Source organism: Streptomyces maremycinicus (assembly GCF_001184025.1).
Classification (GTDB): Bacteria; Actinomycetota; Actinomycetes; order Streptomycetales; family Streptomycetaceae; genus Streptomyces; species Streptomyces maremycinicus.
Genome location: NZ_BBYG01000011.1, coordinates 83574 through 141244, shown reverse-complemented (window position 1 = coordinate 141244; position 57671 = coordinate 83574). Strand labels below are relative to the sequence as shown.

Below are 57671 nucleotides of genomic sequence, written 5' to 3'. Positions count from 1 at the left end.
CCGGCCGCAACCCCTTCTCGTACTACAAGCGCGCGATCATCTCCATCGACACGCTGCGCTCCGACCGCTGGCGCAGCCACCTCATGCAGGTTGCCTGGGACGCTGTCGTCATCGACGAGTCACACAAACTGATCAACACCGGGACCAAGAACAACCGGCTCGCGGGCCTGCTCGCCCCGAGGACCGACGCCCTGATCCTGGCCAGCGCCACACCCCACAACGGTCAGCGCGAGTCGTTCGGTGAGCTGCTGAGCCTGCTGGACCCGACCGCCATCCCCGACACCAGCGACTACGACGAGACCCAGCTCGATCACCTTTACGTCCGTCGGCACAAGATGTCCTCCGACGTCTCGGCGGAGATCGGCCACAAGTGGGCCACCCGCAAGCCGCCCGTAGCCTTCGACTGCGTCGCGAACCCCATTGAACAGAAGATCTTCGAGGAGCTGTACGACGTCTGGATCAACCCGGGAGAAGGCCAGCCGGCTCCGGTGAGCGGCAAGGGCGCCCGACTGTTCCCGTACACGCTCCTGAAAGCCTTCCTCTCCTCGCACAAGGCGTTGGCCGAGACGGTGGAGAACCGGATCGAGCGCATCGACGAGGACGTGCAGAAGCACCCGGAGAAGGGTGCGCAGCGGGCCGCGGAGCGCTCGGCGCTGACACGGCTCGGTGCGCTCGTCAGCGAGGCCACGGTGAAGGATGCGGCGAAGTTCCGCCGCCTGGTCGACGAGCTGAAGGGCATGAGGGTCGGGCCGGGGGCCGACAAACGCGTCGTCGTCTTCTCCGAGCGCCGGGCCACCTTGCAGATGCTCCATGACGCCCTGCCCGGTGAGCTGGGCTTCGAGGTGAGCCAGGAGATGGGACGCGGGGCGATCCGCCAGCTGCACGGTGGCCGGCCCGACGACGAGCAGCAGCGGACTGTGAAGGACTTCGGTCTGGCGGACAGCGAGCTGCGTGTCCTGCTCACGGGTGACATCGCATCCGAGGGCGTCAACCTGCATCGCCAGTGCCATCAGATGATCCACTACGACCTTCCCTGGTCGCTGATCACCATTGAGCAGCGCAATGGCCGTATCGACCGGTACGGCCAGCAGACGTCCCCAGAGGTCCGCGCTTTGCTGCTGGTCCGCCAAGATGAGGACCCCGATGTGCCCTCCGCGGACCGACTGGTCTCCCGACGGCTGCTGGAGCGCGAGGACGAGGTCCACCGCACCCTGGGTGAGGCCGCCTCCATCCTCGGCCTGCGCGACGAGGAGGCGGAGGAGAACGCGATCAAGGCGGGACTCGCGGCCGGAAAGATGTTCGACGAGATTGTCCCCGCACAGCCGGTCGATCCCTTCAACCTCTTCATGGCCCACCACACCGTCGACGGGTCGGGAGCCCACTACCGCGTACCACAGCTGTTCGCCTCGACACGGGCCTTCGTCGAGGAGGCACTCGACGAGGTCTACGGCAACCCCGAGGAGAAGATCGGGAAGGCGTGGGACAAGGACTACCCGGAGATGCTCTCTTTCGCACCGGACCGCGAACTGCAGCGACGCCTCCTCGTCCTCCCGCAGACCTATCTGGACGAGCGCGGAGTGCTGGACAGGCTCAGGGTCACTTTCGACGCCGGCTTCGCTCAGCAGCGCCTGGACCGCGCCCGCGAGCGCAGCGGCGAAAGGACCAAGGGCGCGATCACGAAGCAGGAGCGGCGCGAGACCTCCGGCTGGCCCGACGTCAGTTACCTCACCGACCAGCACCCGGTGGTGGAGTGGCTCACCGACAAGGTCCTGGTCCGGCTCACCCGCAACGCCGCGCCCATCATCACGGCCAACGTCCCCGGACCGGTGTTTCTGATGCAGGGCATGTACTCCAACGCGAAGGGCCACCCGACAGTCCTCGCCTGGTCCTGCGTGACCGGACTCGAACACGGCAACCCCGTGTTTAACGACGATCTGGTCGGTGTCCTGGAGCGCGCCGGCGTGAAGCCGAAAATGCTCAATCGGCCCTTCGCCGGGGACATCGATGCCCTGCGCGCCCTGGTGCCGAGCGCGGTCGAGGCCACACGGCAGCACCTGCTCGGACTGCGTAGCAGCCAGGAAGAACCACTGATCGAGCAACTGGCCGACTACGAGAAGCGCCTGGCGGCCTGGCGCAGGGCGAGCGAGTCGACCTTCGAGCAGCTCACTCTCGGTATCCGTCGCGAGCACGAGGAACAGCGAGTGAAAACGACCGCCATAGAGGTCGAGCAGCTGATCGAGCAGCTCGCCACCCAGGGCGACTCGATGATCCGCGTGATCGGGGTCCTTGCCCCCGCCGCAACCGGTGAACAGAAGGGTGCGTGACCACCGTGGCATTCGAAGCGATCATCAACCGCGGTGAGTACATCTCCGCCCACTACCTCGCCGAACTCTTCGCCAAGGACCTCACTGACCTGCGCAAGCGCTGGACAGCAGCGGACCGGGCCGGACAGCCCACATCCCGCTCCGGCATGCGGAACCTGAGCCGCGACTATTTCAAGGCCAAGGTCCGCCTCACCGAGAAGGAGGACTTCGGCGGATCCGAGCTGTGCAAGCTCAATGACGCTCTGCTCGCCGCGCTCGCCTACGTCCACCGTGGAGACGAGTCGCCAGAGCGCGAGGACGACACCCACACCAGGATCCGGCGGGGCGTCTTCGAGGTCATGCACAGCGACAAGCCCCGCGAAGTCCCCGTCGCCCTCGCGGTGAAGGGTCCCGGGGGCGTCGAGCTGGTCGCGCTGGACGTCAGCTGGAGCACGGACGCCGAACTCGTCGCCTCCGACATCGAAGACGGTGGCGCGGAGCTGCTCGCCCCCATCGCCCTCGACGGCAAGAACGAGATCACCAGCGCAGCGGACGCCGTCACCTTCCTCTTCGGCAGCGAGGATGCCTACGCCCCCAGGTTCGTACTGCTGCTCGCCGGCGGTGCCGTGCTGCTCGCCGACCGCACCGCGTGGCACGAGGGCCGCTTCCTGGGCGTCAGCATCGACGCCGCGCTCGACCGCAACCTGGCCGCCGACGGCGGCGAACTGGAAGCCGTCTCCGCCCTGTTCGGCGCGGAGTCCCTGCTGACGCAAGGCGGCGCTGCCGGATTCCTGGACAACCTCGTCGATAAGGGCCGCAAGCACGCCGTCGGGGTCTCCAAGGAACTGCGCGAGGGCCTGCGGCAGTCCATCGAACTGATCGCCCAGGAGATCCTGGACCGGATCCACGACCAGGAAGCAGACCCCGCCGAACTCGGCGACAGCACCGAACTCGCCAACCGCCTCTCACAGGAGTCACTGCGCTACCTCTACCGCATTCTGTTCCTCCTGTACGCGGAGGCCCGACCGGAACTGGGCATCCTGCCCAGCAAGGATGACGCCTACCAAGACGGCTACGGACTCGGCCGACTCGGTGACCTGGTCTCCTATGACCTCCCGGACGAGGCCCAGGACGGCTTCCACTTTCACCAGTCGCTCGACCTGCTCTTCCGCCTCGTTGACCAGGGTCACCGCGCGTTGGAAGAGGAGAAGCCGAGCGGCACCGGGCTGGACGCGGACGGCATCCGCTTCGAGTCCCTGCGCAGTGATCTGTTCCACGCAAATGCCACGCCGCTGATCGGATCGGTGCGCATCGACGGCCAGCGCATTGACACCCGGTTGCGCAACAAGGTGCTGTGGCGAGTCCTCAACCGCCTCATGCTCAGCCACGGCGTCGGCAAGGGCTTCATCTCCTACGCCCAGCTCGGCATCAACCAACTTGGCGCGGTGTACGAGGGCCTGATGTCGTACACCGGATTCTTCGCCACCGAGGACCTGTACGAGGTAGCCAAGCCAGACTCGGACGGACTGGCCGGCACATGGGTCGTCCCCCAGAGGGAGGCCGACAACTACGACGACGAGGTCTTCGTCAAGCGCCCCGACGAGATCACCGGCGTACCCAGGCGGGTCGAGCACAAGAAGGGCTCCTTCGTCTACCGCCTCTCCGGCCGCGAGCGGCAGCGCTCCGCCTCGTACTACACCCCCGAGGTGCTCACCCGCAGCACAGTCAAGCACGCCCTGGCCGAACTGCTCGACCAGGACGGCGAGACGACGAAGGCGCGTGACATCCTGGAGCTGGTGGTCTGTGAGCCAGCACTCGGGTCCGGAGCGTTCCTCAACGAGGCCATCAACCAGCTCGCGGCCGGATACCTGCGTCGCCGGATGGATGAGCTGTCGGCCGAGCGCGGCCAGGACATGCAACTGCCTCCGGACCGATACGAGGCAGAACTGCAGAAGGTCAAGGCTTACCTGGCCCTCCACAACTGCTACGGCGTGGACCTCAACCACACCGCAGTCGAGCTGGCCGAGGTGTCGCTGTGGCTTAACGCGATGCACGAGGGCCTCAAGGCCCCCTGGTTCGGTCTCCACCTGCGGCGCGGTAATTCGCTTATCGGCGCGCGCAGGGCGGTGTACCCGGCCGAGGCGCTGAAGAAGAAGGCGTGGCTGACCGCAGTACCAGTCGACCGCCCTTTGCGGGAAGGCGCGGAGGAAGGCGTCTTTAAGGAAGGCGAGGAGATCCATCACTTTCTGCTCCCCGCCAAGGGCTGGGGGGCGGTCGCCGACGCAGACGAGGCAAAGGAGCTGGCCAAGGAAGACCGGGATCAGCTCGCCGAGTGGCGTAAGCGAGCAGCCTCCGCCCCGAGCACGGCTCAGGGCAAGCGGCTGCTGGCCTTGGCCGTCAGGGTCGAGCGCCTATGGGGGCTGGCCAGGCGGCGGCTCGTCGTCTCCGAGCGGGAGATCCGCCGCGACATCGCCGTGTGGGAGGTGGAGCAGGACCGGCCACTGCCCCGATCCTCGGGAGCAGTCTCACGGGAGCGGATCGAGGCAGCTCTCAAGGAACCCGGAGCCCCGCTGGGCCGACTGAAGCTGGTCATGGACGCCTGGTGCGCCCTTTGGTTCTGGCCGGTGGGCCAGAACGACACCCCTGAGCCCCCAGACCTGGGCGAATGGCTGGACTTCTGCGAGGCTCTCCTTGGTGTGCCGCCGGCCAAAGCGAAAGCGGCCAAGGCAAAGGGTGTCAAGAGGGCCAGCGCCGCAGGGCATGACGACCTCTTCGGCCTCTTCGGCGACACCGGCGACTTCGATCAGCTCGCCGTAGACGACTCCAACGACCGGCTAATGAGCCAGTGCGCTGAGATGCCAGCGATCGCCCTGCGTTTCCCCTGGCTCAGCGAGATCGATGCGATCAGTAGGCGGGAGGGCTTCTTCCACTGGGAACTCGAGTTCGCCCATGTCTTTTCCCGGGGCGGCTTCGACCTGCAGGTGGGGAACCCACCGTGGCTGAAGTCCGAATGGAAGGACCACCTCGCGGTGGCGGAGCACGACGCCTGGTTCGGCCTGGAGAAGCAGGCGTCCGAGGACGTCAAGGCAGAACGTAGAGCGGCGGCGCTGGCCGACCCCGATGCACTGCGGGCATACCTCGCCGACGTCTCCTCCTGGGCTGGCATCGACACGCACCTGGGCTCGCCAGTCAATCACCCGGTGCTCACGGGAATGCAGACCAACCTCTACTTGAACTTCATGGAGCGGTCCTGGCGCAACCTGAGCCCCACCGGAACAGCGGCCCTGATCCACGAGGAGAACCACTTCTCCGTACCCAAGGGCGGGATCTTCCGCGCCGCAACCTACGCCAGGCTCAGGCGGCACTTCCAATACGGCAACAACATCCTGCTCTTTGAGGACGTCGACAACAACAAGCCCTTCGGGGTGAGCGTCTACGGTCCACCGCGTGAGATCGGCTTCCTGCAGATCGCCCGCGCCGTGCACCCCTCGACGGTGGATGGATCTTTCACCCACCGCGGTGAAGGGCCGCTGCCCGGAATTCAGTTCCCTGAGGGCGGCTGGGACCTGCGCCCCCACCGGAACCGGATCGTCCCAGTGGACCGGGAGATCCTTGCCAGCTGGGCCGCCGTCATTGACGAGCCGGGCACCCCGCCCGAGCACGCCAGGGTACTTCGCCCCGTGACTGATGAGGACAACCAGGCACTGCGGATCCTCGCGGGCTTCCCTGAACGGCTTCACGACCACAAGTACTGGTGGTCTCCGGAACTTCACGAGAAGGGCGCCAAGGAGAAGGGGATTATCGAGTGGCGTAGTGCCGTCCCAACGTCCTGGGGCGAGGCCGTGCTGCAGGGCCCTCATTTCTCGGTCGCTACTCCTTTCTCTAAGCAACCGAACCCCGGCTGCAAGTCCAACAAGGACTACACCGAATGGGATCTGGAACAGCTTCCGGAGAGGCTGGTGCCTCGCACCAATTACTCGCGGGTGTGCTCGGAGGGAGATTTCGCCGCGGCACGGCGGACCTGGAATGGAGTACCCTCGGGGGACTTCTACCGGGTTGCCTGGCGAAGAATGACCACGTCGAATAATGAGCGCTCGCTAAAGCCTGCTCTGTTGCCCCCCGGTCCGACTCATGTGGACAACGTTCACACGCTTGCACTCTCCTCAAACCGTGGCACAGGTATTGTGGCCGGCCTCTGGGCCTCACTCGCCTTCGACTATCTAGTCAAGGTCTCCGGCTCCACCAAGGTCAACATCGAGCTGGCCCGAAGCTTCCCCACTCCCCTCTCCCACCCCCTGGTCACCCCCCTCCTCGTACGCACCCTCCGCCTCAATTGCCTGACGCGCGACTATGCCACTTTGTGGGAAGACCTTTACGACCCAGCTTGGCTGCAGGACCGCTGGACCGATCCCGCCTCTTCCCGCCCGGCGCTCCAGCAGGTCGGCGATGCATGGTCCATGGCTACCCCACTGCGTACCGAGTACGACCGCCGGATGGCACTAGTGGAGATCGACGCTCTAGCGGCCGTGATGCTCGGTCTGAGTGCTGAACAGCTGTGTGCGATGTATCGCTCGCAGTTCTCCGTGCTGGGCAAGTATGAATGGGAGGCGTTCTATGCCTCAGACGGCCACAAGATCGGGGCAGCCACCCACAACGTAGGCGTCCGGCAGACCCCCGAGGAGGCGGCTTACGTCAAGGCGTGGGTGAAGGCTGCTCGTGTCGGCGACCCGACTCCCGAGGTTCCTGAGGGCTGGGTGAAGCCTGACCGAGAGGCCGAAATGACCAGGGCTCACTCGGACTTCACCGCACGGCTACTCGCTGGCGAGTACGGCGACTATGCCGCGTACGCGGCCGAGCACGGGGATCACGGCAACCTCCTCGGCGCGACCGAAGCCGATCAGGTGCTCGCCGGCGTTCCGGCAGAAAGCAGGTAAGACGCCGTCATGCTGCCCTCTCTGGTCGCCGAGGACCTTCGCCGTGCCCTCGCCACCTACCTGACGACGAGTTTCGCGCTCGCCGACGACGATGTGCGCGATGAGCTCGATGCGTTCCTGGAGCGGCCGGAGAGCCGGCTGTTCCGTGGGCCGTATCTGCGTGTGCGCACCCCCTTCCGGGAGGCAGCCTCCGGCTGGGAGGCCGCCCTCGACTGGAGCCCCAAAGACTTCACGCCATACACACACCAGGCCGCAGCCTGGCGGCGGCTGTCCTCGAAAGCGGGGCATCAGCCGGAGCCGACCATTGTCACCACCGGTACCGGCTCCGGTAAGACCGAGTCGTTCCTCGTGCCGATCATGGACCACTGCGCTCGTGCTCGCGCCGCGGGACAGCGGGGTGTCAAGGCACTGCTGCTGTACCCGATGAACGCCCTGGCCGATGACCAGGCCCGCCGTATCGATGACTTCCTCGGTACCGAGGCGGCGCTGAAGGACGTCACCGCCGGCATCTACATCGGCGGTGCCTCTGGCCCCCGTTCGGCGTCGGAAGAGGACGAGAACGAGCCTGGCTCCTACGGCCGCGACACCGGCGCGACGTCCCTCGCCGGCGATCCCACCATCAAGCACCTGATCACCGATCGGGACGCGATCCGTGCCGACCCGCCGGACATCCTGCTCACCAACTACAAGATGCTGGACCTCCTGCTCCAGCGCATTCCGGATGCCCCGCTATGGAAAACGGACTCCCTTGCCTTCGTCGTCCTCGACGAGTTCCACACCTACGACGGCGCCCAGGGCACCGACGTGGCGATGCTGTTGCGCCGCCTCGGCGCGGCCACCGGGGCAGCCCGTGAGGGACGTCCCCTCGGCGACATCACGCCCGTGGCAACATCGGCGACGCTCGGCGGGGGAATGCCCAGCGGCTCCTCGTCCCTGGCCCTGGATGGGCCTGAGCGGTCCGATCGTGAGCTGCTGCGTGAGTTCGCGGAAAAGGTCTTCGGGACGCCGTTCTCCGATGCCGCGATCATCGGCGAGAATCGGCTGTTGCCTGGAGAGGTGGTCACCGACCCCGACTTCCTGCTCCCCTCGCCGGCCCCTGCGGCTCTGGCGGAGTTGCCCGACCCCCTAGACGACGAGTCGGCCCTCGCGGACCTGGCCCGGCTCATGCTCGGCCAACCCCTCAGTGATCCGGTGCAGATCGGCGCCAAGCTCAAGCAGCACATCCTGGTCAAGGCGATCCTCGACGTCGCCGGGAGCAACCCCGTCACCATCCCTGACATCGCCCGCGAGTTCGCCCAGCGCGGTGGCGGACCGGCCTGGGATGAGGCCGCGCGCAGCGACCCTCGGCTTGTCGAGCTCGCCTTCGCGCGGATCCTCGCGCTGATCTCGCACGCCCGTACCCCTCACCTGGTGACGGGAAAGCCCGGTCCGTTCCTGCGGGTTGAGGCCCAGCTGTGGGTGCGCGAGGTCCGCCGGGTCATCCGTGCGGCGACCTCCGAGCCGCACTTCCGCTGGTACGACGACGACGGACCGACCGGCGACTCCCGGCCGAACCCCGCCAACCTCGCCATCTACCAGCCGACGGAGGTCGACAGCGCCGGGGAGATCGGTGAGCGGACCGATGCCTCGCGTCGCCCTGTGGGGCCGCCCTATCGGCGGCACCTTCCTGCCGTGTACTGCCGGCATTGCGGGCGGTCTGGCTGGGCGGCGCTGTCCACGGAACTGGAGTGGCAGCAGCTCAAGACCAACACCCTGGAGATCTACCAGGCTTCCGCGCAGAAGAAGCGGGCCGTGCGCTGGATGCTGCGGGCCCGCCCAGACGAGTACCCCGTACTGCACCTGCACGCCGAAAATGAACGGCTGACGACCAACCCGACCGCTGACACGGTCGCGGTCATCACGCCTCATGGACCGCTGCCCGTGGCCCCTGACGAGGAGTGCCCCTCGTGTGGTCTCGACGACGGCATGCGCTTCCTGGGCGCCGGCACAGCCACGCTCGCCTCGGTGACCACCACGCAGCTCTTCTCCGACCGGGGACTCGCGGGGAACGAGCGGAAGCTGCTCGTGTTCACCGACTCGGTGCAGGACGCCACCCACCGCGCCGCGTTCATCGCCAACCGCAGCTTCGGCTTCACCTTCCGCGGCCTGCTGAGCAAGCACCTCACCCCAGGCCAGCCTGTCGCTGTACATGATCTCGCAGCTGACGCCGCCGAAGCTGTCGTTATGGCCGCAGGCGCGGGCAAGCGCAGCGAACTCGCCTCCATTGTCCCGCCCGACCTGCGCGAGAACCCGGACATCCTCACCCTCCTCGACGAATCAGAGGACTTCAGCGATGCCGGCGCGGCCATGCTGCAGAGCCGCATGGTCTTCCAGACACTCCTCGAGTTCGGTCTGCGCTCCCGCCTGGGCCGCACGCTGGAGCTGACCCGAACCGCTGCCGCAGAGGTCGACCTCAAGGATCTGCCCGCGCTCTGCGCCGAACTACGGGAGCGGCACCAGCGCCTGCCCGGCCAGATTTCCCTGCCGCCGGACGACGGCGCGTACGCGGTATTCCTGCGCGGGCTGGCCGAGCGACTGCGCCTGCGAGGGGCGCTGTACCACCCCTGGCTGCAGGAATACATCCGGCAGGCCGGCGCGCGGCGCTGGCCGATTTGGGGCGGCCGTCCCACCGGCATGCCCGCCTTCCCCAGGGGCCTCGCGGCCCCCGCATTCCCGGTATCGGGCGGCACCCGCACCACCGGCTTCGACTCCCTGTCCCGCGACAGCACCTGGTTCGCGGACTGGGGCCACCGGGCGCTGGGCTGCGACCGGCGCGAGGCGCGCGCGGTGGCCGAGCTCGCGATGAAACTCCTCGCCCAGCGCGAGATCCTGGCCACGTACCACGCCGAGGGCGGCGCACTTGTCTACGCGCTCAAGCCCCGCAACGTCCTCATACACCGCATCGACGACACTGCCGCACCGGGCAGTGAGGACGGCGTGAACGCGTGCGGGGTGCGCTGTGACACCTGCACCTGGCGGCAGACTGTGCCGCCGAGCCGCCGTGTGGACTGGCTGGGCACCGCGTGCCTGCGGTTCCGCTGCTCGGGCCACTTCGTGGAGGATGACCGCGACTACACCGCCGATTACTACCGGCACCTATACACCATCGACCGTCCGGGCGATGTGCTGACCGCCGAGCACACCGGCGCGCTCAGCCGCGAGCGGCGTGAGCGGGTCGAAGCGGCCTTCAAGAACCGTGCCTCGGCATTCGATCCGAACGTTCTCACCTGCACGCCCACCCTTGAACTCGGTATCGATATTGGTGACTTGTCGGCAGTGCTTCTGGCCTCAATGCCGCCGGCACCGGCCAACTATGCGCAGCGCATCGGCCGTGCGGGCCGCAGCACCGGCAATTCGCTCACCGTCACCTTCGTACCGCGAGGCGCCCGAAGCCACTACTACCTGCACGTCCCGGAGCAGATGCTGGCGGGCAGGATCATCCCGCCGGACTGCTACCTGGATGCCTCAGAGATCCTGCGCCGCCAGTACCTGGCCTTCCTCTTCGACCGGGCCGCGGATCGGAGCCTGTGGGAAGGCACGGCGATCCCCGAGCACCCGATGCCGCCACGCATCGGTGAGCTCTTCGGTCATGGCCTGGCCGAGGACGGCTGGTTCAGGCGCTTCCTCGACGTCGCCGGCGCCCGCCATGATCAGTTGTCTGCCACGTTCATCGCGCTGTTCCCCGCGATGGCTCCGGCCGCGGTCCAGGGTGTCCAGTACTTCGCCGCCCAGGGCCTGGAGGAGGCCGTCGGGGCTGCGGCCACCGCGTGGAACAAGCGGGTGGCCGCCCTGCGCTCGCGGATGCGGCAGATCGGCCGGGCCTTCGACGCGCTGTCGACCGCTTCGGGCGATCCGGAACGCGACAAGCAGCGACGCCAGCTCTTCGCCGAGCAGCGGACCGTACGCAAACGCCGGGACTCTCTCGTCTCGGAGAACTCGATCAACGCCCTGGTGCGGCTGGGCCTGCTGCCCAACTACACCCTGCACGACGACGCGACTGTCCTCGACGCCACCTTGTGGTGGAAGGACAGCGACGGGGAATTCGACGAGAGCTCGACCGACTACGGCCGCGGCTCCCGGCTCGCGCTCACCGAACTCGCCCCCGGCAACATCTTCCACAGCGACGGCTACAAGTTCATCGTCAGCACCGTGGACCTGGGCACCGGTGTCGGCGGCGGCGAGAACGCGTACGCCCTGTGGCGGTTCTGCCCTGAATGCGGATTCGTGGCCACAGAGGAGACCGGGCTCGACATCACCGCCTGCCCGCGCTGCAAGGCACCTCAGATCGCCGACCCTGGAGCCGTACACAAGGTGCTGGTGCCCGAGCGGGTCCTCGCCCGCGAGCGGCGCGAAGACGCCCGGCTGACCGACGAGCGGGACGAGCGGGAGCGCAAACAGTTCGACGTGGTCACGCTCGTCGACATCGACAAGGACCAGCCGCAAGGACTGAGGGCATGGCGCCGCACCGGCAGCGGCCTGCCCTTCGGCGTAGAGTTCGCCCGCGTCGCGACGATCCGCACAATCAACCTCGGTCCGGCAGCTGCACCCGGCTCCACGCACGCGATCCGCGGTGAAGACGTCCAGGTCTCCGGCTTCGAGACGTGCCTCGAATGCGGAGGTGTGCGAGGCGCCCACCCGCAGGCATGGGACCCCTCGGCCCAGCGCGTGGGCACCCGCCATGCGTACTGGTGCTCACACCGCGACGACGGCGTGACCCACGAGCCGACGGAGAAGCTGCTACTCGCCCACGAGCTCACCACCCAGGCGCTGCGCATCCTGCTGCCCGTCTCCACGATGGACCTCAACGACCGCCTCATCTCCTTCAAGGCGGCCCTGCTCCTGGGCATCACCAAGCACTTCGGTGGCGCTCCCGACCACATCCGTGTGGTCACCGACAGCATGCCCGGCGACAGCCAGGAACTACGGCGGCGGTTCCTCGTCCTGCACGACTCGATGCCCGGCGGCACCGGCTACCTGGAACACCTCGCGGACGCCGCAGTGCTGCACCGCGTCCTGACACTCGCGCAGACAGCGCTGCGGGACTGCCCCTGCCAGAAGGAGGAGCAGCGCACCCCCTGCCACCGCTGCCTGCTGCCCTTCGTATCCAGCAGCGAACACCCGCACGTCTCGCTGCGCATCGCGAAGGAACTCCTGGACGAGATCCTCAAGGACTGGGCGGTCGAGCCCGTCGACACGCTTTCCGGCGTACGCATCGACCAGCTCGTCGACAGCGAGCTGGAGGACCGGTTCGTCCGCACCCTCATCACCTGGGGTCGCCGAGAGGAGGAGGACGGATCAGTTGCCGCCAAGGCCGGCCAGGGCGGAGTCGAGCACGAACTCCGATTCACCCGCAGTGACGGGGCCACGCGCTGGCGCATGCGGGACCACGTGCGGATGAACACCGCCGTGCCCAGCGAACCGGACTTCCTCCTGGAGCGGACCGACGGCCGGGCGGAACGCGTCGCGGTCTTCCTCGACGGTTTCGCCTTCCACGCGAGCGAGAAGGTCAACCGAATCGCCGACGACGCTGCCAAACGGGCGGCCCTCCGGGCGGACGGGGTGCTGGTGTGGCAGCTGACCTGGGACGACGTCATGGCGTGGGCAGCAAGCGTCGGCAGCGCCGTGGAAAGGCAGCAGGTCCGTGCCCTTACCAGGCCGCTTCACACGGATACCGCACTCCAGCTCGCTCGCCAGATCCACCAAAGCCTGGTCGGCCAGGCCCGCCCCGACGACACCCTCGACCCGGTCCTGCGCAATCCGGTGGAGACCCTGCTGGAGTTCCTCGCCGACCCCGACCGGGCCAAATGGGCGCGACGGGCAGCCGGCCTGCTGGGCGGCTTCGGGGCGGCGACGCACCCACAGCCCGTGGACCGCGAAGAGATCGGACGGGCGCTCCCCGACGTACTGCGCGGCGCGAGCCTGCCCGTCTCGGCATCGGCCTCAGCCGCGGAGGCGGTCGCATTCGACGCCCGCACCACGGGCCAGACGCGGATCATCGGCCTGCTCGACCGCCGTCCTGAGCCGCGCAGCAAGCAACCGGACATGCGGGCATGGTCCGCACTGACCGTGCTCGACGACCGGCCCGAAGCCATCACAGGCGACGAACACAAGGACCGCTGGACAGACTGGCTGCGCTGGTCGAACCTGCTGCAGTTCCTGCAGCCCGCCGGCAGCGACGAACTCCCCCGATCCCTCCACCAGGTCGCGGTCTCCACCAGCGATCAGGTCGATCCTCACACCGTGGCCCTGCTGACCAGCGCGCTGCCCACGGAAGCAGGAGTCCCGCAGCCGCTGCCGCAGGCATGGACCGAGGCGATCGAATGGGCCTCGTCCCAGGTCGAAGACGTCCTGCTCGCTCTCGTCGAGGAAGCTCGCAGCGGACGCATCGACGTCCCGGAAGTCGGCTTCGAGCATGGAGACCAGGCGATGCAGGCCGAACTCGCCTGGCCGGACGCGAAGGTCGCCATCTTCATCGACCTGGACGAGCGGCGAGACGCCTTCTTCGCGCGCGACGGCTGGTATGTCGCGCAGGCCGGCGCCGTGAATATGAATGAGCTCATCAAGAAGTTGGAGGGGAACTGATGTCCGGCGCCAAGGTGATCATGGCGGACGTCTTCGGGAAGTCCTACGACGCGCTGGACGGCTCCGTCCAGCCGCAGGTGCTGCAGTTCATCATGAAGATGCAGCGCGACCCGGACTCCAACGGCCTCAACCTGAAGCCGCCGAAGGGCGCCAAGGACAAGAGGGTCCGTACGGCACGCGTCACCGACAACTACCGGGCCGTGCTCATGCACTACGCCGACCGCATCTACTACCTGGTCGCAGTGCTGCCCCACGACGACGCGTACGACTTCGCCGCGAACATCCTCTTCGACATCAACAAGGTCAGCGGCGGCATCGAGCTGATCAATCTCGGCAGCCTTTACGGCACGCTCAGCGGACAGCAGAAGCCCGCCGACACCACCCCCGACACCCCGTCGCTGTTCGCAAGTGTCTCCGACGCCGACTTCGAACGACTGGGCGTCCACACGTCCATCATTCCGGCGCTCCGCGAGATCCACAGCGAGGACGCGGTCCTGGGCATTGTCGAGACCCTGCCCAAGCTGGCTCGCGACGTGATCCTGTGCCTCGCCGACGGCATGTCCGTCGACGAGGTCTGGGAACAGGTCAGTTCACTCGCGGCCACCGACGAGGAAGTCGACACCCAGGACTACGAGGCCGCGATCGAACGCCCCGCCACCAAGGAAGCCTTCGTCGTCACTGGCGACTTCGCCGAGTTCGGACGCATTCTCACCGAGCCCCTGTCTGCCTGGCGGATCTTCCTGCACCCGGCACAGCGAGCGCTGGCCGAGCGCAAGACCCCCTACAAGGGCTCTGTCCGCGTCACCGGCGGCCCCGGAACAGGCAAGACCGTCGTGGCCCTGCACCGCGTCAAGGCCCTCGCCGAACGTCTGCCCGCCGGCCAGGCCATCCTGCTCACCACCTTCACCACCAACCTCGCCAACCTGCTCAAGTCCATGCTCAAGGACCTCGGCGGCGCCCAACTGCTGGCCAAGGTCGACGTCCGGAACATCGACAAGGTCGCCTACGGCACGGTGAAGGAGACCTTCGGCGCGGAAGCGCCCAGCAGACTCAAGGACAGCGAGATCCTCAACCGCTGGATCGATCTCGCCCAGGAACAGCAGACGCCCCGCTTCGACGGCCGATTCCTCGACGCCGAGTGGAAGCAGGTCATCCTGGCCCAGGACATCCGCAGCCGCGACCAGTACTTCGCCGCCAGCCGCGCCGGGCGCGGCCGGCGCCTCAACCGCCCCGAACGCGCCCAAGTCTGGTCCCTCGTCGAGGAATTCGAGCGCAGGCTCGACCGCGAGAAGGCCGCCGGCGTCACCCAGCTCGCCGTTCAGGCAGCCCGGATCGCCTCCGGCTGGTCCGACGAAGAACGGCCGTACCGGCACATCGTCGTGGACGAGGCACAGGACCTGCACGCCGCCCACTGGAAACTGCTGCGCGCGCTGGTCCCCGACGGAAACGACGACCTGTTCATCGTCGGCGACGCGCACCAGCGGATCTACGACAACCGGACGTCCCTGAGCGCCCACGGCATCAAGATCCGTGGCCGCTCCAAGCGGCTGACCCTCAACTACCGCACCACCCGTCAGATCCTCTCGGCATCGCTGAACCTGCTCGGCGACTCCAAGTTCGACGACCTCGACGGGAACCCGGAACAGCTCCGCGGATACCGCTCCGTCCTGGCGGGGGCCAGACCTGAAACCACCGGCTACCGCACTCCCTCCGAAGAACTGACAGCTTTGGCTAAGCGCATCGACAGTTGGCAGCAGGAAGGGATCAAGCCCCACGAGATCTCGGTCGTAGCCCGAACCCACGCGACCGCCGACAGCGCTGTTCAGGCACTACGTGACGCCAAGCTAGCCGCAGTGAAGGTCGAGGACTATCGCGTCCCCGACCCCGACGAAGGCGTCCACGTCATGACGATGCACCGCATCAAGGGACTCGAGTACCGCGCAGTCGCCATCGTCGGGGCCGGCGCCCAGCACATGCCGCTGCCCAGCGCCATCACCCCGGAGCACGAGGACCGCCTCCAGCACGCCGCAGACCTCCGCCGCGAACAGTCGCTGCTCTTCGTCTCCGCGACCCGCGCCCGCGAGCAGCTGTCGATCACCTGGTCAGGCCGACCCAGCCAATTCCTGGGGGTCCGCGTAGCTGACTGAGGAGAGTCAAATGGCACCAGGATCCCGGCCAAGGGCCACAGTTCCGGAGAGCTGAGACAGCGGCGGCCTGCATCAGAACCTTGAAGTAGGGAGGACTTGGGGTCGGCGTGTCGCATTCGGCGGTCGACCGGGAGACCTGCAGCTCGACACAGACCTCATCGACCGTCAGCTTTTGCCCAGGCCGAACCGCTACTGACATGACGCCGCCCCGCAATTGCGAATAGACACGGAGTCAGCAAGCAAGACGGGCCCGCCACGCCAGGGTGAAAGGCCAGGGGGTATCGCGGATCGGCTCATCAGGTGAAGCCCTTGCGCAAACCCGACGTAGGTACCGCTACTTTGAGGAAACCGGCGCTGCAAAATCAGGGAAGCCGCAGGCGGGACCGCTCATTACCTCCTTGCATCTTCCGGCACTACCGGCTGCATCCCGTAACGGCTCCACCGCCAAGCACAGCCGCTACGAACACCCTCAATGGTCATCACAATCGCCGGTTTGACTAACTGGCGATCGTGGCCTATGTGGCGCACCGCATCAAATGAATCCGACAGCTCCTCGGGCTGGCCAACTTCGTTGACGAGAGGACCTTCACCGTGGTGTCGGAGCGACGCGCCGCCCAGATGACCCGCTGCCGTCTGTCTGATCCGGGCCGGTGTGTAGTTCCCCTCCTTCACCGGTTGCGACCGGCTTTCGGCGTGCGCTTGGCGGCTGGGTAGGGTCGCGGTATCCGAGCCAGAGAGGTAGTTGCATGGCCAACGATATTGTGATCGCGCAGACGACCAGCGACAACGAGGAGCAGGCGAAGGCGCTGGCCTGGGGCGCTGTCGAGAGCAAGCTGGCAGCGGGCGTCCACATCGATGCGCCGATCACCGCTTTCTACTGGTGGAAGAATAAGGTTGAGACGGCGCAGGAGTGGCGGATCTCGTACATGACCACGACGGACCGCCTCCCGGCACTGGAAGCGTGGCTGCACGAGAAGCACCCGTACGACATCCCCCAGTGGATCACTCTGCCAGTGGCCGGTGGGTCGGAGGCGTATTTGTCCTGGGTTATTGAGGAGACGGCACAGGACTGAGAAGCGACGGGACTATGACGGCGTTCGCGTCCTGAGTATGGCCCTGTGTCGGCGCAAGGAGGCTCAGGAGGCGAACTGCCGCAGGTAAACGGCAAGGTCCTGTTCTCTATCGGGGAGCGACGCTGCGATTGTCGACGCGCGCTCCTTGCCCATCGTGTTCGGCTTGGCCTGTGCCGCTGCGGCAAACTGGCGTGACACGTAGACCCCTTGGTCGATGTCACCTCCACGCAGCAGGGCCGAAGCGAGATCGCCAAGGACCACGACGCCTCCGTCTGGGAGTTCGTCTCCGAGTCGGTCGACTGCGGTGTCTGCTGTAGCGCTGAGTTCGGGACGCCCCAACCGCCCGTATACAGAGAGGGCCAGCGAGTCCATGCGGTACGGGGTCACGAACCGGACCCACGCCTGCTCGCTGGTGTGATCCGCGAAGTCGTAGGCGAAGCGCGCTCGCTCCAACGCCCGAAGCGCCCCCATCTCGTCGCCGGCCGCCGCAGCCTCTTCGGCGTGCCTGCCGAGGACCCAGGCGGCAGCAGTAGCGTTGCCGTGGCCTCGCACATCGCTGGCCGCCTGGGAAAGGAACTCCAGCTTCGCCTTCGGCGTCGAGGCGCCGTAGCTGCTGTAGGTCAGGGCCAGGGCTCGGAGCGGAGGGTGCCCGGCGGTCGTCGCGCACTGCGACGTGACCTTGTAGTAGGCGTCGGCTTTGTCGTGCTCACCCAGGTCCCAGGCCACCCAACCGGCCAGGGCGGCGGTTTCTCCGGCGGCGATAGTGAGAGCCCGCTCGTGCTCGCCGGCACGAGGCAGAGCCGCGGTGATCGCGTCAAGATGCGACTCGACCGTGCTTTGTAGCCGCCGGGCGCTGAGATTGAGTTCCTGGACGTGTAGTTCAGCGGCCCGGTCGATGAGCGCGACGGCAGAGGGCGAATCGATCTTGGACCCCTTATTGAGGGCGAAGGCGAGGCGCCCCCAGGGCTCGGCAGCCGCACTCACGCCGGCAGCGGCGCCCCCCAGCAGCGTGCGACGCTTCACGGCGTCCTGGACCTCCTCTGCATTGGCATGCCCCTTTCTCTTCCGAGCGCGGGCAGCCTTGGCCTCCCGCTGTAGCTCCTCGAAGGGCACACCGCAGGCCGCCGCGATGTGGGCGATTGTGTGATTGGTAGGGACGTTCTCGAAGTTCTCATAGCGGCTGATCTCTCGGCGGGTCATGGTGTCCCGGCCGGAGACAGCGTTGATCGCGTCTGCCTGCTCCTCCTGCGTCCTGCCCGCCTCCTGCCGGAGCCGGAGGAGTAGGTCGGCGAACGGATCTGGCATGAGTGTGACCTCTGTTGGTGGGCGGAATCCAATCATGGCCTCAATTCCCCCCTCCCACTTTCCCCCTTGACAGAATTTTCCCCCTCCGGATTCCCCTGGTCGACAGCGTCGCCACGCGGTGCGATAGCCCCCATGACCAGGCTCCAAGAGGAGACCCCGCGTGACGGGGGCATCCGTAGCTTTGCCGACGTGGCAGACGTGTCATGCGCGAGGTCGGTTCACGAAGACCGGCACAGCACATCCGCGAGGGCAGGCTTACCGGCGGCATCCCATGGCTGTCAGGCGGCCTTTCTCCCTGATCTCGCGAAAGTTGGGGAAATGCGGCAGGCAGCGGGGGCGTTCCTGCGGCAGTGCCGTGTTTCGGAGTCGGTGGCGGGGGTCGTCGTACTGGCCGTCTCGGAGCTGGTCACCAACGCCGTGGTTCACGGTGAGGGAGAAGTCATGCTCCGGATCACGGTGGCCGTCGACGTGGTGCGCGTCTCGGTCACCGATCACAATCTGGCCCCAGCTGTACTCAAGGAAGCCGGACCCGACGGTGAATCCGGTCGCGGGATCCGGCTTGTCGAGGCGATCTCAGACGCGTGGGAGAGCAGCGGCAAGGAAACGTGGTGTGAGTTCCGGTGCGCGAGGGCTGCGGGTTGAGCCAGACTTCCAACTGGTTCCCGGCAATTCGGTTGACGAGTCGGGTAGCTCAGTCACTTCCCCTACAGAGGACGCTCCGAGGGCCGTTCACTTGCCTTCGCCCAGTAGTTCGGTTCAAGCATCTCGCCAGGCCATGCAGGCTGACGGATCGGGCCCTGAGGCCCCATCTGTTCGAAGTACGGAGCCAGGTCGATCACGGGCGTCCCGTCGACGGCGTCGAGATCAGCGACCAGGAGGTCCCTGCCTTCGACCTTGAGCAACCGCGGGTAACTGACCGCCAGTTGGTTAGGGCGCCGGTGGTTGCGGTGGACGAACGTACCGGTCGCCGGCCAGTTCTGGTTTCCCCTTGGACTGCGTGCGTGAAGCTGCACGTCTTCGGGTCGGGCCAGATGGAAGCGCCAGGTCACGGTCAGATGGGAGAACTGCTCGATTCCTCGCAGGGTTTCGAGGGGGTACGTCTCGTCGAGCCGGATGATCGATTCGACCCCGCCTTGATAGTCGTCCTGTACGCGGGTGTGGCCGCCGACGACCGTTGCGATCGACTTGACCTCGTAGGTCGGCATCAGCGCTCGTTCCTCTCCCTGGGCGTAGCGTGTGCGGCGGCCTCCGGTCGGCGCCGCGAAACGGTTCTGTGGTCAGCCTATGGCTCGCAACATGCCTCGCGCGCGATGGTCCAGTTCGGCGACGTGGCGACCACCGCGTTGCCGGACGGGCGAGAGGTCGCTCTGCATGCGGACGATGACGTCGCGGGCTCGCCCGGACTGAATACCGGCCATGGCGTCGAGGGCTTCGTTCCAGGTTGCGCATGCCTCGTCGAGGCGTCCCTGTTGGACTTGGACGGCGCCAAGGTAGCCGAGCGTCACGCTGTGGGTACGGGCGAACTGCTGGCGTCGGCGCGTGGCCACGCTGCGCTTGAAGTGGACCTCCGCATCCCGAGGCTGGCCCATGTCGCGCAGAGCACAGGCCGTCTCGTGGGCGAGGGAGGCTTCCTGGAAGAAGCCGACGCGGGCGGGCGCTTCGTTGGCGTCGGCGCGGGCGAGGTCTTGCTCTGCGCGGCTGATGGCCGCGAGGGTGCCGGCTCGGTCACCGTCGGCCGCGAGTGCGCGAGCGTGGACGATCGCCAGCAGCGCCTTCTCACGATGGCTGGCCTGACCGTAGCGGTCGCGGGACATCGAAGCGTCGGCCAGAGCGAGCGCCCTGCGTGGGTGCCCGAGGTCCACGGCCTGGTGGGCGAGGGCGCGCAAGACGTGGCCGCCGAGTGGGCCGTCTCCGGCTTCCGCCGCGATCCGGGCGGCGATGGTGAGGTAGCGCTGGGCGGTTCGGTGTTCGCTGGCGTCGAAGGCCATCCAGCCGGCGAGGTACGTCATCTCCGCGACTGCGGAGTACGTGTCGCGGCGGAGCTGATCTGTACGAAATCGGCCGCCGAGCAGCGGCACCGCCTCGTCGAGCAGGTGGCTGGCGAGGGCTTTGCGGCCGGATGCGCCGCCCCGCTGCTGGTCGCGCGCGGAGTAGTAAACCGTGAGGTCGCGGACGTCGTCGACGTCGGCCTGGGTCACCGGGCGCGAGGAGGCCGGTCGGCGATTCGCCGCTGCAGCGGGGGCGGCTGCCCACCACAAGTTGGTGGGCAGGGCGAGGCCGGCTGCGGAGTAGGCGGCGGTGGCCAGCAGCTTGCGTCGGTGCATGTCGAGGTCGTCGCTTCCCAACTCGGCCAGTGCGGTCAGAGGGTCGACGCTCCAGTCGGATCCGGTGTCGGTCGTGCCTGTCGGCTCTTCTTCCAGCCCGAGGTCGGCCAGAGAGAGGCAGCGGCCGAGCCTGCGGGACAGCGTCTCGCGCAGGATATGCGGCGCTCTGCCACTCGGCTTCGTGCCCTGGACCCACATAGCGATGTGCGAGCGGGAGATCGCCTCCAGCTCACGCACTCCACACTCCGCGGCCACGCGGGCAACAGCGGCGGCTGCCTGCGGCTGGGACCAGCCTGCTTCGCGCAAGAGTGCGGCAAGGGCGACGTTGCGTTCACGGGCCATGGACTGCCCCTCGGTTCCGAAATGATCTTTGACGCCTTTGACGGCCTTCCCAGCCGCACAGGCATACCCCTCGGACGGGATTCACGGTTCGCTCAACGTAGCTGCCAGATCACTCACTTCGCACGCCAGCCGTCGGCTCCGACCGGCGCTCTCGGGTCACTTTGGCTTAATCCGAACAGGAGTTGCGTCATGCGCCTTTCGCCGGATCCTCACCGAGACGGCAGCCAGCCCGTGCGAGAGCGCGGGCGGCGAGCGCCCGTCACTGAGGCGTCGGCGCCGGAGCGCGATCACATGGTGGCCGCGTTGGAGACGGTGACTCTGGTGCTGGGCGAGGATTCGCCACTGCCCGAGAGCGCTGCCGAAGTGGAGGGCCTCGTTCGCCTTCTGCGCGGCCACGTTGCCCAGTTGGGCGCACGGACCGCTCCAGGGATTCCCGTACTGCTGCGCGCGCAGCGCCTCTCCTCTGACAGCGTCCCCGAGGGCTACGTGCCGAGCCGGGTGTACCTGGTCAGGCTCGCAGAGGCCACCAAGGAGCTGATGGCACATGTGGAACCCGGCGGTCCCGAGCCGATCAGCGGGAAGGGCAGGCGGCGTTGGCGGAGGCCCACGGTCAACGTGCTGCGCGGTGCCGTCTTCGCCTTCGCCCTGGCCTGCCTGGTCTTCGCCGCTTCGGTGCCGCGGACATGAGGGTGACCGGTGCCGTCGTCATCGTTCTGGCCCTCGGGCCCTACAGCCTGGCTGGTGCTTCGCGGCGAGCAAGCGGTCGGCCCTGCACTAGTCGTCGAGGACCTGCCGCCGCCCGGCAACGCTCCCCCGTCACCCCGGTGACCACCGACCTGCCTTCTGCCCACCGTTCCCGGCCGCTGCGGCGGCCCCGATACCACCCCGGCCCCGCGGGGCTCACGGAGATCCATACGATGAAACGGCTTCCGCGCATCGAGCAGTACGGCCTGATCGGCGACATGCAGACCAGCGCCCACGTCTGCGATGACGGCTCGATCGACTGGCTGTGCCTGCCCCGCTTCGACTCGCCGGCCCCGTTCGCGGCCCTGCTCGGTTCGGAGAAGCACGGGGCATGGCGCATAGCCCCCGCCGCCGCCTACCAGGAGGGCGCCGCAGCAAGCGCCGAGCGCTGCTATGTCGGCGAGTCCCTCGTACTGGAGACGGCGTGGACGACCTCCTCCGGCAGCGTGACGGTCACCGACTTCATGCCGCCGCGCAACGGAGCGCCGCAGGTGATCCGGATCGTGGAAGGCACGGCCGGCCAGGTGTCCATGGTGTCCGCGCTGCGCGCCCGCCCGGGCTACGGCCGCATCAGTCCGTGGGTCCATGAGGTAGGCGGGCGCATGGTGGCCGAGGGCGGCGAGGACGCGCTGTGGCTGGACACGGCCACCGAGCAGCGGGAGAAGGACGGGGCAATCGTTGGTTCCTTCACGGTCGCCGCCGGCGACCGCGTGGCCTTCGTGCTGAGCTGGAGCCCGTCCCACGGCTGCCCGCCCGACATCCCGGAGCCCGCAACCGCGCTCGGCGCGACCCTGGCGTTCTGGGAGAACTGGGCGAGTCAGTGCACCTACACCGGGCCCTACCGCGACGCTGTCCTCCGCTCGCTCATCATCTTGAAGGCGATGACGTACGCGCCCAGCGGGGGCATCGTCGCCGCGCCGACCACGTCGCTGCCGGAGGAACTTGGCGGCGAACGGAACTGGGACTACCGCTACACCTGGCTGCGCGACGCCTCCACCACCCTGGCCGCACTGCTCGGGTCCGGCTTCCGCCAGGAGGCCGACTCCTTCCGCCGGTGGCTCCTGCGGGCGGTGGCCGGCGATCCGGAGAACCTGCAGATCATGTACGGCATCACCGGCCAGCGGGACCTGTCGGAGCGGGAGTTGGGATGGCTGCCCGGATACGAGAACTCCGCGCCGGTCCGGATCGGCAACGGCGCGGCCGACCAGGTGCAGCTCGACGTCTACGGCTACGTGATCGAGACCCTCTACCTCGCGCAGGAGAGCGGCGTCGCCCCGTGCGGGGACACCGCGGTCCTCCACCAGCGGCTCGTTGAGCACATGGCCGAGCGGTGGCAGATGCCGGACGAGGGGATCTGGGAAGTCCGGGGAGAGCGGCGGCACTTCGTCCACTCCAAGATCATGACCTGGGTGGCCGTCGACCGCACCATCCGCCTGGTCGAGGCCGGCGCCATGGAAGCCGACCTGTTCGCGTTGATCGAGCTGCGCGAGGCCATCCACCACGATGTGTGCACGCGCGGCTTCGACGCCGAGCGCAACACGTTCACCCAGTCGTACGGATCGCAGGAGGTTGATGCCGCGCTGCTGCTGATCCCCCGGGTGGGCTTCCTGCCGCCGGACGACCCGCGCGTGGTCGGAACGGTGGAAGCGGTGCGCCGGGATCTGTCCACCCCCGAGGGCTTCGTGCACCGGTACCGGACCGCCGGGAAGCGCACCGGGATCGACGGCCTGACCGGTAACGAGGGGACCTTCCTCCTCTGCTCGTTCATGATGGTCGACGCGCTCGCCCTGACCGGCCGTCTGGACGAAGCCCATGCCCTGTTCAGCAGGCTGCTGGCCCTGCGTACCGACCTCGGCCTGCTCGCCGAGGAGTACGACCCCACCAGCCGGCGGCAGCTGGGCAACTTCCCGCAGGCGTACAGCCACATCGGGGTCATCGGATCCGCGCTCCTGCTGCAACAGCTCGGCGCGGTTGCGCCTGCGGCGGAGGCGGACGTTCTCGTGGCGGCGAGTGCCTGATGAACACACTCGCCATCACCGCGCTCGTCCTGTTCGCCATCGGGGCCGTCGTCGCCGTGGCCGCGGTCTGGGTCACCCGTCGCCGCTGGCTCGCGGCACGACAGCAGGCACTTCTCCTGGCCCGCGAGCAGCAGGCCACCGAGCAGGCTCTGGACCGGCTGGTCCACGAGGTGCTGCCGCAGATCCACAAGGTCGGCGGCCGGGCCGCTCCGCCTGTTCTGGTGCCGGAGCTGGCCGGCACCGCCGTCGGCGAGCGGCTGGAGCTCGCGGTCAAGGCCACCGCCGGCCTCGCCCAGGCCATCGTCCGTGACATCCAGTACGCCGCGCACCAGGAGATCGAACAGGTCAAGACGCGCGGGGCGGAGGAGCTGCGCCGTGCGCACACCGACGCGCAACTGGAGATCGCACGCGTGCAGGCGAACGCCGTGCGGTCAACCCAGGCCGCGGTGCGCAGCGTGTCTTCGGCGCTGGTGGGAATGGCCGCCCGGACCAGCCGCAGGGTCAGCGAGGGGGTCCGGGCGCACCAGGACGACGCCGCCTTCGAGACGCTGACCGGGATCGACCGCACCGTCCAGCAGACGCTGCTGGTCGCGCAGGGCTGGACCGTGCTGGCCGGCGGCAAGCTGACCCGGCACTGGACCACCACGACCCTGACCGATGTGGTGCGGGCTGCGATGGGCTACGTCGAGGACTACCAGCGCGTGGCACCGCAGGAGCTGTCCCTCGCGGTGAAGACCCGTGTCGTTGGGCCCGTGGTGCACACCCTCGCCCTCTTACTGGACAACGCGCTGCGGTTCTCCCCGCCGCAGTCCCGCGTCCACGTCTCCTTCGAGCAGGGCCACCACGGGGTCACCGTCATCGTGGACGACAGCGGCCTGCAGATGACGCCGGAGCAGCTCGACGAGGCACGGGACGTCCTCACCGGCCAGCGCACCGATGACATCACACGGCTCGGCGCCCAGCCCAAGACCGGTTTCCGGGTCGCCGCCGCTCTCGCTCGCGCCTACGGCTTCCGGGTCGACGTCCAGGCCCCGAACGCGCTGCTGGGCACCCGCGCGCTCCTCACCCTGCCCGAGGACCTCCTCACTACCGTGGCCGAGGCCGCGTCCGCACCCGCGGTGCACAGCATCCCGCAGGGCGCGCTCGCCCCCGTACCGGAGAGCCGCCTGGCACTGGCCCCGCCCGCGCGAAGACCGCGGCCCGTCGCCGTGCCGGCACACCCGCCGGCAGAGGAGCGCCTCGATGCGTCGGCCGCTGCCGGGACGACAGCCAGCGGGTTGACACGGCGCAACCGGCGCGGCACGCCGGCACCTGCTCCCGCCCGCCGCCCGGTCAACGCGGAGCCGGGACGCGCAAGCGTGATCGCCTCCTGGGCCCGCGGCACCCAAGCGGCACGCGCCGAATTCGACGCCGTCCCCTCCCCGACCCCTGACGAGCAAGGACACGAGGCATGAGCGAGAAGAACATCGGTTGGCTCTTGGAGCGCCTGGAGGAGACCGACGGAGTGGAGTACGCCGTGCTCGTCGCGGCCGACGGCATGAGCCCGGACTACACGCCCCGTCTCCCGCAGGAGCAGGCGGAGAAGATCGCCGCCATCACCTCGACGCTGTGGGCAGCGTCGCGGGCCTACGACCACGAGACCAGCGGCGGGGGCGTGCGCCAGTTCGTCATGGAGTCGGTCGACCACATCTCCCTGCTCATCCCGGCCGGGGAGAACACGATGCTCGCCGTTCGCACCAGCAGCCCCAACGTCGACATCGGCGTGATCAGCGAGGCCGCCCTGCGGCTGGCGGGAAGCGTCGGCGAACAGTTGGGCGTCAAGACCCGGGTGACCACCGGCGTGGAAGCACCGCCGGCATGAGCAGGCCGCGGCAGGATCCCGACCTGGTCAGGCCCTACGTCCGCACGGGCGGACGTACCCGCCCCAACACGGACGTGCGCCTGGAGAGCGTGGTCTTCGCCGCGACCGGCACCCACCCCGGACTCCATGCCGACGGACGCCGCTTGCTGGCTCTGTTCGCCAGTTCCCACGGCGGCGGTCTGGCCGTCGCCGAGATCGCCTCCGAACTCGCCCTGCCGCCCTCGACCACCCGCATCCTCGTCGCCGACCTCATCGGACTCGGACTGATGACCCTCGCCCAAGGCCACGGAGACGAACGCCCGCCCGCCTCACTGATCGAAAGGGTCCTTCATGGCCTCCGCGCTCACGCCTGACCGGTTCGTCGCGCCGACAGTGACGGCGACCGCGAAGATCGTGGTCGCCGGAGCCTTCGGCGTGGGCAAGACCACCTTCGTCGGCAGCGTCTCCGAAGTGCCGCCCGTACACATGGAAGAGACCATCACCCGGGCTAGCGCTCTGGTCGACGACCTGGCCCGCACGCCGGAGAAGTCCACCACCACCGTCGGTGTCGACTTCGGACGCAAGCACCTCGGCGACGACCTGGTGCTGTACCTGTTCGGCACCCCGGGCCAGGCTCGGTTCCGGTTCCTGTGGGAGGAGCTGATCGTCGGCGCCCTCGGCGCCCTGGTCCTGGTCGACCCCCGCGGCCTGGACTCTTCCCACGAGATCCTCACCCTCCTCGAAGAGGCCGAAGTGCCGTACGCGGTCGCGGTCAACCAGTTCGACGGCGCACCCCGCTACCCACTCGCCGAGATCCACGAGGCGCTCGCCTTGGAGGGACACACCCCGCTGACCGTGTGCGACGCCCGCGAGCGGGCGTCGTGCATGCAGGCCCTGATCCAGCTCACCGAATACCTCGCACGTCTGGAGCCCCGACCGTGAGCACCGCGCCTCCTCGCATCTCTCTGTACGAGCCGGACTTCGCCCAAGACCCGCACGCCTTCTACCGGCGTATGCGCGAGCAGTTCGGGCCCCTGGTGCCGGTGGACCTGGCGCCCGGCGTGCCCGCCACGCTGGTCGTCGGCTACGAGGCGGCCCGCCGTATCCTCGGTGACCCGCAGCGCTTCCCCGCCGACCCGCGCCGGTGGCAGACCACCGTCCCGGACACCTGCCCCATCCGGCCGATGATGGAGTACCGGCCCAACGCCCTGCGCTCCGCCGGCGCCGAGCACGCCCGCTACCGCGCCGCCAACACCGCCGCGCTCCAGGCTGTCGACCAGCACGCGCTGCGCGATCACGTCGAGCAGGTAGCCACCCAGACCATCAGCGCATTCGCTGCCGAGGGGAAAGCCGACCTGCTGGCCCAGTACGCCTGGCCGCTCGCCTTCAAAACGCTCAGCCACCTGCTCGGCTGCCCCGACGAGATCGGGCGGCGGATCGCGGACGGCATGTCCAAGATCTTCGACGGGGTCAACGCCTCCATCGGCAACCAGATCCTCGCCCAGGCCGTCACCGACCTCGTCGGCCTGCGCCGCGCGCAGCCCGGCGACGACGTGACTAGCAGGCTCCTCGTCCACGTCGCGCGGCTGAACGACATCGAGATGGGCCAGCAGCTCATCACCCTCTACGGCGCGGGCATCGAACCGCTGACCAACCTGATCACCAACACGCTCCTGGAGATGCTCAGCAACCCGGATTTCTCCGGGGACCTGCATGCAGGCGACGCCTCCGTCCGCGAAGCCCTGGACACGGTCCTGTACCGCGACCCGCCGCTCGCGAACTTCTCCATGAGTTACCCGCCCCGGCCCGCTGACGTCGGCGGCTACCTGCTCCCTGCCGACGAGCCGGTGGTCATCAGCTACGCCGCCTGCAACAACGACCCCGACCTCGGCGGGCGCGCGCCGCTGGGCAATCGCGCTCACCTCGCCTGGGGCGCCGGACCGCACAGCTGCCCGGCCAGCTCACACGCCTATCTCATCGCCGAGACCGCCATCCTCCACATCCTCGACGCCCTGCCCGAGATGGACCTCGCCACCCACCGCGAGGACCTCACCTGGCGCCCCGGCCCCTTCCACCGCTCCCTGGTGACCCTGCCGGTCACCTTCCCCACCAGCTGAAAGAGACCCCTGACGTGCCCGAGCAACAGATACTGGTCCTCGACCCCACCGGCAGCGACCCGGACGCCGAACACCAGGCCCTGCGCGAGCGCGGCCCCGCCACGCTGGTGGATATCCTCGGCGTGCGCGCCTGGTCCGTCTCCGACCCGGTCTTCCTCAAGCAGCTGCTCACCTGCAAGGACGTCTCCAAGGACGGCCGCGCCCATTGGCCGGCCTTCGCCGAGACCGTCCCCACCTGGCCGCTGGCCCTGTGGATTGCGGTGGAGAACATGTTCACCGCCTACGGCGCGGACCACAGCCGCCTGCGCCGCATGGTCGCCCCCGCCCTCTCCGCCCGCCGCACCGCCGCCCTCCAGGCCGACATCGAGACTCTGGTCACCGGGCTGCTCGACGACCTCGACGACCGCCCGGCCGGAGAAAGTGCCGACCTCCGCGAGCACCTCGCCTACCCGCTGCCGATCGCCGTCATCGGACAGCTCATGGGCGTCCCCGGCGACCAGCGCGCCGAGTTCCGCACTGTGGTCGACAACGTGTTCGCCACCCACCTCACCGCCGAGGAACAGGCGGCCAACACCGCCGCCCTCTACGGCCTGCTGGACGCCCTCATCGCTACCAAGCGGACCACGCCCGGCGAGGACATGACCTCGCTGCTGATCGCCACCCGTGATGAGGAAGGCGACGGCTCCGCCCTCAGCGACGCCGAACTGCGCGACACGCTCCTGCTAATGATCAGCGCCGGGTACGAGACCACAGTCAACGTCATCGACCAGGCTCTCACCAGCCTGCTGTCCGACCCGCAGCAGCTCGCCCACGTCCGGGACGGACGGTGCACCTGGCAGGACATCGTCGAGGAGACCCTGCGGCACGAGCCCGCGGTCAAGCACCTGCCCCTGCGCTATGCCCTCACCGACATCCCGCTCCCCGACGGGCGGACCATCCGGTCCGGCGACGCCGTCCTCGCCTCCTACGCCGCCGCCAACCGGCACCCCAGGCTGCACCAGGACGCCGACCAGTTCGACGCCACCCGGATCAGCAAGGAGCACCTCGCTTTCGGGCACGGCGTCCACTTCTGCCTCGGCGCCCCGTTGGCCCGCCTCGAAGTCGCCACGGCTCTGCGCCTGTTCTTCGAGCGCTTCCCCCACGCCCAGCTCGCCACCAAGCGTGAGGAGCTGCAGCGCCTACCGAGCCTCATCAGCAACGGACACGCCAGCGTCCCCGTCCTGCTGCGCCCCACGACGACCGACTGACCGGCCCTCAACGAGGAACCCTTGCCATGACCACCCTCGCCCCAACACAGCCCCTCACCCCGTCCGAACGGCGCATCGCCCAGCACGTGATCAAGGGCCTGGACGCCCGCGAGATCGCAGCCGCCACCCAGCTCAAGCCGAACACCGTTTACTCCACGCTGCGCACCGTGCGCTGGAAGCTGGCCTGTCCCGAACGCTGCTCCCTCGCCGTCGTTGCCCACCGACTCCTCGACTTCGGCCAGATCACCGCCCCGACACCGCAGCGGTCCGCTCCGGATCTCAGCCCCGAGCAGATCAGCCTGCTCAAGGCCGCCACCGAACACACTGTGCCCCTCGACATCGCCCTCGCCGCCGGCCTCGCCCCGGCCGACCTACGCGCCGCGCTCGACCAACTCCTCGCCGACACGGGCGCAAAGGACACCACCGAACTGGTGGTGCTGGCGCACAGCTGGCAGCTGCTGCCGGCCAACCAAGCCGCCCAGGGAAAGCGAAGCGGGGCAACCCGGTGACCCGCCCCACGGCCCCCACGGCCAGCGAGGACCGCTCCGCCCCGGTGCCGTTCCCGCACATGCAGTCGGCCGCCATCTACGAGATGCGCATGCTGCGCACCGCGGCCGAGCGCGACGAAGCCGCCGCCCTCGTCCAGGACCGCCAGCGCTGGCTCACAATGCACGGCCTGCCCGTACCCGCCCGCGGCGACGTTCCCGCGCAGTTCCGCGAGGCGCAGACCGCGTCCGCCGGGATGTTCGAGGACGGGAGGCTGCTGGCCTGCGCGATCCCTGAGCGCGACCCTGACCTCGGATGGGGCCAGAGGCCCTGCCTCTTCCTCCACAGCGTCCACACCCTGCCTGGCCAGTCCGACGACATCACCCGCCTGATCACCCTGTGGGCGTCCGACTTCGCCGCCCGACTCGACCTCCACGTCGTACGGGCCGAGACGCTGGCCCGCCACACTCTCGAAGCCGAACCCCTCGCTGCCCTCCTGCGTCGGCTCACCGACAACGGCTGGGACGTGTGCGGATCCGGCCCCGGACGCGACGGCGATCGAGTCGCCCGCCTCGAACTCCCCGCCGAGCACCGCGCCGGGCTCCGCGCGCTGATCAGCTGCCAGGTCCACGCGCCTCAGCCGGCTCCGGATGATCGGAGCAACGCGTGACAACTGACGAACCGCAGCGGCCCGACCTCGCCCGCGAGCTGATCGCCCGCGCCACGGAATCGGCCACGCACCGGGCCAAGCGCGTGCGCGACCAGCTCGACGCCGTCCAACTCGGACAGGGCCGGCACACCGACCACGTCAACACCAAGGTGCTGCGCCGCATCCTGGCCGACCACGACTGGCCCGGCCACCGCCTCGTCGGCCCCGACGCGGCCCGTGCCGCGTGGAGCATCGCCTGCACAGCGACGACGAACCCGACTTTCAGCGTGCCGCCACCACCCTGCTGGGACGTGCGGTCCAGGCCGGCGACGCGCTGGTCCAGCACTGGGCGCACCTGCACGATCGCGCCCTCATCACCAGCGGGCGCGACCAGGAGTACGGCACCCAGCTCCTGCTGTGCGCCGACGGCATCGAGCTGTGCCCGCTGCGCGAGCCGGAGTCAGTCGACGCACGCAGGGCCACCGTGGGTCTGCCGCCGATCGCTGTCGCTCTGAAGGCGGTGCGCCGCCGGTACACCGCGCATGACTCTGCCGATGAAGGCCCGACCGTCGTCCTCGCGGGGGCCGCGTGAAGCAGCGGAACCCCAGGTTCTCCACCAGTCGGCCTCCCGGCCGCAACTCCGCTCTGCGAAAGGATCGTTGACAGATGAAGCTCACCACCGCCGTCCTCGCTGCCGGTGCTGCCGTCTCCGTCACCACCGCGGTGGTCGGAGCCGCCCGGCTCAGGCAGGACGCGCGGCACCAGGCCGAGCGCAACGAGGCGGTCGTCGCCCGCAACCAGCTCGACTGGCTGGCGCAGATGTCCACCAACGCCGACCTCGCCAAGCTCTGGGCGCCCGAGGACGTGGACGTCGAGGAGTACATGCAGCTGCTCCATGCCAACCAGCAGATCTGCACCCTGAGCCTGCGCGACCGCCTGGGCTTCGTCCGCGACGGACAACTGCCCTTCTACGCCTCGATGCTCATGAACAGCGACGTCTGCCGGCGCTACTGGGCCCGTTTCGGAGACCTCCGCGCCCAGGAGGCCGAGGGCGACGAACGCGCCGAGCACTTCACCAAGGTCCTGAACCAGGCCGCGAAGGCCCACCAGGAAGCGCAGCCCGTAGCAGCCTGACGGCACGGGGCCCATCGACTCCCAGACGTCCTGGACCAGGCGACGCCTTCGCCCGCCACCGTCTGGCACCAAGCTCCGGGCCCCGACCGGGTCCCGGGATCCCGCACCACCCATCGCCACTAGGAGGCAAGCATGACCGCCGTTCAGACGGAGAGGCCGACCGCCCCCGTGCAGTCGGACCTGGCAACCACCGACGAGACCGACCCGTTCGGACTCGACATCACCTTCATCGAGGGCACGCCGGCGACCGAGACGGTCCTGATGTGCAGCACGGGCGACACCTGCGGCAGCTCCTGCCCCAGCGCCTGCACCACCTCGTAAGCCGGGACACCCCGGCAACGCGGGCCGGACGGGGCTCTCCCCGTCCGGCCCGCCCCGCCCCGCCCGCCACGCAGAAGATGAGGAGAGCGCTGATGACACGGCACCGGTCCAGCCTGTATGAGGGCGCGGGGCAGGCCATGCTGCGCGCCGCGGTGCACACGACCGAGCCCGCCATGCCGCCCTGGCCGGCGACCACGGCGCCCGTGGAGGAGTGGCGCGTGTGGCTGAGCACGGTGTGGTCCGACACCGACTTCCGCCGGACCGTGTCGCAGGCGAGCCCACACCTGGCGGACCAGGTGCAGGCCATCATCGACGGTCGCACACCGAAGGTGCGCCGGATGCGCCGGGCGGCGCTGGCCACCGCCCGCTACGCGATCCGCTACGCCCGCCGCTCCACCCCCTACGGCCTGTTCGCCGGCGTCGCCCCGCTCGGCTTCGCCCAGGCCACGTCCGTGCGCTTCGGTGACAAGCATCAGGCGGTCACCCGCCCCGACCCGGTGGGGCTCGCAGAGATACTCAGTGCCTGGGAGAGCGACGCTGCGCGCATGGCCGACGCCGAGGTCTGCGTCAACACCCTGATCCGACAGCGCGACCAGCACATCCACGTACCGTCCGAGGGCGATGCCGAGTTCCGCCTCGCCCTCAGCCCCGCGCTGCGTCTCGTACTCGACCTCGCGCGATCGCCGATCAGGTACCGCCAGTTGTCCGACAAACTGGCCGCGGAGTTCCCCGCCGTGAGCGACACGGCGCGCGACCGGCTGCTGGGTGAACTGCTGCGGGTGCGGCTGCTGCGCTCCTCCCTGCGTGCTCCCGCCACCATCGCCGACCCCACCGATGTCTTACCGCCTGCAACGCACACCCAGGCAGCCGGCCTGCGGACAGCGTGCGACCTGCGGCTGGACGCCGACGTGCGGCTGCCCAAGCAGGTGCTGACCGAATCGGAGACCGCGGCCACCGTCCTGGCCCGCCTGGTCACCCATCCGAACGGGACACCGACCTGGCGCCGGTGGATCGAGCAGTTCTCCGAGCGCTACGGCGAGAACACCGCGGTGCCAGTGGAAGCGGTGACTGACCCCGACCGGGGCGTGGGCTTCCCGGCAGGGTTCGTCACGGCGAGCGAACCGCCCCGGCCGATGTCCCGGCGCGACCGCCTGCTGCTGGAGCTGGCCGGCACCGCAGCCGCCGAAGGCAGCCGCACTGTCGCGCTGACCGGGGCGATGATCGGGGAACTGGAAGCAGCGGCCGGCGACAAGCCCCAGGCCCTGGCACCCCACCTCGAACTGGCCGCACAGGTCCACGCCTCCTGTCTTCCGGCCTTGGACCGAGGCGACTTCCGGCTGCACGTTCTGACCGTCTCCCGCTCAGCCGGATCGATGACCGGTCGGTTCTGGCACCTCCTGCCCGGCACCGAGACGGCGTACGCGAACTTGCCCACCGTCGATCCGGAGGCGGAACTCGCGCAGCTCTCCTTCCACGCCGGGCGGGTGCCGGCCGACCTGCTCACCCGCGCGCCACAGGCCCTGCCCCGGATCGTCAGCGTCGGCGAATTCCGCCGTCCCGAACCGCACGTGCTCTTCCCACGCGACCTGGCGGTCACCGTCGCGGACGGCCGCCCCCAGCTGGTGGAGTCCGCGACGGGCAAGCCGCTGGAGCTGCTGGCCCCCACCGCCATCAACTTCCTGTGGAACAACTACACCCCGCCGATGGCCCGCTTCCTCGGCGAGATCAGCCGGGCCGCGTCCCCGCAGGTGACCTGGTTCGACTGGGGCGCCGCCTGGACCCTGCCCTTCACCCCGGCCCTCACCTACCGTCGCACCATCCTCACCACCGCCCGGTGGAAGATCCGCAGCCGTACGCTGCCTGCCCGCACCGCCCCACTCCAGCAGTGGGCGGACCAACTCCATGCCTGGCGTGCCCGGTTCCGCGTGCCGGATCGGGTCCTGCTCGCCGAAGACGACCAGCAGCTGCCCCTCGACCTCACCCGCGACGTCGACCTGGACCTCCTGCGCGCGCACCTGGACGCCAGCCCACTCGGCATCGCCACCCTGCACGACGCGCCCCCGCCGGACGCCGACGGGTGGATCGGCGGCCGAGCCCACAGCATCGTCGTCCCCCTGGCCAGGCGCTCATGACCACGACGACCGTGCCCCGTACGCAGGACCTGTCCGAGGGCGCCCTAGGGATGGCGCTGCTCGACATCGAGCGCCGTGACCTGTCCACCGCCCGCCGCCACCTCGCCCAGGCCACCGTCCGGGGCGTCAGCACCGGCAGCAACGCCAGCCTCTTCCACGGCGCACCCGCCCTGGAGTTCATCCTGGACCGCGCCCACGGGGCCGCAAACGACGTCCGCGCGGCCGTCGACCGCGTCGTGGACGCCCGGCTCGCCGCCGCCCACCGCCGGCAGGAGGCAGGCACGCTGCCCCACCTCGCCGAATGGGACCTCATCCGCGGCATGACCGGGCTCGCCGCACTGCTGCTGTCCCGCCGCCCGATCGCGCCCCGGCTGCCCGACGTGCTCGCTTGCCTCGTCGCGCTCGCACACCCCGCCCGCAGTGACGGCAGGATCCTGCCCGGGTGGTGGTCGCCGGTCGGCCCCGACGGGAAGGACATGGCAGGCGGACACGGCAACAACGGCATGGCCCACGGCATCGCGGGGCCCCTGGCCGTGCTCTCCCTCGCCCTGCGCGCCGGAGTCAGCGTCCCCGGCCAGGAGGAGGCCGTCGGCACGTTCGCAACCTGGCTCGACCGGCACGGCGACCACTACTGGTCCACCGCAGCCCACCTGGACGCCGACCAGCCGCCCGCAGCGGAGCCGGCCCGCCAGTCCTGGTGCTACGGCCAGCCCGGCATCGCCCGCGCCCAGCAGCTCGCCGCGCTTGCCCTCGGCGACCCTGTACGGCGCCAAGCGGCCGAAGACACCGTCGAGGCGATCCTGACCGACCCGCTGCGGCTCGCCCGGATCACCGACTCGTCGCTCTGCCACGGCTGGGCCGGGCTGCTGACTCTCACCCGCGCGGTCGCCGCCGACAGCACCAGCCCCGAACGCTTCACCCCGATCATCCAAGACCTGCACCGACAGCTGGGCGCCGACTGGGAGCACCTGCCCAAACCCGGATTCATGGAAGGCCGCGCCGGGGCCCAACTTGCCCTGAAGGCCACCGACGACACCGGTTGGACCCGCGTCCTCCTGCTCACCTGACCCCACCCCGCCGTCTCGCAAGGAGTTCCCCCCTCATGACCCTCGACGAAGAGAACCTGCCCGTCCCCCCGGACACGTCCTGGTGGCACGCCTCCGTGGCCTTTCCCGACCCGCACGCGGACGCCGCCCGGGCCCTGGCGACCGCGCTGGCCGGGCGCCGCTTCCACTTCCTGCGCAAGGACGCCGGCGTGCGCCTGCGTACCGAACAGCCCGTCGCCGACTTGCTGGACCAGCTCGTCGCCGACCGCGTGATCACCGGCTGGGTGGGCGGGATCTACGAGCCGGAGACGCACGCCTTCGGCGGCCCCGAGGGCATGGAGGTCGCGCACGACGTGTTCTGCGCCGACAGCCCGGCCGCGCTCGCCGAGACCGGCACCCCCGGCGCCCGCGAACGCAGCGTGATGCTGCTGTCCGCCATGATCCGCGAGGCAGGGCTGGACCCGTTCGAAGCCGGAGACGTATGGGCCCGGTGGGCCGCCCTGCGGCCCCCCGTCACCCCGCCCCAGGGGCCCGCACTGGACAGAGCCGTCTCCGCGATGCGGCGGCTGATGAACGCGGACGCGGCCCTGCGCCCAGAGGCGGAAGCGGGCTGGGTCGAGCGCGTCGCCGAGTTCGAGGACGCCGGCCGCCGCCTGCGCCGCCTCGCCGCAGACGGCCGACTGATACGCGGAATCCGGGCCGTCATCGCCCATCACGCGATCTTCGCGTTCAACCGTGCGGGCGTGCCTGCCGACGCGCAGGCAGCCACCGCGTGGCTCGGCCGTCACGTCGCCTTCTCCACCGGAGAAGGAGCTGACGTGTCTACCCCCAAGTCCGCCTCAGCGGACCCTAGCCTCCCTCGAATGGAGACCATCGTGACACCCGTAACCGACCCCAACCAGCTGCGCGAAGCCCTCGCCCAGCGGCTCGTCGACAGCGGCCACCTGCGCAGCAAGGCGGCCATCGACGCCTTCCGCACCACCGACCGGCACGCCTTCCTGCCCGGCGTCGACCTGGAGAGCGCGTACAAGGAGGACGCCGTCCCGATCAAGCACGACGAGCACGGGGAGATGATCTCCTGCATCTCCGCGCCGTCCATCGTCGCCACCCAGCTCGAACAGCTCGGCGCTCAGCCCGGTCACAAGGTCCTGGAGGCTGGAGCCGCCACCGGCTACAACGCCGCCCTCCTAGGCAAGATCGTCTCCCCCGGCGGGCAGGTGTGGACCCTCGACGTCGACCAGGACCTCGTCTCCGGCGCGAGCAAGCACCTCGCCGAGGCCGGCGTCGACAATGCCACCGCGGTGATGGCCGACGGCGCGGCCGGGCTGCCCGAGCACGCCCCCTACGACCGGATCATCTTCACTGTCGGCGCCGGCGACGTACCCGTGAAGATCCTCGACCAGCTCGCCCCCGGCGGGCGCCTGGTCCTGCCGATGCGCATCCGCGGCAGCATTTCCCGATCCTTCGCCTTCGAACGCGACGGCGACACGTGGAAGACCGTCTCCTGCGAGATGGCCACCTTCATCCCGCTGCGCAAGGGCGTCTGCGACGACGTGTACACCCTCGTGCCGATGGCAGGCGAGGGCAACGTGCGCCTGGAGACGTTCAGCGAGCAGGACGTGGACCGCGACGCGCTGCGCTCCGTCCTCGACCAGCAGCAGACCAAGCTCTACACCGGGGTGAAGTTCCGGCAGGGCTCGGCGTGGGAGTGGCTGTACCTGTACCTGGCCTGCGTGCTGCCCAACGGCCTGTCCCGGCTGCCGGGCCAGCGCCCCGGGTTCACCCCGCACTTCGGGTGGGGCTCCATGGCCGCCCTCGACGGCGGATCGTTGGCATACCTGACCATCCGGGAGGGCGAGGACGAGCAGGGCCGGTACTGGGAAGTCGGCGTGATCGGCCACGGCGAGGGCAGCGTCGACCTCGCCGAGCGCGTCGTGAGCGAGATCCGCGCCTGGGATGCGACCGGCGGCAACGATGCCCCCGAGCCGGGCTTCCGGATGGCCGTCGCGGACTCGCGTGACCGGCTGACGGCGGACGACGCCCGCTTCCTCGTCGACAAGCCCTACAGCCGACTCGTCATCGACTGGGCGCGCAAGGGCTGAGCCGATGATCCCCGCGATAGCCAGCCGCATCCCCCTGGTCCGCCGCACCAAGGCGCCCGCGCTCCCCTTGGAGGAGCGCATCAACCACCTCACCGGGCTGACCGTCGCGCCCGCAGGTGCGAGCCACCACGACCTGGTGGCCCGCGCCTGCGGGGTCCTCAACTACGCCGCGCTCATCGCCTCCGACGTCGGCCTGCCCGACGTGGCCGCCGACTTGTGCTGGCGCCAGCACCAGGTCTTCGCCGACGCCGGACGCCTGAGTGGACCGATCGCAGTCATGTCGCTGATGCCGATGGTCAACCTCTCCCGGCTGCTGACCCGGGACGGCCAGGGCGAGGCCGCCTACGACCTGCTGGTCCGCCTCAACCGCGCCGCGCGGCAGCGGGAGAAGACCGAGATCGATGGCCGCACCGTCGACCTCTCGACCCTGACCGGCACGGACGAGGATCACCGCGCGGTGTGCCAGGAGCTGTACGTCACCCTCCTCGTGGACGGCGCCCGTGCCCTCGCCTGCATCGGCCGGTGGGCCGAGGCCGCCGACGCCATGACCCAGCACCGCGGCATCGGCAACCGGCTCCTCGACGGCCGCCAGATCAAGATCATGGCCCTGATGGAACAGGGCTTGGACCAACAGGCCCGCGACCTGATCGACACCACCCAGCCCACGGAGCCTTGGGAGGGAGCCATCGCCCTCCTCCTGCACGCCCACTGCCGGCCCGTAGACACCCCCGTCCCTGAACCCGACCTCGACCGCACCCTTGATGAGGCCGTCCAGCTCCTTGCCCACCCCGATCCGCCGACTGCCGCCTTCCAGACCCGGACGGGCCTGTCAGCCCTGGAACTGGACCGCACCGGACGACATGCCGCCCCCATACTCGACTCCCTCGTCAGCGTCGCCCGACTCGACGCCTACGCCGCACGAGACGCACTGCACCACCCCGTCGCCGCGTCCGCCCTGGACGACGGGGCGACAGACGCGCTCAACGCGGTGATCGCCGCGGCCGGACTGGGATCCGGCGTCCTGTCCGCCCACCACCATGAGGCTCTGACGGGCGCGGTCGGCCACGCCGAGACAGAACTGGAAAGGCTGCTGCAGGCCGAACCAGATCCCAGCTAGGAGGGGACGACCCGGGATGCCCCCGTGCTGCCCACGCTGTTTGGCGGTGTCGGCGTTTCGGCCATTTCCTGCCCGCAGCCGCTCCAAGCCAGACCAGGGATCCCGCGCCCGCGGGGTTCCCTGACGCAGGAAATAGCGGGCTCCCCAGCACGACCGAATGACGTGTGTTCGATATCGCAGCCGTGTCGTTAGACCTCACGACTCTGCCGCAGCGACCGTCCTAGGGGGAACGATGACCTCGGCCATTACGCAGGACCAGCCGCCGCAACCGCCCAAGAAGACCGCGCCGGACGACGAACCGCAGGAGGCCGGTGTTCGAGAGGAGGAATACCTCTACCGCGACGAGTCGAGGCTCCAGGCCGGCTCCCTGCTGACCTCCCGCACCATGGCGCGGCGCCTTCCCTCGCTCGTGCGGCGCTCGGTGCAGATGGCCTGGCGCGTGGACCGCGGCGCGACCATCGGCCTGCTGGTGTGCCAGATCGGGACCGGCCTCCTCGCTGCCCTCAGCCTCCTGGCCGTCACGGGCACGATCACCGCGCTGATCTCCTCGGGCGACATCACCGAGCGGCTGTGGGACGCCGCCCCGCAGCTGGCCGTGATCGCCGCCGCCACCGGCCTGCGCACCCTGCTGGGCATCACCGTCGTCTGGCTGACCGGCCGTCTGCGCCCAGTGCTCGGCCGGGCAGCGGAGCTGACGATGATCGAGGCCGCGCTCGGCGCGGAATTGGCCGCCAACAACAAGCCCGGCTACAACGACGCCTACGACATCGCCGACCGCGGCGCCCAGGTCACCCCCGACCTCGTCGAAGAAGCGCAGGACGTCCTCGCGGCCACCGCCACGCTCGCGGCAGGCGCCACCGTCCTGACCGTCCTGCACCCCCTGCTCCTTCCCCTGCTCTTCCTCGCCTGCCTGCCGCAGGCCGCCGCCTACGTCCGCTCTGCCCGCGTGATCTACCTCGCCGGGCTGGAGACCTCCGGGCGGCGCCGGATGCTGGGCAAGCTGCGCTGGCACATGGCCTATCAGGAGTCCAGTGAGGAGATGCGCGCCTGCCTGGCCGGCCCTTTCCTGATCGGCCGGTATCGGCGGCTGGCCGCCTCGGTCAACGCCGCCGAACGCCAAGCCGCGAACACCGGTGCCTGGATGGGACTGGCCGGAGCAGTGGCCGGCGGGATCGCCTCGACCGCGGTGTGGGCGGCACTGCTGTGGCTCCTGGCCTCCGGGCGGATGAGCCTGGCGGCCGGCGGCGGCGCCGTATTCGCTCTCCAGACCGCCACCGGCTCAGTGCGCGGCATCATCAACGGCGGGGCCCGCCTGGTGCGCACCGGCTGGTACGTACAGGACTGGCAGAACTTCCTCGACAACGCCCACGGCCAGGCCATGACCGACTCCCGCGGCACCGCGCCCGTGACCACGGCCCCGGAGCGCTTCGAGGTCCGCGACGTCACCTACCGCTACGACGGCGCCCCCAAGGACAGCCTGAGCAACGTCTCCCTGCACGTGCGACGCGGGGAGATCGTGGCGCTCGTCGGGGAGAACGGCTCCGGCAAGACAACCCTCTCGCGCCTGCTGTGCGGACTGCTGCTGCCCACCGAGGGCGACGTGGCCTGGGACCACGCCTCCACCGCGGACCTGCACCCGTGGGGGTCGTGGGAGCACGTCGCGCTGGTCCCGCAGAAGTTCACGTACCTGCCGCTGACGATGCGCGACAACATCACGTTCGGGCAGGGCGACACCAGCGACGCGGCCCTGCTAGCCGCCTGCGAGGCGTCCGGCGCCGCGGAGATGCTGCCGGGCCTCCGCTCCGGCCTGAACACCCTCCTGACCAGCGAGTGGTTCGGCGGACAGCAGCTCTCCGGCGGGCAGTGGCAGCGCCTGGTCCTCACTCGCGCGTTCCACCGGCAGGCGGCGCTGCTGGTGATGGATGAACCCACGGCCGCCCTCGACGCCCGCGCAGAGCACCGGATCTTCGCCGGCCTGCGCGAACTGGCCAAGGACCGCGCCATCCTGCTGATCACGCACCGCCTCACCAACGTGGCCGTCGCCGACCGGATCGTGGTGTTGAACGAAGGGCGGATCGTCCAGGAGGGCACCTACGCCCAGCTCACCCAGCAGCCAGGGCTGTTCCGGACCCTGTGGGAGCTGCAGCGCCGGATGAGCGGGGACACCCCGTGATCACCGGGCCCGCGCAAGGGCCACCGGTCTGCGGGAGCAGAGACACCGGCCCGCTCCTGATGCTCCCTTCGCACCACGTTCCAACCGCCCGATCAACCCGGAAGGAATGCCGTGACGACTTCGCCGGCTACTGAAGTCAGCGACGCGAGCGAGCTTCGCCACCAGCTCGTCGAGCAGCTCCGCGCCGGCAGCCACATCCGCTCCGCCGCAGTCGAGCGCGCCTTCCGCACCGTGCCCCGGCACGCCTTTGCCCCCGAGATCCCCCTCCCCGCTGCGTACGCCAACGACATCGTCCCGACTCGACACAGCGACGACGGCCGGGTCACCAGCTCCATTTCCGCGCCGTGGCTGCAGGCCGAGATGCTCGAAGCCGCCCGCATCCAAGTCGGCCACCGCGTTCTGGAGATCGGCTCCGGTGGCTACAACGCCGCCCTCCTCGCCCAACTCGTTGGTCCGACCGGTCACGCAACCACCCTCGACATCGACCCCGCCGTCACTGACAGGGCCCTTCGCTTCCTGCCCCAGGCCGGATACGACCACGTGAGCGTGGTCACCGCGGACGCCGAGCACCTGCCCGCCGGTGTGGTTCCGGACGGCGGCTTCGACGCCATCGTGGTCACCGTCGACACCTGGGACCTGCCCTGGATCGACGCCCTGGCCGAGGGCGGCCGTCTCGTGGCACCGCTGCGTCTGCACGGCTACCACTGGGCCATCGGATTCACCAGGGAGGAGGGGGCCCTGCACAGCGACGAGCCGCTCATCATCTGCGGCTTTGTCGCCATGCAGGGCGACGGCGCCTGGAACACGAACCGCCGCACCGTCCCCGGCACCGGCGTCCACCTGTCTTGGGAAGACGGCACCCCGCTGCCCGTCGACCAGCTCACCCCCGCCCTCACCCGCGAGCCGACCGTCACCCGCACCAACGTCACTGTCGGCGGACAGGAACCCTTCGACGCCCTCACCCTCTACCTCGCCGGTGCCCTGCCTGGCTTCTGCCGCCTGGAGGCCGACTCCGAGGGCGACAACAAGGTCCTCAACCCGCCGCCGAGGCACTGGCCCGCCGCCGCGATCGTGCGCGGGGGCTCCCTCGCCCGGCTGGCCACCGAGCGCATCGGCGACGGGGACGACGGCAAGGGCCGGTACGAGTTCGTCGTCCACGGCTACGGCGACCAAGGACACGGTTCCGCGCAAGAAATGGCCGAGCAGGTCCAGCACTGGCAGCTCAACCACCGCGGCGCCCGCTGCCCCCTCATCACCGCCCGCCCTGCAGCTGACCCCGTCCCGGCAGGCACGGACCACGAACCGCACGTGTTCGCCAAGAAGCACACCCGCATCACCGTGGACTGGCCGATCGTGCCCGGCAGCGCTGCCCGCCCCACCAGCCCTGGGAGCTGCGACGCCGGATGAACGGCGGTGCCTCCTGGCCACCGCTTGCTCCTCCGTGCTGCACGCTCGCCCGTCCACCATCGCGAAAGGCAGAGATACGTGCCCTCTCCCGTCTCCCCTTCGGATCACGTCACACCGCGTGCCGCTGCGCCGGCGGCGCAGTACACCGCGTCCCGGCATGCGGCGTGGATCGGGGCCGCCGCGATCATCACCGACGAGGTCGGACGGGTCCTGCTGGTGCACCCCACCTACCGCAAGGACGAGTCGTGGCTGCTGCCCGGGGGCGTGGCCGAAGCCGGCGAGCACCCGCACCTCACCTGCCGGCGCGAGATCACCGAGGAACTGGGCCTGGATCTGCCCCTGTCAGCCGTGCTCGCCGTCCACTCCCTCTCCCCGCACCACCGCGACCTGCAGCCCGGCACTCCCTGCCCTGGCGAGGTCCGGTTCGTCTTCGACGGGGGAACCCTCACCCCCGACCAAGTGGAGGCGATCCGCCTGCCGCGCGAGGAGCTGTCCGCGCACGCCTTCCTGGAGACCCGGGACGCGGTGCAGAGGCTGCGCCCGGTGGACGGGCAGATCATGCTTGCCGCCTACCGTGCCCGGCTCGGGAACACCGCGACCGCTCACCTCGCCGACGGCCGGCACATCCTCGACGTCCCGGCGCTGGACCGCCATGACGTCCACGTCCGCTACCGGCCCTTGTGGGACAGCCCTCTTCACCGCGGTCCCGTGCCCGAGCGGCTGCCCGTGCAGCAAGCCTGGGCGTGGTGCTTCGTCCCCGACGGCCGGGTCGTCGTCGTGGCCGACCCCGGCCCGCGGGGCGCACTGCCGATCCTGCCCGGCGGCACCGTGGAGACGACCGACGCGACTCCCGAGGACACCCTGTACCGCGAAGCTGCCGAGGAGGCCCAGCTCACCCTGGCCGATCCGGTGCGACTGGGCTGGGTGCTGGACGAGACGGGCGAGGTCTACGGCGGCGTGGGACCCAACGCAAGGCTCCGCCTGGCCGTCCGGGTCACCGCCATCGGCCCGGCGGCCGTCGACCCCGCCACCGGCCACCCCTTCGCCCGCCTGCTCGCCACGCCCGCCCAGGCAGCCGCGCTGCTGGGATGGGGCCCGCCGGGAGCGCGGCAAGCCCAGCTCGCGGCGGAGACGGCACGCAAGTGGTGGGGGCTGCCCATCGCTCGCACCGCCGCCGTCGAGGAGATCCCGGCGGAGGGGATGCGGCTGAGCTGACCCGACCCGCCCACCCCCACCTCGACTCCTCCCGCTCCACGCCCTCTGAGGTAGCCCCCATGCCGTTGTCGCACGATCACATCCGCACCACCGTCGATGCTTACCTCGCTCGCCACCCTCACGAGCGCAAGCAGCTCGGCGGACTACTGGATGCCCTCAACCGGACCGGCGACGAGATCGCAAGCCGCTCCACGTTCACCGGACACGTCACCTGCGGCGCAATCGTCATCGACCCACTCGGCCGCGTCCTGCACGTGCTGCACCTGGCGAGCGGGAAGGTCCTCGCCCCTGGCGGACACACCGAGCCCACCGACCAGTCCCTGGCAGCAGCGGCGCTGCGGAAGCTGCACGAGGAGACCGGGATCCCGCCCCAGGCCGTCACGCCGTGGCCCGGCTACGAGACGGTGCCACTCGACATCAACATCCACGACATCGACGCCAACCCGGGCAAAGACGAACCCGGCCACCAGCACTTCGACCTCCGGTTCCTCTTCCGCCTGCACACCGCGAACGAGGTGGAGGTGATGCTGCAGGAAGAGGAGATCGGCGGCATCGAGTGGCGGCCCGTGGACAGGGCGGCCTCCCCTTCCCTGCGCGAAAAGCTCCTCAAGCTCCCGCTCCTGGTCGAACCGGAGACGGCCAACGCCTCCGCACTGATCTACAACGACCGCGGCGAGTACCTGCTCCACCTGCGCGACTACCTTCCTGGCGAGATTTGGGAGCCGGGCATGTGGTCCCTGCTGGGCGGCGGCCGAGAGTCCCAGGACGCCACCCTGGAACACACGGTGCGGCGCGAACTGGCCGAGGAAGCCGGCCTCGATATCGGCGATCTGACCCTATTCGGCACCGAGTACGCCTCCGATGACGCCGGCGCGGTCGTGCCCATCGCCATCTACGCGGGCCGCTGGAACGGCGATCCCCGCGAACTCCGCCTGACGGAAGGGGTGATGCTGGCCTGGTTCGCCCCGGACGACCTCCACCGCCTCCGTATCGCCGACACCACGAGCGACCTCGTACGGCGCCACGCCGCCAGCCGCCCAGCCAGCACCACGCCGCAGAGCGGGCTCCCCTCGCCCGAGGAGCGTCGCCCGGCTTCGCCGAACGGCACGGTCCTTAACGTCATCGGCGTCCACCTCTACCTGGAGCGCCCCGACGGGACGGTGCTGCTCGGGCTGCGCCACCCCAACTCCAAGTTCGCGCCGTCCACCTGGCACGCCCTGGCCGGCCATTGCGAGCAGGAGAACGCCATCGCCTGCCTGATCCGGGAGGCACGGGAGGAAGCTGGCCTACGCATCGAGCGCCAGGACGTCGAACTCATCCACGTCGTCCACCACATCGACCAGCCCGGAGACCGGCCCCGCATGGGCCTGTTCTTCCGCGCCCGCGCCTGGAGCGGCGAGCCGGAGCTGCGCGAGCCGGACAAGTGCACCGAGTGGAAATTCTGGGACCCTGCCGCGCTCCCCGACGACCTCGTCTCCTACACCCGGATGGCCATCGGAAAGATCCAGAACGGGGAGCTGTACAGCGAGACGGGCTGGCCCGCATGACCGGCACAACGAACCGCGCACACCGTCGCGTGTCGACTGCGGCTGGACGTGAGGACACCCGCCTCGTGGTGATCCGCGGCAACTCGGCGTCAGGCAAGTCAAGCGTGGCCCAGGGACTGCGAGATCACCACGGCCGCGGTGTCGCGATCGTGGGCCAGGACGTGATCCGCCGAAACGTGCTCAGGGAACACGACACCGCGCGCGGCGCCAACATCGCCCTGCTGGGCAGGATCGCACGCGAAGCACTGAACGCCGGCTTTCACGTGGTGCTCGAAGGGATCCTGTACGCCGACCGCTACAGCCACATGATCACGTCTCTGGTCCGTGACCACCGCGGCGTCTCCCGCTGCTACTACCTGGACGTGCCGCTGGAGGCGACGTTGGTCCGGCACGCGTCGAAGGCGGACGCCGCGTACCTGGCGCAGGTCACCGACAGCCACCTCACTTCCTGGTACCGCGAGATGGATCTCCTGCCCGGCGACCTCGAGACCGTGATCCCGGCCGACAGCACGCTGCAGGACACCGTCGCGCAAATCGTGCGCGAAACGGATCTGGCTTCTGCCTCCTCCGACCCGCCACCGCAGTGCAAGCTGTCACAGGGAGACTCGATGAACCCTCTGGTGTTGATGTCCGATCCGCAGGTCGCCGCGATCCCGGTGCGCGAATGCGAGGAGCCGCTCGTCGACGTCCGTGACCACGAGTTCCGTGTCGATCCCCGCAAGCAGGATTCGCTGGGCGCGTTCGCCCACGTCCGCGAGGGCGTCCTGTCCCGGCTGCAGCACGCCCGCTCGCTCCTGCCCGCCGGCACCGACCTGCTGTTCATCGAGGGCTACCGGCCGCTTTCCCTCCAGCAGCGCTACTTCACCGAGTACCGGAACGAGCTGACCGCTGCTCAGCCCGGCTGGACAATTGAGCAGCTGCATCACGCCGCCAGCCGGTACGTGTCACCACCGGAGATCGCGCCCCACTCCGCGGGCGCGGCCGTGGACGCGACCCTCGTCGACCAGGACGGCCACGAACTCGATCTCGGCACCCGTGTCAATGCCTCCCCGGAGGAGAGCGGCGGCGCCTGCTTCACGCACGCTCCGAACCTCAGCGATCAGGCGCGCCACCATCGCACGCTGCTGCTCAACGCCATGGAGGGCGCGGGTTTTACGAACTATGGGACCGAGTTCTGGCACTTCTCGGTAGCGGACCGGTACGACGCGCTGATGCGGCAGGAGCCGCATGCGCGCTACGGACCGATCGAACTGCCTTAGCGCGTCAGCGGACTCGTCCACTTCCTCGCCGCCCACTCCGATCCAGAGACACAGGAGCGCGGCCACCGCTCCATGGCCGTCGCGATCCGACGACCGCGACGGTCGGAAAGCATCGAACGGAGGCATGTATGCCTGACGACACCCAGCAGGCGCTCCCAGCCGTCCCGAGCCCGTCGGCCGGAGACGAACCACACGAGCACCACATGCACCTGCTCGGGCGGTACTACCGCCAAGTGGAAGCAGGGCGCAAGACGATCGAAGTAAGGGTGGCCACCCCGCACAAGCGCGACATCAGCGTCGGCGACACGGTCGTCTTCCACGACCGGGATACCGGGCGGGAACTCGACGTCCTCGTGCAGCGGATCACCCCGTACCCCTCCTTCGAGGACCTGCTCCGCTCGGAGGACGCCGCGCGCATCGACCCGGCCGGGCCGCCCAGCGAGCTGCTCGCCAACCTCCGCGGCATCTACCCGCTGGCCAAGGAAGCCCTCGGCGTTCTCGCCCTCGCTTTCGACCACCGCCCTGCCCGGCCCGGCCGCCCCATGCCGATGACGGCCGAGGAGTACGCGCAGACCGTCCCCCACCACACGGTGTACGGCTGCCTGTACATCCGCGACGAGCATGACCGGCCGGTCCAGCTCCGCTCGGTCTACGGCTCGAGACTCTGGCAGTTCCCGGGCGGCAACCTGGACGCCCCAGGCGAGGATCCGCTGCAGACCGCCCGGCGGGAGGCGGTCGAGGAGACCGGACTCGAACTCGCCCTCAACGCACCGATCCTGCTCCTGACGCACTTCCTGCACGCCGGGCCCCGGCTGCCGCTGAACAAGATGGGGCTCATCTTCGACGGAGGGCGGCTAACCGCCGAGCAGCTCGGCCGTATCCGGCTCGATCCCGCGGAACACGACATGTGGGCCGTCCACGACCTCGCGACCTGGCAGAGGCTTATGGCGCCGCGCGCCTTCGCCCGCCTCGACGCCATCGAACGAGCCCGGCGCGGCGAGGGCCCCGCCTACTTGATCACGCACACCTGACCCTGAACGACCGCTCACCAGGAGGCAACTGTGCCCGCCGAGGACGCCAACACCCGGGCCTGGCAGATCTACGGCCAGCGCCAACTGGCCCGTGCCTACACCCCGCCCGTCCCCGAACGGCTCGGCTGGACGCCCTGGGAAGGGATCGGACCGGGAGCAGAAGTCCTCGGCCACGTCACCGGCCGCCGCGTCCTGGACATCGGCTCCGGAGCCGGCCACCACGCCGTCCATCTCGCTCAGGCGCACGGAGCGCGCGTCACCGGCATCGAGCTGTCCCCGACCCAGCATGAACGTGCCGTCGGCGCCCACGCGGACGTAGACGGCGTGGAGTTCGTCCAAGCGGACGTGACCGAGTACCTGGCCGGAGCCGAGCCGTTCGACGCCGCGTACGCGATCGGGACGCTCGCCTTCATCGACCCGCACCGCTCGCTGCCGGCACTGCGCGACGGCCTGCGCCCCGGCGCCCCGCTGATCCTCTCGCTCCTGCACACCGACCTGCACGGCAGCGGTCCATCCACGGAATTGGCGCCGCGCGAGCAGACGATCCTGTTGCGCGACGACCCGCCCCTGCCGACTCAGATGTGGGTCCTGGCACCGCAGCTGTGGGAGGACCTGCTCACCGAGTACGGCTTCCGCGTCGAAGCCATCGACCTATACCCACACCCCGACGAGAGCGCCACGGTCATCCAGCAGCTCATCCGCGCCCGGCGCCTTCCCGACCGGCCGGCGCGCATCTCCAGCCGGCCCCGTAGCACCCGAGCGCCCGCCACCCATGCGGCCGTCGGCGTCGGCGCGATCCTGCTCAGCGAGCAGGGCATCCTGCTGGGCCGACACCGCCGCGGCACCCTCGAACTGCCTGGCGGCAGCGTAGAGGCCGGGGAATCCTTCGAGGACGCGGTCGTCCGCGAACTCGCCGAAGAGACCGGTCTGGTCGCTTGGACCGCCAACGTGGGGCTCCTGGGTGCGCTCGTCGACCACGTCGAAGATGTCCTGCGGGTCACCGTCGGCGCGCTCGTCCACGCCTGGCAAGGGCAGCCGGCCACGCAACCGGACGAGAACGTCGGCGACTGGGCATGGCACCCGCTCGATCAGCTCCCCGACGGCCTGTTCGTATGCAGCGCCCAGATCCTCACGTCCTGGCGGCCCGACCTGCCCATCGACCACCCACCGGCGCACTTCACTGCCTTCGCCCCAGCCAAGTAGGCGGCGCTGGCACGAGAGCCGCCACCGATGCCCTCCCGCGACACGACGTAGGTGCCGCGCCTCCGGTAGGGAGATTCCCGCGAGTGCCACGTAGCGGTGACCAGATACCTGTGCGGGCGACCCGGTGCGGCTGCGATAATGAGGAACGAGCGGCAGATGCGGCAGTGGGAGCAGGAGGCGCACCCGGCCCGCCTGAGAGAAACGTGCGAACCGGGGGACCGTGCCGAAAAAACGCAACGCCGCCCAGCGCATCGGGGCGATCGGAGAGGACCGGTTCCGGCTCTCCTGCCAGGAGAACTTCATCATCCCCAACAAGGTCGAACACGACTTCGGGTTCGACTTCCTGTGCCAGCCGGACCTGGCCGCGGACTTCGGCGGGACCGGACCGGTAGCCGGAGTTTTCGTCGGCTTCAGCGTCCGCGCGACGGATCGGGACGACGGGCGGATCCGGCTGAACCGGGCGGATGCCGGGTGCCTGCTGGCAGCCCAGTTCCCGACCGGTCTCGCCCTGGTGAAGCTGAACGGGCCGAAGTCCGCGGCCGTCTATTTCCGGCTGATGGACGCCGCCTTCATCGTGGAACTGTCCCAATTCCTGGCGTCCGCCAAGAAATCCACGCACTTCACCCCCAAGGACATGCGGCCCGTGGCGGAGATCCGGGACGCGATCAGGGAGGTAAGCGCCCCCGGCTACCTTGAGCAGGTGCGGGCCGACGCTGCCCGGAAGATTGCCGAACCGATCACCGGACCAGTCCAGATCCAGATCCACCGCGATGCCGACAGCCAGGCAACCCTCATCACATCCCTGGACCTGTACGCGTGGTTCGAGCAAGGAACACCTGCTGAGCAGGAGGCGCTCTACCTGGCCACCTTTGGTGAACCGGTGCGACGTGACCGGAGGATGCGCAAACTCGCGCTGAGCGGCAAGGTCATGGGGGGCCTGGCGCACCTGCCCCAGCCGTATCTGCTGGCCGGTTTCGTCATGGACCATCCCACCAGAGTGCGGGTCCAAACCACTTCCGTGTCCGCGGAACTGCCGGTGCTGCGCACCGCCAACGAGCACCACTTCGGTTACGTCTACCCTGCGGGCTTCGCCCTGACAGTTTCCGCCCGGGTCGAGAAGGACGGTCAGTACGTGCACCTGATGCGGGCGCTCGCCGACCCGGACAGCGACGCTCTCCTTGGCGACCATCCGGACCTGCTTGGCTTTCTCACTACCTGCCACCCCGAGTCAGTTTTCAGTTTCGACGACCGCGACGGACCGCCTCTCGATGTGACGTACTTCAAGAGTTTGGGCGATCTGGCCCAGTGCGCGGCGGCCTACCGCGATGCCAAAAGCCTGGCCGGCTGGGACGCCGTGCCTGTCATGGTCAAAGACATGGCCAGCTCGGAATCCCGGAACTCTCTGATGTTCCTCGGCGCGGCAGCCGACCCGCAGGCCCAGCCGATCCCCCGGGGACTCCTCCTGGCGGCGCCGGAGGTGGAGGAGGAGGACTGCGACACCGCGTCCGGGACCATTAGCGTCCCCGTTGTCTGCAACCTGGCCCACTCCAGCCTCGTCGCCTGGTTCTCCGGCCACGGATCCGTGCTGTTCCATGATGGTGATCTGTGCGGATTCAAGGTGCCCGCCTTCCGGGTGGACACCATCGAGGTGCTTCCCCGGGTGCCGAGCCGGTCCCTGTTCCCACGAGTCCTGCTCGGGCCGCGGACGCTGATCTATGACGCAGGACGGTGGGAGGAGGGCGACGCCGAGACAGGGCAATGGGCGGACGACGTTCACCTTCGTTTCCAGCTGGACTAGAGCCAGGGCTGGCGCTCGGCCAACGCGAGCAAGATCCGGTCCGAATAGGCCGGCCCTATGAGCTGCACACCGATTGGGAGGCCGTCGGCGCTGTGCGCATGAGGCATAACCAGGCTGGGCAGACCGACATGGCTGGTGAGGTTGGCCCAGCCGGTTTGGTCGAAGAAGCTCCGTTCGACGCCGTCGACCGTGAGAGAGCGGCTCCCGGCCGGGATCGCCGCAGTGGGAGCGGCGGGCGTAATAAGGACGTCGTACTCACTGTCGGCGAAGAACTGGTGCCACGTCTGCTGGAGCCGGAGGCGCTCCTCGTCGGCGCGGAGCCATACGCGGTGTGTCTGGGTCCGGTGGCGGAGGAAGGTGGCCCGTGGGCTCGCGTCGTCTTCGTGCAGGTCACGCGCTGCTGCAAGTTCGACCGCGCCCGCTGCGTCGTCGGTGGCGGCCGTCGCGGTGCCGTGGAGGAGCTGCTCGAAGAGGCGGAGGGAGTCGGCGAAGCCGACCGGCCCCACTGTGCGGCGGACGTCCGCTCCGGCGGAGGCCAGTGCCTGCTCAACAGAGGCGATGGCATCGGCAGTTTCGCGGTCGACGGGGCAGCGTGCATCCTGGGCCCACACCGCCACGCGGAGCTGGCCGACTGCACGACGCTCGGTGGGCAGATTGACGCGCCAGGGGCTGTTCTCTGCGGGTGATGGCGTCGTCAGCGCGTCGAGGAGCAGGTCGAGGTCGCGGGGGTGGCGTGCCAGGGGGCCGGGGGTGACCATGTCACTGCTGGTAATCCATCCGGGCGGGCGGGGGATGTGGCCGCGGGCCGGGATGAGGCCGAGCGTGGGGCGCAGGCCGTAAACGCCGCAGTAGTGAGCCGGAAGCCGAAGTGAGCCGGCGAGGTCGCTGCCGAGGTCGGCGGGGGTCAGGTGGGCGGCGACTGCGGCGGCGGGGCCGCCGGAGGAACCGCCGGCGGTGCGCTTGAGGTCGTGTGGGTTGAGCGTGGACCCGAACAGGCTGTTGTCCGTGTGCAGGTCCTGGCAGTACGCCGGGGTGTTGGTCTTGCCCATGATCACGGCGCCTTGAGAACGAAGCCGGGCGACCGCGTCAGCGTCCCGTGCGGGAACGTGATCCGCCAGGTCCTCGGAGCCGCTAGTGGTGCGCAAGCCGGCCGTCTCGAAGCTGTCCTTGATCGTGAGGGGAAGGCCGTCGAGGGTTCCCTTCTTCTCGTTGCGGGCGCGGCGTTCATCTGCCGCTAGTGCGGCGGCCCGGGCCGCCTCGTCGTCGCGGGTGATGACGGCGTTGACGTGGCTGGCGTCGATCCGGTCGAGGTGGAGGTCGAGCAGCTCTCGGCTGGAGATCTCGCGACGGTCCAGGGCCTGGAGCTGGATGTGGGCCGGTTGGTGGGTGAGATCGGTCGTCATCCGGAGACTCGCTCAAGGTGGGGGGCTCGGGCGGGCTGGTGAAGCAAGTGGCGAGCGACATCGAGGAGAGCGTCGATGTCGTCCATGGGCCGGCTGGTCTGGCGTTCGGAGTCGGCAAATTCGGTGAGCTGGTCGGGCGCCGGGCGGGCGCCTTCGGCCCTTGCGGCTATTCCGGCGAGGATCTGGTCGGCTGTGACGGCTGCCGACAGCTCCTGGCCGTGAAGCCCTCGGGCCCGGTGGTGGGCTTCGCTGGCCTCGCGTACTGCGGCATCTAGGTACTGGCGGATCACGAACCGGCCGTCCCGGATTTCGACTGCTCGGCGGTAGAGCCGGATCGAGATGCGGCGGAAGCGGCGTCTTTGGGCAGGGTCGACTCGGTCGATCGGCAGCTCGATCTCGGGCGCTTCGCTGTAGAACACCAGCCACAGGGGGCGCAGGCCGTAGTAACTGCGGTACTGCTTGATCCGGTACTGGACGCTCTGCGCTTGGTCGCTGATGGTGGGCACGAGCCAGCCGATGAGGGTGAGCATGGCGCCGACATCGCCACAGGTCCAGGCGAAGTCCTCCCACTCAGCGAGTGAGGTGTCGAAGGCGCCGGCGATCACGTCGCCGATGCGGACGGCGCTGTATCCGAGGGTGACGGTGGCCCCGAGGGCGACGATGCGCAGGCCCAGGCGGACGGAGCCACGGGTGCTGCGGCGGGCCAAGCGCCAGCAGGCGCGGGCGAGGAACAGCTCTCCGACGGTGTAGGCCGTGACGTAGAGGGTGAGGTACGCGGCGTACCAGTCGTCGTGCGCGTAGTACAGCGTGAAGTTGATCGGATGCGGCGCGCTGGGCGTCAGCAGGGCGAACAGCACCAGCAGCCCTGCGATCACCGCGAGGCCGGCCCCGAGCCACCGGCGACTTTGCTGGCGGGCGACCTCGGGCGGGGATCCCCAGTAGGTGAGGACCACCTGTTGGCAGGCCAGCAGCGCGACGACGCAGCCTTGCGCAAGGGGCACGGAGAGGTTGACGGTGCCGAGCACGCGGTCGAGATAGTTCCACATCGGAGTGATGGAGAACAGGAACGACAGTCCTGACAGTAGGAAGACGGCGGCCAGCGCGGTGGAGGCGGGGTCTCGGCGGCGGGTCAGCACGTCCCGCAGGAGGCAGAGGAAGCCGAGCGTGGCGACGACGAGGCTGATCGGATGGAGCAGGTCCTTCACGACCGGGCCTCCCGTCGACGCAGAAGCGTGTGCGTGACCCGGTCCTGAACTTCGTCCCCGGAGGACTCGTCGCTGCGCAGCCACCGGTCGATGATGCGGTGCTGGAGCAGCGAGGCGAGGAGTTCGGTGTCCCGCTCCTCGTCCTCGTCGTACTTGGTGCGCCCCAGCATCATCTGCACGGTGGCCGGGTCCACGCTGGTGATGAAGGCCGGAGTCAGCGCGGACACCGGTCGGTTTTCGTGGTGGCCGAGCAGGAGGTGGCTGAACTCGTGGGCGATGATGTGGTCTTGATGCAGGGAGCTGGTCCGTGGGTCGTAGAACACATGGACGACACTCTCAGTGACGGCACATGCCCCGCACACCGAGGGCGCCTGCTCCCGGGGCTCCAAGACCACCGTCCGTCCGGTGCGGCGAGAGACCTCGTCGCTGAGGTCGCGGATATTGGTGACGTGCGGGAGCTTCAGCTCCGCCAGGAGGTCGGGCCCCCTCCGCCTACGTGCAGGCCACATTGCTTTTCCTTGATCACTTACTGAACTGAGACCGATTTACACGCCAGTTGAGGGCGGCAACCCCTCAGACTTTCGTACACCCTCGACGATCCCCAGGATGGCGTCCTTTCCATCCGCAGAGACGTCGGAGAGTCGAAGAAGAACGTTCTTGATCTTCGCGTCGCGAAGCAGCGCGAGCAACTCGAGTTCCTGCACAGTCTTTTCAGCGACAACATCGTCGAACCAATAGGCAGGATCCACTCCGAAAAAGCCTGCCAGCGCTTCGAGATGACGCTTCGTCGGATTATCCCGCTGCCCCGTCCGCAGGAGCCACAGATACTGGGCCGACAGCTTGCCCAGCCCCCGCTTCTCCATCAGTTCGGCCACTTCAGCGTTGCTGAACGGGCCGCGATCGGGCGGGTGCACCGTGTCGAACAGGCGGTTTAGGCGGTCCATGAGCCCCTTGGGGTTCACCTGACCTTCGATCGACACTTTCATGATCCTTTCCCGGTGAGCTTCGCAATCACTTCGACCACTCTACCTCGCGATAAACACGAGTTGACGGGCCGATCCCGCGTATGGAAAGTTCTTCCCCACCAGCACGTTTACGTGTGGCGCACGCCGCCCTTTTGGGTCGACCTGTCCGTTTCGAGCGACGGGAGCCCGCCGAGCGAAGTGGCGCGAGCCACATTCACCCGGCAATACATGTCACGTCTGGCCCAGCAGGCTTTGATTTTCGACCGGAAAGCGCGGAGGCGACAGTGGAAACACCTCATCCGCATCGCATTCCCGCCGCGGGAAATATCAGACACCCGCCTCAATTCGGACACAATGACATGCTCTCGACGTTCAGGGTAGCCGCGGTAACGGTGCCCTCCGACGCCGGAGGGCGGCTCATGCCGGGCAGTACAGGCGGTTCCGGCGACACATCGCACCGTTACTCTCCGCAACCAGTACAGAGATTAAGAACCAAGTCTGGATCTTGACACGGGTCCGTGCGTATGTTCGTCGTCCCCGAGCAACCCGCCCGCAACGACGGACGTGAGGAGCACGCGAGCACGGACCGAGAAGGTCCCCCATACAGCGACGGCGCCCGAGAGCGGTAACTCGCGGACGCCGAACGCTAAGCGGCATACCCGCCCCGGCAAGGGCGGAGATTGCCCATCATCACCACGCTGAGTCCTTCCAAGGGGCGCGTCAGCATGGCAACACTGCAAAGGGAAGTATCGCATGCCTCCTGCCCTGCGCAAAAGGCCCTTCCATCTGGCCTGCGCGGCAGCCACCTCCGCCTCGGCGCCTCAGCGCCCCGAGCCGGACGACACCATCCCGGCCCCGGCAGGCCGCCGGCCCCGCCCGTTCTCCGGGAGCGGCCGATGAGCAGCGAAGCCCGCGAGTGGGTTTGGGAACACAGCTCCAGCCGGGGCACCGCGCGCCTGGTCCTTCTGTCGATCGCCGACCGGGTGGCCGACGAGCAGTGCGTCTCCTGGGCCTCGCTGTCCAGCCTGGCCAAGCGCACCCGCGCCTCCGTCTCCACTGTGCGCGAGGCCATCGATCGCCTGGTCGACGCCGGTGAGCTGGAGCAGCTCGACGACCTCACCGGCCCGCAGCGCAGCACCGTCTACCGCCTGCCCCTCGCCGCCAAGGCCGTGGCAGAGACCGCCGCGGAGGACGACGACCACGCGTCGAAGGAGGGGCCCGAGGCCGCCCCGGTGCTCCGGATCTCGGCCCTGCGGCGGTGCGGAATCCGCCCGCGTGAGGTGCCGGAATCCACCGCGAGGGCCCGGAAACCGGCAGTGCCGGAAACCGGCAGGGCGCGACGGAAACCGGCACCCCGACGTACCGGAAACCAGCACCCCGGTGTACCGGAAACCGGCACACAGAACCGTAGTGAACCGGATTTGAACCGTAGGTACAGCAGTGGTGGTGCTGCCGTCCTCTCAGCTGCCGAGTGGCAGGTCGACCCTGCCACCCACACCTGGGCCCGCGAGCAGGGGCACCTCGACCGCCTCGGCGAGCAGGGCCTGCAGGCAGCCGACGCGAAGTGGCGGGCCCACCGCGCCGCCTTCAAGCCGAGGCCGGTGGATGCCTGGGCTGCCGACTGGCGCTCCTGGGTTGCCCGGGAGCACGCCCCGGGTCGCCCGAACCTCTACGCCGTGCCGGGTAAGGGCTCCTCGGCGCCAGGCGGGATGACCCGGGCCGAGGCCCATACCGCCGCCCTTCTCGCCGCCCTCGACGAGCCGACCGGAACGGAGGGCTGACCGTGGACCGCCGCGAAATCGCCGCCCTGCTGGCCTACATCGGCCGACTCGACCCCCGCACTATCCGCACCGATCAGGGCGAGGCCCGCGACCAGCTCGCCCAGTGGCACGAGCTGCTCGGCGACGTGCCGATGGCAACCCCGCACGGCTGGGACGCTCGCGTCGCCGCCCGCCAGCACATCCGTACCTCGCCGTACCAGATCCTGCCCGCGGACGTGGCCCGGCCCTGGGAAAGCTACCGTCGCGACCGTCTGGCCCGGCACTCCGACCCGACACCATCCGCCGATCCGGACGACCAAGCCGCATGGACCGCCGAGCTGGTGGGCACCCGGCGCGCCGTCGCCGCCGGCATCGCGGAGCCGGCACAGGCTCGGGCGATCACCAGTGGTCGCGACGGAACCGACCCGAGGCTGGAAGCAATGCTGCGTGAGATCGGCTCTTGCATCCCGCCTGCTGCCCGAGCCGCCCTCGCCCCCTACCGGCCCGCGCGGGCAGCGCGCGAGGCGGCCATCGCCCAGGGTCAGCCCGACGCCCTGAGCGTGCGCTGCGACTGGTGCAGGGCCCAGCCCGGCGAACCCTGTCGCCGCCGGCGGATCGGCCCGGACGACGGAGTACGCGCAACCGCTCCGCGTGCCACCCCGCACCCCGGCCGCCTCGACCTGGCCGCCGCCCAGCAGGCCCAGCAGAACGAGCAGGTCCAGCAGAGCGCCATGGCCTGACCGGCGCATCCGGCCCGTGCATCCCGTCCGAAGCACCCCCACCCAACATCACCGCCCCCGCCCCGGCTGCGGCGCACGCCCATGCGCCCGCAGCAGGCACCCGACGCCGCGCCCGCCGAGCACCGCCCCGGCCGGCCGACGCGGCAGCACATCGGAGATCGCCTTGCGCCACATCACCACCCACGATGCGCCGGCCACCGGCCTGCGCGGCATCGCAGACACCAGCTGGCACACCCGCGGAGCGTGCCACGGCATGGACGTCGAGGACGCCGACGCCATGTTTTTCCCGCTCCCCCGGGACCACGAAGCCATCGCCGAGGCGAAGGAACTGTGCGGCTGGTGCCCGGTACGCCGCGACTGCCTTGACTTCGCCTTGGAGAACGTCCTCAAGGAGGGCATCTGGGGCGGCCTCACCGAAGCCGAGCGGCGTCCCTTGCACGACGGGCTGCCCCAGCGCCTCGACTACCGGCGCGTGATCGCCTTCTTCCAGGGGCGCGACGTGCACCTGACTGAGGCCGAGCGGCAGGTCGTCATCGACCACGCCTACGTGCGCGGCTGGCGTCCCGACCGGGTCGCCGCCGCCCTGCAGATCAGCCACAAGCACGCCCGAGACCTGCTCCGGCAGGCCGCCAACAAGGTCTTCGACCGCGACCGCACCTACGGCGTGCCGCGACCCAAGAAGAAGCGGAAGAAGACCACCCCGGCAGCAGGTAATCCCGCGCTCGCTGCACGCGGCACACAGCAGTCGGTAGCCCGGGCGGCAGCGTCGACTCCGGCGCACGCCTCTCTCGGAAAGGCCGCATGACCCACCCCGTCCTGGCCCTCAGCGCCACTCCGGACCTCCCTCTCCTCCTCGCCGCCGGCGTGGCCGCCGCCCTCGTGCTGGTAGTGGTCGCCTGGACAATCCGGCGTCGGGCTATGCGGACGCAGAAACGTCTCAGCGGGCCGGCGGTCAAGGTCGCTGCCCTTGCCGCCCTGGGCTGCACCGCATACAGCGCCGACACCTCATGGCGCTTCGCGGCCGACTTCCTCGACATGGCCGGCACCGCCGAGCGGGCCGGCATGTTCGCCGCGGCCGAGCTGGCGCTCTTCGCGACCGCGCTGATGGCACGCCAGAACCTGGCCACTCAGGGTGCTCCAGGTCTGCCCGGCACCCTGGTCTGGGTGATCACTGGAGTGCAGGTGATCCCCGCCTACGCCGAGAGCGGCCCCATCGGCGGCACAGTCCGCGCCTTCGTCGGGCCGGTCCTCGCGGCAACGCTGTGGCACCTCGCGATGGGGATCGAGCTGCGCCTGCGCACCCCGGGCGCCGGCTCCCACGGACTGATCGCCGTCCTGGGCCGGGAAGCACGCGAGCGTCTCCTATCCCGCCTCGGCATCGCCGCGCGAGACCGCGACGCCGCGCAGATCACCCGGGACCGGGCCACTGCACGCGCGGTCGCCCTCGCCGCCCGCCTCGCCGAGCGCACACCCGAGCAGCAGCGGAGCTGGCGCGGCCGGCGGCTCACGCGGCGACTGTCGAAGGCGGTCGGCAGGGCCTCGGTCGGCACCGACTCCCTCCAGCGGGCGAACCTGCTCGACCAGCTCGCCGCCCGCCGGCACGCACTCGCGCTCGCTACCGTCCCGCTGCCCTCGCCCTGGTCCCCGGTACAGAGCACCGCAACGCCGGCCACGGTCCCCTCGCAGTCGGCCACGAAGGCGACGGTCCCCGGAGCCGGTCCCCACGGTCCCGACGAGTCGGTCGGGGGCACACGACCGAGGGGACCGGTCCCCGAGATTGCGGACTCGAGGACATCGACAGACGCGGGGACCGAGACCCCAGAAGAAGGCACGGTCGCGGGGACTGGCCCCGTGAATCCGGAAGCCTCGGAGGGGGACGCCCGGAGCGGAGGGACCGAGCATCTGACGCGAGAAGTGCCCGCTCAGGGCCCTGATTTGCGTCAGGGACCGACCGCCGCCGAGT

General features: G+C 69.4%; 41 protein-coding genes and 1 pseudogene (1 of these 42 only partly in view). 35 read left to right on the top strand and 7 right to left on the bottom strand.

What is annotated here, in order from left to right:
- From AOQ37_RS11185 to cutA, 5 genes are all read left to right on the top strand, one after another.
- Window positions 1–2324, top strand: the 3' portion of a protein-coding gene (locus AOQ37_RS11185) for a DEAD/DEAH box helicase (RefSeq protein WP_199824982.1). Its footprint begins 610 nt before the window's first position; 2324 of the gene's 2934 nt are visible here — the last part of the coding sequence; its start codon lies off the left edge, out of view; the stop codon is at window positions 2322–2324.
- Complete coding sequence (locus AOQ37_RS11180) at window positions 2321–7237, top strand: Eco57I restriction-modification methylase domain-containing protein (protein WP_234436872.1); 4917 nt, start codon at window positions 2321–2323, stop codon at window positions 7235–7237. The genes AOQ37_RS11185 and AOQ37_RS11180 overlap by 4 nt, the downstream gene beginning before the upstream one ends.
- 9 nt (window positions 7238–7246) lie before the next feature.
- Window positions 7247–13858, top strand: coding sequence for a DEAD/DEAH box helicase (locus AOQ37_RS11175; RefSeq protein ID WP_062643819.1), 6612 nt, complete (start codon window positions 7247–7249; stop codon window positions 13856–13858).
- On the top strand, window positions 13858–16005 hold the full coding sequence (locus AOQ37_RS11170) for a UvrD-helicase domain-containing protein (RefSeq protein WP_062643817.1): 2148 nt from the start codon (window positions 13858–13860) through the stop codon (window positions 16003–16005). Before AOQ37_RS11175 ends, AOQ37_RS11170 begins: the two co-directional genes overlap by 1 nt.
- 746 nt (window positions 16006–16751) lie before the next feature.
- Window positions 16752–17078, top strand: a complete 327-nt coding sequence (gene cutA / locus AOQ37_RS11165; RefSeq protein ID WP_062643815.1) for a divalent-cation tolerance protein CutA — start codon at window positions 16752–16754, stop codon at window positions 17076–17078.
- Between the two features lie 63 nt (window positions 17079–17141).
- Here cutA and AOQ37_RS11160 read toward each other — a convergent pair whose 3' ends face one another.
- Entirely contained in the window at window positions 17142–18383 is a 1242-nt protein-coding gene (locus tag AOQ37_RS11160; RefSeq protein WP_062643813.1) for a helix-turn-helix transcriptional regulator, read from the bottom strand.
- A gap of 132 nt (window positions 18384–18515) precedes the next feature.
- Here AOQ37_RS11160 and AOQ37_RS41795 point away from each other — a divergent pair, with 132 nt between their 5' ends.
- Entirely contained in the window at window positions 18516–19025 is a 510-nt protein-coding gene (locus AOQ37_RS41795) for an ATP-binding protein (protein ID WP_078890121.1), read from the top strand.
- Window positions 19026–19087: 62 nt separating this feature from the next.
- On the opposite strand, the gene AOQ37_RS11150 is transcribed toward AOQ37_RS41795, so the two are convergent.
- Window positions 19088–19588 (bottom strand): SAM-dependent methyltransferase, encoded by a 501-nt coding sequence (locus tag AOQ37_RS11150; protein ID WP_062643810.1) that lies wholly within the window; start codon window positions 19586–19588, stop codon window positions 19088–19090.
- 72 nt (window positions 19589–19660) lie between these two features.
- On the bottom strand, window positions 19661–21049 hold the full coding sequence (locus AOQ37_RS11145; RefSeq protein WP_199824981.1) for an NsdA family TPR-like regulatory protein: 1389 nt from the start codon (window positions 21047–21049) through the stop codon (window positions 19661–19663).
- A gap of 294 nt (window positions 21050–21343) precedes the next feature.
- On the opposite strand from AOQ37_RS11145, the gene AOQ37_RS11140 reads away from it, so the two are divergent.
- From AOQ37_RS11140 to AOQ37_RS11020, 25 genes and pseudogenes are all read left to right on the top strand, one after another.
- The gene (locus AOQ37_RS11140) at window positions 21344–21736 is read left to right on the top strand and encodes a DUF6415 family natural product biosynthesis protein (protein WP_062644432.1); all 393 of its coding nucleotides are present in this window, start codon (window positions 21344–21346) and stop codon (window positions 21734–21736) included.
- Window positions 21737–21966: 230 nt separating this feature from the next.
- Window positions 21967–23811, top strand: a complete 1845-nt coding sequence (locus tag AOQ37_RS11135; protein ID WP_062643808.1) for a glycoside hydrolase family 15 protein — start codon at window positions 21967–21969, stop codon at window positions 23809–23811.
- On the top strand, window positions 23811–25265 hold the full coding sequence (locus AOQ37_RS11130) for a sensor histidine kinase (protein WP_062643806.1): 1455 nt from the start codon (window positions 23811–23813) through the stop codon (window positions 25263–25265). Before AOQ37_RS11135 ends, AOQ37_RS11130 begins: the two co-directional genes overlap by 1 nt.
- A complete protein-coding gene (locus AOQ37_RS11125; RefSeq protein WP_062643804.1) occupies window positions 25262–25672 on the top strand; it encodes a roadblock/LC7 domain-containing protein in 411 nt (136 codons plus the stop codon). Before AOQ37_RS11130 ends, AOQ37_RS11125 begins: the two co-directional genes overlap by 4 nt.
- Window positions 25669–26025: a DUF742 domain-containing protein gene (locus tag AOQ37_RS11120; protein WP_062643803.1), complete on the top strand. Its 357-nt coding sequence runs from the start codon at window positions 25669–25671 to the stop codon at window positions 26023–26025. Before AOQ37_RS11125 ends, AOQ37_RS11120 begins: the two co-directional genes overlap by 4 nt.
- Window positions 26003–26593, top strand: coding sequence for a GTP-binding protein (locus AOQ37_RS11115; protein WP_062643801.1), 591 nt, complete (start codon window positions 26003–26005; stop codon window positions 26591–26593). Before AOQ37_RS11120 ends, AOQ37_RS11115 begins: the two co-directional genes overlap by 23 nt.
- Complete coding sequence (locus AOQ37_RS11110; RefSeq protein WP_107085176.1) at window positions 26590–27768, top strand: cytochrome P450; 1179 nt, start codon at window positions 26590–26592, stop codon at window positions 27766–27768. Before AOQ37_RS11115 ends, AOQ37_RS11110 begins: the two co-directional genes overlap by 4 nt.
- Before the next feature lie 14 nt (window positions 27769–27782).
- Window positions 27783–29015: a cytochrome P450 family protein gene (locus AOQ37_RS11105; RefSeq protein WP_062643799.1), complete on the top strand. Its 1233-nt coding sequence runs from the start codon at window positions 27783–27785 to the stop codon at window positions 29013–29015.
- Window positions 29016–29041: 26 nt separating this feature from the next.
- The gene (locus AOQ37_RS11100; protein ID WP_062643797.1) at window positions 29042–29524 is read left to right on the top strand and encodes a LuxR C-terminal-related transcriptional regulator; all 483 of its coding nucleotides are present in this window, start codon (window positions 29042–29044) and stop codon (window positions 29522–29524) included.
- Window positions 29521–30171 carry a hypothetical protein gene (locus AOQ37_RS11095; RefSeq protein ID WP_234436871.1) on the top strand — a complete coding sequence of 217 codons (651 nt, stop codon included), beginning with the start codon at window positions 29521–29523 and terminating at the stop codon, window positions 30169–30171. Before AOQ37_RS11100 ends, AOQ37_RS11095 begins: the two co-directional genes overlap by 4 nt.
- Window positions 30168–30742: pseudogene (locus tag AOQ37_RS11090) on the top strand (DUF6624 domain-containing protein). The gene AOQ37_RS11095 and the pseudogene AOQ37_RS11090 overlap by 4 nt, the downstream one beginning before the upstream one ends.
- A gap of 74 nt (window positions 30743–30816) precedes the next feature.
- Window positions 30817–31284, top strand: coding sequence for a DUF6082 family protein (locus tag AOQ37_RS11085; protein WP_057608337.1), 468 nt, complete (start codon window positions 30817–30819; stop codon window positions 31282–31284).
- Window positions 31285–31416: 132 nt separating this feature from the next.
- Window positions 31417–31605, top strand: coding sequence for an FxLD family lanthipeptide (locus AOQ37_RS11080; protein WP_057608338.1), 189 nt, complete (start codon window positions 31417–31419; stop codon window positions 31603–31605).
- A 92-nt stretch (window positions 31606–31697) separates the two neighbouring features.
- On the top strand, window positions 31698–33737 hold the full coding sequence (locus AOQ37_RS11075) for a lantibiotic dehydratase family protein (protein ID WP_234436870.1): 2040 nt from the start codon (window positions 31698–31700) through the stop codon (window positions 33735–33737).
- The gene (locus AOQ37_RS11070) at window positions 33734–34804 is read left to right on the top strand and encodes a lanthionine synthetase C family protein (RefSeq protein WP_062643795.1); all 1071 of its coding nucleotides are present in this window, start codon (window positions 33734–33736) and stop codon (window positions 34802–34804) included. The genes AOQ37_RS11075 and AOQ37_RS11070 overlap by 4 nt, the downstream gene beginning before the upstream one ends.
- 35 nt (window positions 34805–34839) lie before the next feature.
- Window positions 34840–36885, top strand: coding sequence for a methyltransferase, FxLD system (fxlM, locus tag AOQ37_RS11065; protein ID WP_062643794.1), 2046 nt, complete (start codon window positions 34840–34842; stop codon window positions 36883–36885).
- A 4-nt stretch (window positions 36886–36889) separates the two neighbouring features.
- Window positions 36890–38002, top strand: coding sequence for a hypothetical protein (locus tag AOQ37_RS11060; RefSeq protein ID WP_062643792.1), 1113 nt, complete (start codon window positions 36890–36892; stop codon window positions 38000–38002).
- A gap of 232 nt (window positions 38003–38234) precedes the next feature.
- Window positions 38235–40175, top strand: coding sequence for an ATP-binding cassette domain-containing protein (locus tag AOQ37_RS11055; protein WP_062643790.1), 1941 nt, complete (start codon window positions 38235–38237; stop codon window positions 40173–40175).
- Window positions 40176–40286: 111 nt separating this feature from the next.
- The gene (fxlM, locus tag AOQ37_RS11050; protein WP_062643789.1) at window positions 40287–41582 is read left to right on the top strand and encodes a methyltransferase, FxLD system; all 1296 of its coding nucleotides are present in this window, start codon (window positions 40287–40289) and stop codon (window positions 41580–41582) included.
- 78 nt (window positions 41583–41660) lie between these two features.
- On the top strand, window positions 41661–42797 hold the full coding sequence (locus tag AOQ37_RS11045; RefSeq protein WP_062643787.1) for an NUDIX hydrolase: 1137 nt from the start codon (window positions 41661–41663) through the stop codon (window positions 42795–42797).
- A gap of 59 nt (window positions 42798–42856) precedes the next feature.
- The gene (locus tag AOQ37_RS11040) at window positions 42857–44344 is read left to right on the top strand and encodes an NUDIX domain-containing protein (protein ID WP_062643785.1); all 1488 of its coding nucleotides are present in this window, start codon (window positions 42857–42859) and stop codon (window positions 44342–44344) included.
- The gene (locus tag AOQ37_RS39735; RefSeq protein ID WP_107085175.1) at window positions 44341–45603 is read left to right on the top strand and encodes a M15 family metallopeptidase; all 1263 of its coding nucleotides are present in this window, start codon (window positions 44341–44343) and stop codon (window positions 45601–45603) included. Before AOQ37_RS11040 ends, AOQ37_RS39735 begins: the two co-directional genes overlap by 4 nt.
- A 128-nt stretch (window positions 45604–45731) precedes the next feature.
- Entirely contained in the window at window positions 45732–46634 is a 903-nt protein-coding gene (locus AOQ37_RS11030) for an NUDIX domain-containing protein (protein WP_107085174.1), read from the top strand.
- 30 nt (window positions 46635–46664) lie between these two features.
- The gene (locus AOQ37_RS11025; RefSeq protein ID WP_062643783.1) at window positions 46665–47837 is read left to right on the top strand and encodes a bifunctional class I SAM-dependent methyltransferase/NUDIX hydrolase; all 1173 of its coding nucleotides are present in this window, start codon (window positions 46665–46667) and stop codon (window positions 47835–47837) included.
- Window positions 47838–48057: 220 nt separating this feature from the next.
- Window positions 48058–49635, top strand: a complete 1578-nt coding sequence (locus tag AOQ37_RS11020; RefSeq protein ID WP_062643781.1) for a hypothetical protein — start codon at window positions 48058–48060, stop codon at window positions 49633–49635.
- Here AOQ37_RS11020 and AOQ37_RS11015 read toward each other — a convergent pair.
- The 4 genes from AOQ37_RS11015 to AOQ37_RS11000 are packed head-to-tail and all read right to left on the bottom strand — an operon-like array spanning window position 49632 to window position 53229.
- Complete coding sequence (locus AOQ37_RS11015; RefSeq protein ID WP_062643779.1) at window positions 49632–51038, bottom strand: amidase family protein; 1407 nt, start codon at window positions 51036–51038, stop codon at window positions 49632–49634. The two genes, AOQ37_RS11020 and AOQ37_RS11015, sit on opposite strands and share 4 nt — an antisense overlap.
- The gene (locus tag AOQ37_RS11010; protein WP_062643777.1) at window positions 51035–52243 is read right to left on the bottom strand and encodes an MAB_1171c family putative transporter; all 1209 of its coding nucleotides are present in this window, start codon (window positions 52241–52243) and stop codon (window positions 51035–51037) included. The genes AOQ37_RS11015 and AOQ37_RS11010 overlap by 4 nt, the downstream gene beginning before the upstream one ends.
- Entirely contained in the window at window positions 52240–52752 is a 513-nt protein-coding gene (locus AOQ37_RS41220; RefSeq protein ID WP_234436869.1) for a hypothetical protein, read from the bottom strand. The genes AOQ37_RS11010 and AOQ37_RS41220 overlap by 4 nt, the downstream gene beginning before the upstream one ends.
- Before the next feature lie 36 nt (window positions 52753–52788).
- The gene (locus AOQ37_RS11000; protein WP_062643774.1) at window positions 52789–53229 is read right to left on the bottom strand and encodes a helix-turn-helix domain-containing protein; all 441 of its coding nucleotides are present in this window, start codon (window positions 53227–53229) and stop codon (window positions 52789–52791) included.
- An 875-nt stretch (window positions 53230–54104) separates the two neighbouring features.
- Between AOQ37_RS11000 and AOQ37_RS10995 the strand changes: the two genes are divergently transcribed.
- From AOQ37_RS10995 to AOQ37_RS10980, 4 genes are all read left to right on the top strand, one after another.
- On the top strand, window positions 54105–54989 hold the full coding sequence (locus AOQ37_RS10995) for a helix-turn-helix domain-containing protein (RefSeq protein WP_062643772.1): 885 nt from the start codon (window positions 54105–54107) through the stop codon (window positions 54987–54989).
- Between the two features lie 2 nt (window positions 54990–54991).
- Window positions 54992–55708 carry a zinc finger domain-containing protein gene (locus AOQ37_RS10990; protein WP_062643770.1) on the top strand — a complete coding sequence of 239 codons (717 nt, stop codon included), beginning with the start codon at window positions 54992–54994 and terminating at the stop codon, window positions 55706–55708.
- Window positions 55709–55871: 163 nt separating this feature from the next.
- Complete coding sequence (locus tag AOQ37_RS10985; RefSeq protein WP_062643768.1) at window positions 55872–56513, top strand: WhiB family transcriptional regulator; 642 nt, start codon at window positions 55872–55874, stop codon at window positions 56511–56513.
- Window positions 56510–57671 (top strand): hypothetical protein (locus AOQ37_RS10980; protein WP_062643767.1); only part of this gene is annotated, 1162 nt, incomplete at its 3' end. The genes AOQ37_RS10985 and AOQ37_RS10980, both read left to right, overlap by 4 nt.

What these genes read in the sequence shown, in the direction of transcription:
- AOQ37_RS11175 (WP_062643819.1), top strand. Translation starts at nt 7,247, where the DNA reads ATGCTGCCCTCTCTGGTCGCCGAGGACCTTCGCCGTGCCCTCGCCACC.
- AOQ37_RS11170 (WP_062643817.1), top strand. Translation starts at nt 13,858, where the DNA reads ATGTCCGGCGCCAAGGTGATCATGGCGGACGTCTTCGGGAAGTCCTAC.
- cutA (WP_062643815.1), top strand. Translation starts at nt 16,752, where the DNA reads ATGGCCAACGATATTGTGATCGCGCAGACGACCAGCGACAACGAGGAG.
- AOQ37_RS11160 (WP_062643813.1), bottom strand. Translation starts at nt 18,383, where the DNA reads ATGCCAGATCCGTTCGCCGACCTACTCCTCCGGCTCCGGCAGGAGGCG.
- AOQ37_RS41795 (WP_078890121.1), top strand. Translation starts at nt 18,516, where the DNA reads ATGACCAGGCTCCAAGAGGAGACCCCGCGTGACGGGGGCATCCGTAGC.
- AOQ37_RS11150 (WP_062643810.1), bottom strand. Translation starts at nt 19,588, where the DNA reads ATGCCGACCTACGAGGTCAAGTCGATCGCAACGGTCGTCGGCGGCCAC.
- AOQ37_RS11145 (WP_199824981.1), bottom strand. Translation starts at nt 21,049, where the DNA reads ATGGCCCGTGAACGCAACGTCGCCCTTGCCGCACTCTTGCGCGAAGCA.
- AOQ37_RS11135 (WP_062643808.1), top strand. Translation starts at nt 21,967, where the DNA reads ATGAAACGGCTTCCGCGCATCGAGCAGTACGGCCTGATCGGCGACATG.
- AOQ37_RS11130 (WP_062643806.1), top strand. Translation starts at nt 23,811, where the DNA reads ATGAACACACTCGCCATCACCGCGCTCGTCCTGTTCGCCATCGGGGCC.
- AOQ37_RS11125 (WP_062643804.1), top strand. Translation starts at nt 25,262, where the DNA reads ATGAGCGAGAAGAACATCGGTTGGCTCTTGGAGCGCCTGGAGGAGACC.
- AOQ37_RS11120 (WP_062643803.1), top strand. Translation starts at nt 25,669, where the DNA reads ATGAGCAGGCCGCGGCAGGATCCCGACCTGGTCAGGCCCTACGTCCGC.
- AOQ37_RS11115 (WP_062643801.1), top strand. Translation starts at nt 26,003, where the DNA reads ATGGCCTCCGCGCTCACGCCTGACCGGTTCGTCGCGCCGACAGTGACG.
- AOQ37_RS11100 (WP_062643797.1), top strand. Translation starts at nt 29,042, where the DNA reads ATGACCACCCTCGCCCCAACACAGCCCCTCACCCCGTCCGAACGGCGC.
- AOQ37_RS11085 (WP_057608337.1), top strand. Translation starts at nt 30,817, where the DNA reads ATGAAGCTCACCACCGCCGTCCTCGCTGCCGGTGCTGCCGTCTCCGTC.
- AOQ37_RS11080 (WP_057608338.1), top strand. Translation starts at nt 31,417, where the DNA reads ATGACCGCCGTTCAGACGGAGAGGCCGACCGCCCCCGTGCAGTCGGAC.
- AOQ37_RS11075 (WP_234436870.1), top strand. Translation starts at nt 31,698, where the DNA reads ATGACACGGCACCGGTCCAGCCTGTATGAGGGCGCGGGGCAGGCCATG.
- AOQ37_RS11070 (WP_062643795.1), top strand. Translation starts at nt 33,734, where the DNA reads ATGACCACGACGACCGTGCCCCGTACGCAGGACCTGTCCGAGGGCGCC.
- fxlM (WP_062643794.1), top strand. Translation starts at nt 34,840, where the DNA reads ATGACCCTCGACGAAGAGAACCTGCCCGTCCCCCCGGACACGTCCTGG.
- AOQ37_RS11060 (WP_062643792.1), top strand. Translation starts at nt 36,890, where the DNA reads ATGATCCCCGCGATAGCCAGCCGCATCCCCCTGGTCCGCCGCACCAAG.
- AOQ37_RS11055 (WP_062643790.1), top strand. Translation starts at nt 38,235, where the DNA reads ATGACCTCGGCCATTACGCAGGACCAGCCGCCGCAACCGCCCAAGAAG.
- AOQ37_RS11040 (WP_062643785.1), top strand. Translation starts at nt 42,857, where the DNA reads ATGCCGTTGTCGCACGATCACATCCGCACCACCGTCGATGCTTACCTC.
- AOQ37_RS39735 (WP_107085175.1), top strand. Translation starts at nt 44,341, where the DNA reads ATGACCGGCACAACGAACCGCGCACACCGTCGCGTGTCGACTGCGGCT.
- AOQ37_RS11030 (WP_107085174.1), top strand. Translation starts at nt 45,732, where the DNA reads ATGCCTGACGACACCCAGCAGGCGCTCCCAGCCGTCCCGAGCCCGTCG.
- AOQ37_RS11015 (WP_062643779.1), bottom strand. Translation starts at nt 51,038, where the DNA reads ATGACGACCGATCTCACCCACCAACCGGCCCACATCCAGCTCCAGGCC.
- AOQ37_RS41220 (WP_234436869.1), bottom strand. Translation starts at nt 52,752, where the DNA reads ATGTGGCCTGCACGTAGGCGGAGGGGGCCCGACCTCCTGGCGGAGCTG.
- AOQ37_RS11000 (WP_062643774.1), bottom strand. Translation starts at nt 53,229, where the DNA reads ATGAAAGTGTCGATCGAAGGTCAGGTGAACCCCAAGGGGCTCATGGAC.
- AOQ37_RS10995 (WP_062643772.1), top strand. Translation starts at nt 54,105, where the DNA reads ATGAGCAGCGAAGCCCGCGAGTGGGTTTGGGAACACAGCTCCAGCCGG.